60 protein-coding genes and 1 tRNA gene (2 of these 61 only partly in view) are annotated in these 55,838 nt (G+C 54.7%); 35 read left to right on the forward strand and 26 right to left on the reverse strand.

What is annotated here, in order from left to right; translation table 11 throughout:
- On the reverse strand, window positions 1-171 hold the 5' portion of the coding sequence (locus PKC29_06170; protein HML94997.1) for a hypothetical protein. It extends 147 nt beyond the left edge of the window; the window shows 171 of its 318 coding nt (coding positions 1-171); its start codon is at window positions 169-171; its stop codon lies off the left edge, out of view.
- Window positions 172-412: 241 nt separating this feature from the next.
- Between PKC29_06170 and PKC29_06175 the strand changes: the two genes are divergently transcribed.
- The gene (locus PKC29_06175) at window positions 413-1,390 is read left to right on the forward strand and encodes a linear amide C-N hydrolase (protein HML94998.1); all 978 of its coding nucleotides are present in this window, start codon (window positions 413-415) and stop codon (window positions 1,388-1,390) included.
- Between the two features lie 79 nt (window positions 1,391-1,469).
- Here PKC29_06175 and PKC29_06180 read toward each other — a convergent pair whose 3' ends face one another.
- Together PKC29_06180 and PKC29_06185 are read right to left on the reverse strand one after the other, a co-directional pair.
- On the reverse strand, window positions 1,470-2,576 hold the full coding sequence (locus tag PKC29_06180) for a hypothetical protein (GenBank protein ID HML94999.1): 1,107 nt from the start codon (window positions 2,574-2,576) through the stop codon (window positions 1,470-1,472).
- 291 nt (window positions 2,577-2,867) lie between these two features.
- Window positions 2,868-3,038, reverse strand: coding sequence for a hypothetical protein (locus PKC29_06185; protein HML95000.1), 171 nt, complete (start codon window positions 3,036-3,038; stop codon window positions 2,868-2,870).
- 353 nt (window positions 3,039-3,391) lie between these two features.
- Here PKC29_06185 and PKC29_06190 point away from each other — a divergent pair, with 353 nt between their 5' ends.
- The 11 genes from PKC29_06190 (at window position 3,392) to PKC29_06240 (ending at window position 12,012) form a co-directional block, all read left to right on the forward strand.
- Window positions 3,392-4,642 carry a hypothetical protein gene (locus tag PKC29_06190; protein HML95001.1) on the forward strand — a complete coding sequence of 417 codons (1,251 nt, stop codon included), beginning with the start codon at window positions 3,392-3,394 and terminating at the stop codon, window positions 4,640-4,642.
- Window positions 4,642-5,679 carry a hypothetical protein gene (locus PKC29_06195; GenBank protein ID HML95002.1) on the forward strand — a complete coding sequence of 346 codons (1,038 nt, stop codon included), beginning with the start codon at window positions 4,642-4,644 and terminating at the stop codon, window positions 5,677-5,679. The genes PKC29_06190 and PKC29_06195 overlap by 1 nt, the downstream gene beginning before the upstream one ends.
- 688 nt (window positions 5,680-6,367) lie before the next feature.
- Window positions 6,368-6,568 carry a hypothetical protein gene (locus PKC29_06200; protein HML95003.1) on the forward strand — a complete coding sequence of 67 codons (201 nt, stop codon included), beginning with the start codon at window positions 6,368-6,370 and terminating at the stop codon, window positions 6,566-6,568.
- Window positions 6,568-8,163 carry an AAA family ATPase gene (locus tag PKC29_06205; GenBank protein HML95004.1) on the forward strand — a complete coding sequence of 532 codons (1,596 nt, stop codon included), beginning with the start codon at window positions 6,568-6,570 and terminating at the stop codon, window positions 8,161-8,163. Before PKC29_06200 ends, PKC29_06205 begins: the two co-directional genes overlap by 1 nt.
- Window positions 8,156-8,476, forward strand: coding sequence for a hypothetical protein (locus tag PKC29_06210; protein ID HML95005.1), 321 nt, complete (start codon window positions 8,156-8,158; stop codon window positions 8,474-8,476). The genes PKC29_06205 and PKC29_06210 overlap by 8 nt, the downstream gene beginning before the upstream one ends.
- Window positions 8,473-8,805 carry a hypothetical protein gene (locus PKC29_06215; protein ID HML95006.1) on the forward strand — a complete coding sequence of 111 codons (333 nt, stop codon included), beginning with the start codon at window positions 8,473-8,475 and terminating at the stop codon, window positions 8,803-8,805. Before PKC29_06210 ends, PKC29_06215 begins: the two co-directional genes overlap by 4 nt.
- Before the next feature lie 112 nt (window positions 8,806-8,917).
- The gene (locus tag PKC29_06220; protein HML95007.1) at window positions 8,918-9,145 is read left to right on the forward strand and encodes a hypothetical protein; all 228 of its coding nucleotides are present in this window, start codon (window positions 8,918-8,920) and stop codon (window positions 9,143-9,145) included.
- Window positions 9,129-9,314 carry a hypothetical protein gene (locus PKC29_06225; protein ID HML95008.1) on the forward strand — a complete coding sequence of 62 codons (186 nt, stop codon included), beginning with the start codon at window positions 9,129-9,131 and terminating at the stop codon, window positions 9,312-9,314. The genes PKC29_06220 and PKC29_06225 overlap by 17 nt, the downstream gene beginning before the upstream one ends.
- Window positions 9,315-9,452: 138 nt before the next feature.
- Window positions 9,453-10,124: an SOS response-associated peptidase gene (locus PKC29_06230; protein ID HML95009.1), complete on the forward strand. Its 672-nt coding sequence runs from the start codon at window positions 9,453-9,455 to the stop codon at window positions 10,122-10,124.
- A 116-nt stretch (window positions 10,125-10,240) separates the two neighbouring features.
- Entirely contained in the window at window positions 10,241-10,732 is a 492-nt protein-coding gene (gene umuD, locus PKC29_06235; protein ID HML95010.1) for a translesion error-prone DNA polymerase V autoproteolytic subunit, read from the forward strand.
- A 2-nt stretch (window positions 10,733-10,734) separates the two neighbouring features.
- A complete protein-coding gene (locus tag PKC29_06240; GenBank protein ID HML95011.1) occupies window positions 10,735-12,012 on the forward strand; it encodes a Y-family DNA polymerase in 1,278 nt (425 codons plus the stop codon).
- On the opposite strand, the gene PKC29_06245 is transcribed toward PKC29_06240, so the two are convergent.
- Window positions 12,009-12,266, reverse strand: coding sequence for a hypothetical protein (locus PKC29_06245; GenBank protein ID HML95012.1), 258 nt, complete (start codon window positions 12,264-12,266; stop codon window positions 12,009-12,011). The genes PKC29_06240 and PKC29_06245 overlap by 4 nt on opposite strands.
- Window positions 12,267-12,404: 138 nt before the next feature.
- The gene (locus PKC29_06250; protein ID HML95013.1) at window positions 12,405-12,686 is read right to left on the reverse strand and encodes a hypothetical protein; all 282 of its coding nucleotides are present in this window, start codon (window positions 12,684-12,686) and stop codon (window positions 12,405-12,407) included.
- A 78-nt stretch (window positions 12,687-12,764) separates the two neighbouring features.
- On the opposite strand from PKC29_06250, the gene PKC29_06255 reads away from it, so the two are divergent.
- Window positions 12,765-13,010, forward strand: coding sequence for a hypothetical protein (locus PKC29_06255; GenBank protein HML95014.1), 246 nt, complete (start codon window positions 12,765-12,767; stop codon window positions 13,008-13,010).
- A 36-nt stretch (window positions 13,011-13,046) separates the two neighbouring features.
- Entirely contained in the window at window positions 13,047-14,180 is a 1,134-nt protein-coding gene (locus PKC29_06260; protein ID HML95015.1) for a tyrosine-type recombinase/integrase, read from the forward strand.
- Window positions 14,181-14,189: 9 nt separating this feature from the next.
- Here PKC29_06260 and PKC29_06265 read toward each other — a convergent pair.
- Window positions 14,190-14,265, reverse strand: a tRNA-Arg gene (locus PKC29_06265).
- On the reverse strand, window positions 14,256-15,098 hold the full coding sequence (locus PKC29_06270; protein HML95016.1) for a uracil-DNA glycosylase: 843 nt from the start codon (window positions 15,096-15,098) through the stop codon (window positions 14,256-14,258). Before PKC29_06270 ends, PKC29_06265 begins: the two co-directional genes overlap by 10 nt.
- A gap of 111 nt (window positions 15,099-15,209) precedes the next feature.
- Here PKC29_06270 and leuS point away from each other — a divergent pair, with 111 nt between their 5' ends.
- From leuS to PKC29_06285, 3 genes are all read left to right on the forward strand, one after another.
- Complete coding sequence (gene leuS / locus PKC29_06275) at window positions 15,210-17,693, forward strand: leucine--tRNA ligase (protein ID HML95017.1); 2,484 nt, start codon at window positions 15,210-15,212, stop codon at window positions 17,691-17,693.
- A gap of 130 nt (window positions 17,694-17,823) precedes the next feature.
- A complete protein-coding gene (locus tag PKC29_06280) occupies window positions 17,824-18,201 on the forward strand; it encodes a hypothetical protein (GenBank protein HML95018.1) in 378 nt (125 codons plus the stop codon).
- Between the two features lie 85 nt (window positions 18,202-18,286).
- Entirely contained in the window at window positions 18,287-18,595 is a 309-nt protein-coding gene (locus PKC29_06285) for a glutaredoxin family protein (GenBank protein ID HML95019.1), read from the forward strand.
- 34 nt (window positions 18,596-18,629) lie between these two features.
- Here PKC29_06285 and thiE read toward each other — a convergent pair whose 3' ends face one another.
- Window positions 18,630-19,283: a thiamine phosphate synthase gene (gene thiE, locus PKC29_06290; protein ID HML95020.1), complete on the reverse strand. Its 654-nt coding sequence runs from the start codon at window positions 19,281-19,283 to the stop codon at window positions 18,630-18,632.
- A 202-nt stretch (window positions 19,284-19,485) separates the two neighbouring features.
- Between thiE and PKC29_06295 the strand changes: the two genes are divergently transcribed.
- Window positions 19,486-20,373, forward strand: a complete 888-nt coding sequence (locus PKC29_06295; GenBank protein HML95021.1) for a hypothetical protein — start codon at window positions 19,486-19,488, stop codon at window positions 20,371-20,373.
- 25 nt (window positions 20,374-20,398) lie between these two features.
- On the opposite strand, the gene thrC is transcribed toward PKC29_06295, so the two are convergent.
- A complete protein-coding gene (gene thrC, locus PKC29_06300; protein HML95022.1) occupies window positions 20,399-21,733 on the reverse strand; it encodes a threonine synthase in 1,335 nt (444 codons plus the stop codon).
- A gap of 248 nt (window positions 21,734-21,981) precedes the next feature.
- Between thrC and PKC29_06305 the strand changes: the two genes are divergently transcribed.
- The 6 genes from PKC29_06305 to PKC29_06330 all read left to right on the forward strand — a co-directional run bounded on the left by PKC29_06305 (window position 21,982) and on the right by PKC29_06330 (window position 26,884).
- Window positions 21,982-22,257 (forward strand): acylphosphatase, encoded by a 276-nt coding sequence (locus PKC29_06305; protein ID HML95023.1) that lies wholly within the window; start codon window positions 21,982-21,984, stop codon window positions 22,255-22,257.
- Window positions 22,258-22,278: 21 nt separating this feature from the next.
- A complete protein-coding gene (locus tag PKC29_06310) occupies window positions 22,279-22,923 on the forward strand; it encodes an MBL fold metallo-hydrolase (protein HML95024.1) in 645 nt (214 codons plus the stop codon).
- 3 nt (window positions 22,924-22,926) lie between these two features.
- Window positions 22,927-23,196, forward strand: a complete 270-nt coding sequence (locus PKC29_06315) for a septum formation initiator family protein (GenBank protein ID HML95025.1) — start codon at window positions 22,927-22,929, stop codon at window positions 23,194-23,196.
- Window positions 23,168-25,303, forward strand: a complete 2,136-nt coding sequence (locus PKC29_06320; protein HML95026.1) for a GGDEF domain-containing protein — start codon at window positions 23,168-23,170, stop codon at window positions 25,301-25,303. Before PKC29_06315 ends, PKC29_06320 begins: the two co-directional genes overlap by 29 nt.
- A gap of 83 nt (window positions 25,304-25,386) precedes the next feature.
- Window positions 25,387-26,241 (forward strand): 16S rRNA (adenine(1518)-N(6)/adenine(1519)-N(6))-dimethyltransferase RsmA, encoded by an 855-nt coding sequence (gene rsmA, locus PKC29_06325; GenBank protein HML95027.1) that lies wholly within the window; start codon window positions 25,387-25,389, stop codon window positions 26,239-26,241.
- A gap of 82 nt (window positions 26,242-26,323) precedes the next feature.
- A complete protein-coding gene (locus tag PKC29_06330; GenBank protein HML95028.1) occupies window positions 26,324-26,884 on the forward strand; it encodes a hypothetical protein in 561 nt (186 codons plus the stop codon).
- Between the two features lie 36 nt (window positions 26,885-26,920).
- On the opposite strand, the gene PKC29_06335 is transcribed toward PKC29_06330, so the two are convergent.
- The 4 genes from PKC29_06335 to coaE form a co-directional block, all read right to left on the reverse strand.
- The gene (locus PKC29_06335) at window positions 26,921-27,430 is read right to left on the reverse strand and encodes an acetyl-CoA carboxylase biotin carboxyl carrier protein subunit (GenBank protein HML95029.1); all 510 of its coding nucleotides are present in this window, start codon (window positions 27,428-27,430) and stop codon (window positions 26,921-26,923) included.
- The gene (gene accC, locus PKC29_06340; GenBank protein HML95030.1) at window positions 27,427-28,923 is read right to left on the reverse strand and encodes an acetyl-CoA carboxylase biotin carboxylase subunit; all 1,497 of its coding nucleotides are present in this window, start codon (window positions 28,921-28,923) and stop codon (window positions 27,427-27,429) included. The genes PKC29_06335 and accC overlap by 4 nt, the downstream gene beginning before the upstream one ends.
- A gap of 16 nt (window positions 28,924-28,939) precedes the next feature.
- Window positions 28,940-30,484 (reverse strand): acyl-CoA carboxylase subunit beta, encoded by a 1,545-nt coding sequence (locus tag PKC29_06345; protein HML95031.1) that lies wholly within the window; start codon window positions 30,482-30,484, stop codon window positions 28,940-28,942.
- Between the two features lie 215 nt (window positions 30,485-30,699).
- Window positions 30,700-31,302, reverse strand: coding sequence for a dephospho-CoA kinase (coaE, locus tag PKC29_06350; protein HML95032.1), 603 nt, complete (start codon window positions 31,300-31,302; stop codon window positions 30,700-30,702).
- Window positions 31,303-31,468: 166 nt separating this feature from the next.
- On the opposite strand from coaE, the gene PKC29_06355 reads away from it, so the two are divergent.
- Window positions 31,469-32,311 carry a 3-hydroxybutyryl-CoA dehydrogenase gene (locus tag PKC29_06355; GenBank protein HML95033.1) on the forward strand — a complete coding sequence of 281 codons (843 nt, stop codon included), beginning with the start codon at window positions 31,469-31,471 and terminating at the stop codon, window positions 32,309-32,311.
- A gap of 417 nt (window positions 32,312-32,728) precedes the next feature.
- On the opposite strand, the gene gltX is transcribed toward PKC29_06355, so the two are convergent.
- The gene (gene gltX / locus PKC29_06360) at window positions 32,729-34,126 is read right to left on the reverse strand and encodes a glutamate--tRNA ligase (protein HML95034.1); all 1,398 of its coding nucleotides are present in this window, start codon (window positions 34,124-34,126) and stop codon (window positions 32,729-32,731) included.
- A gap of 64 nt (window positions 34,127-34,190) precedes the next feature.
- Entirely contained in the window at window positions 34,191-34,460 is a 270-nt protein-coding gene (locus PKC29_06365; protein HML95035.1) for a glutaredoxin domain-containing protein, read from the reverse strand.
- Window positions 34,461-34,616: 156 nt separating this feature from the next.
- Between PKC29_06365 and PKC29_06370 the strand changes: the two genes are divergently transcribed.
- Window positions 34,617-35,159 (forward strand): hypothetical protein, encoded by a 543-nt coding sequence (locus PKC29_06370; GenBank protein HML95036.1) that lies wholly within the window; start codon window positions 34,617-34,619, stop codon window positions 35,157-35,159.
- A gap of 2 nt (window positions 35,160-35,161) precedes the next feature.
- Complete coding sequence (locus PKC29_06375; GenBank protein HML95037.1) at window positions 35,162-35,944, forward strand: ABC transporter permease; 783 nt, start codon at window positions 35,162-35,164, stop codon at window positions 35,942-35,944.
- A 39-nt stretch (window positions 35,945-35,983) separates the two neighbouring features.
- Here the strand turns inward: PKC29_06375 and PKC29_06380 are convergent, their stop codons facing one another.
- The gene (locus PKC29_06380) at window positions 35,984-36,478 is read right to left on the reverse strand and encodes a hypothetical protein (protein ID HML95038.1); all 495 of its coding nucleotides are present in this window, start codon (window positions 36,476-36,478) and stop codon (window positions 35,984-35,986) included.
- A gap of 331 nt (window positions 36,479-36,809) precedes the next feature.
- Here PKC29_06380 and PKC29_06385 point away from each other — a divergent pair, with 331 nt between their 5' ends.
- A complete protein-coding gene (locus PKC29_06385) occupies window positions 36,810-38,366 on the forward strand; it encodes a nicotinate phosphoribosyltransferase (GenBank protein HML95039.1) in 1,557 nt (518 codons plus the stop codon).
- A gap of 95 nt (window positions 38,367-38,461) precedes the next feature.
- Here PKC29_06385 and PKC29_06390 read toward each other — a convergent pair whose 3' ends face one another.
- From PKC29_06390 to PKC29_06400, 3 genes are all read right to left on the reverse strand, one after another.
- A complete protein-coding gene (locus PKC29_06390; GenBank protein ID HML95040.1) occupies window positions 38,462-39,472 on the reverse strand; it encodes a carbon-nitrogen hydrolase family protein in 1,011 nt (336 codons plus the stop codon).
- A 607-nt stretch (window positions 39,473-40,079) separates the two neighbouring features.
- Window positions 40,080-40,946 (reverse strand): LLM class F420-dependent oxidoreductase, encoded by an 867-nt coding sequence (locus tag PKC29_06395; protein HML95041.1) that lies wholly within the window; start codon window positions 40,944-40,946, stop codon window positions 40,080-40,082.
- A gap of 55 nt (window positions 40,947-41,001) precedes the next feature.
- Window positions 41,002-41,739 (reverse strand): lytic transglycosylase domain-containing protein, encoded by a 738-nt coding sequence (locus tag PKC29_06400; protein HML95042.1) that lies wholly within the window; start codon window positions 41,737-41,739, stop codon window positions 41,002-41,004.
- A 601-nt stretch (window positions 41,740-42,340) separates the two neighbouring features.
- On the opposite strand from PKC29_06400, the gene rpmH reads away from it, so the two are divergent.
- From rpmH to PKC29_06430, 6 genes are all read left to right on the forward strand, one after another.
- Window positions 42,341-42,490, forward strand: a complete 150-nt coding sequence (gene rpmH / locus PKC29_06405) for a 50S ribosomal protein L34 (protein HML95043.1) — start codon at window positions 42,341-42,343, stop codon at window positions 42,488-42,490.
- Window positions 42,487-42,840: a ribonuclease P protein component gene (rnpA, locus tag PKC29_06410; GenBank protein HML95044.1), complete on the forward strand. Its 354-nt coding sequence runs from the start codon at window positions 42,487-42,489 to the stop codon at window positions 42,838-42,840. The genes rpmH and rnpA overlap by 4 nt, the downstream gene beginning before the upstream one ends.
- The gene (gene yidD / locus PKC29_06415; GenBank protein ID HML95045.1) at window positions 42,837-43,061 is read left to right on the forward strand and encodes a membrane protein insertion efficiency factor YidD; all 225 of its coding nucleotides are present in this window, start codon (window positions 42,837-42,839) and stop codon (window positions 43,059-43,061) included. The genes rnpA and yidD overlap by 4 nt, the downstream gene beginning before the upstream one ends.
- A gap of 11 nt (window positions 43,062-43,072) precedes the next feature.
- Window positions 43,073-44,752 (forward strand): membrane protein insertase YidC, encoded by a 1,680-nt coding sequence (gene yidC, locus PKC29_06420; GenBank protein ID HML95046.1) that lies wholly within the window; start codon window positions 43,073-43,075, stop codon window positions 44,750-44,752.
- Complete coding sequence (locus tag PKC29_06425; GenBank protein HML95047.1) at window positions 44,753-45,400, forward strand: Jag N-terminal domain-containing protein; 648 nt, start codon at window positions 44,753-44,755, stop codon at window positions 45,398-45,400.
- 65 nt (window positions 45,401-45,465) lie between these two features.
- Window positions 45,466-45,780, forward strand: a complete 315-nt coding sequence (locus PKC29_06430) for a zf-TFIIB domain-containing protein (GenBank protein HML95048.1) — start codon at window positions 45,466-45,468, stop codon at window positions 45,778-45,780.
- Between the two features lies 1 nt (window position 45,781).
- Here the strand turns inward: PKC29_06430 and tadA are convergent, their stop codons facing one another.
- From tadA to trpE, 5 genes are all read right to left on the reverse strand, one after another.
- On the reverse strand, window positions 45,782-46,252 hold the full coding sequence (tadA, locus tag PKC29_06435; GenBank protein HML95049.1) for a tRNA adenosine(34) deaminase TadA: 471 nt from the start codon (window positions 46,250-46,252) through the stop codon (window positions 45,782-45,784).
- 41 nt (window positions 46,253-46,293) lie between these two features.
- Window positions 46,294-48,021 (reverse strand): AMP-binding protein, encoded by a 1,728-nt coding sequence (locus PKC29_06440; GenBank protein HML95050.1) that lies wholly within the window; start codon window positions 48,019-48,021, stop codon window positions 46,294-46,296.
- 226 nt (window positions 48,022-48,247) lie between these two features.
- The gene (locus PKC29_06445) at window positions 48,248-49,972 is read right to left on the reverse strand and encodes an AMP-binding protein (GenBank protein ID HML95051.1); all 1,725 of its coding nucleotides are present in this window, start codon (window positions 49,970-49,972) and stop codon (window positions 48,248-48,250) included.
- A gap of 117 nt (window positions 49,973-50,089) precedes the next feature.
- Window positions 50,090-50,674: an aminodeoxychorismate/anthranilate synthase component II gene (locus PKC29_06450; protein ID HML95052.1), complete on the reverse strand. Its 585-nt coding sequence runs from the start codon at window positions 50,672-50,674 to the stop codon at window positions 50,090-50,092.
- A gap of 18 nt (window positions 50,675-50,692) precedes the next feature.
- Window positions 50,693-52,174, reverse strand: a complete 1,482-nt coding sequence (gene trpE / locus PKC29_06455) for an anthranilate synthase component I (protein HML95053.1) — start codon at window positions 52,172-52,174, stop codon at window positions 50,693-50,695.
- Window positions 52,175-52,357: 183 nt separating this feature from the next.
- On the opposite strand from trpE, the gene PKC29_06460 reads away from it, so the two are divergent.
- Window positions 52,358-53,743 carry a phosphomannomutase/phosphoglucomutase gene (locus PKC29_06460; GenBank protein ID HML95054.1) on the forward strand — a complete coding sequence of 462 codons (1,386 nt, stop codon included), beginning with the start codon at window positions 52,358-52,360 and terminating at the stop codon, window positions 53,741-53,743.
- A gap of 739 nt (window positions 53,744-54,482) precedes the next feature.
- On the opposite strand, the gene PKC29_06465 is transcribed toward PKC29_06460, so the two are convergent.
- Entirely contained in the window at window positions 54,483-54,710 is a 228-nt protein-coding gene (locus tag PKC29_06465) for a hypothetical protein (GenBank protein HML95055.1), read from the reverse strand.
- Window positions 54,711-54,893: 183 nt separating this feature from the next.
- Window positions 54,894-55,838 carry the 3' portion of a carbon-nitrogen hydrolase family protein gene (locus tag PKC29_06470; GenBank protein HML95056.1) on the reverse strand. Its footprint extends 216 nt past the window's final position, so the window shows 945 of its 1,161 coding nt (coding positions 217-1,161); its start codon lies beyond the right edge, outside the window; it ends in the stop codon at window positions 54,894-54,896.

The following is a 55,838-nucleotide window of genomic DNA, read 5'->3' on the forward strand; positions in this document are numbered from 1 at the left end:
GTTCTTGAAAGCATCGCCCGGCCCTTTTTTCTTCGTGATAATATTCCGGACCGTCCGGGTTTCCGTATCGGCCCTTGCCAAAAGCATGGAGTCCGGCCCCTCACTGCTTTGAGCGAACGAGAACGACGCTGCGGCGAGCATTATCACTACTAACGCGATCAATGTTTTCACTCTTATCTCCTGCTGAATTAGACACACGAACAGCCCGTTTGGATGCACGCATTTGTATTAATCGTTCAATTAATAAAAAAGTGAAGGAGGCGGAGGGAGTTGCGCGCTGCGAACCTTAAACCCTCGGCCCCGAATCTCGGAAGTCTTTCCGCCGTCCGAAGCCTTGATTGCGGGACAAGACTGCAGGCCGTCGGTATTGATTAGTGCCCGTCGGCTTATAGATGTATAATTGTGGGCGTCCATGTGCACGCGCATCCTTTGGAACAACAATAAACTCGCGGTCGTCGTAGGCCGTACGATGGATTGGCCGGAATCGACGGAGCCCGTGCTGACGGTTTTCCCCCGGGGGATGGAGCGCGACGGCGGCCTGGTCGGGCCGGAAAGCGTCGTCTCCCAGAACCCCGCACGCTGGACGTCCGGATACGGGAGCCTCGTCACGACGGTTTACGGAATCGGCACGGCGGACGGCGTCAACGAGAAAGGGCTCGCGATCCACATGCTCTACCTGACAGCGACGGATTACGGTCCCCGCGATATCACCAAACCGGGCGTGCATGCGGGTCTCTGGGGCCAGTACTTCCTCGATAACGCCGCGACTGTGGCCGAGGCGGTCGAGCTGATGAAGGATATCCAGCCCATCATGGTTACGGCGCGCGGCGTGAAATCGACGGTCCACCTCGCCATCGAGGACGCGACCGGCGATTCGGCCATCGTCGAATACATCGGGGGGAAGCCGGTGGTGCATCACGGCCGTGAATATCGGCTGTTGACGAACGATCCCGCTTACGACGAGCAGCTCGAGAACCTCGCCCGCTACGACTTTGCCAACTCGACGCGGCAGACGCCGCTTCCCGGCAACGTCGATCCTGTGCAGCGCTTCATCCGCGCGTCTTATTTCCTCCAGAAGCTCCCCGAGCCCAAAACCGAGCGCGAGGCCATAGCGAGCATACTCTCCATCGCCCGCAACGCCTCTGTTCCCTTCGGAGCTCCGAACAACGCGCCGGGCACGCTTTACAACACCGAGTACCGGACGGCCGTCGACCTCACGAACCTCCGCTACTTCTTCGAGCTTACGACCGCGCCCAACTTGATATGGGTGGAGCTCTCGGGGCTGGATTTTAACCCCGGCGCGCCGGTAATGCTCCTCGATCCCGACAACATCTACCTCACCGGCGACGTCACGGACAAATTCCACAAAGCCGACAAGGCCCCGTTCTGAGCTCATATCTGCCAAGGTTTACCGGAAGCCGTTACGAGCTATAAGTGTGGCGAGCAATGCAGCACCCGGGTGCCGTACGCTAGTAGAAGATCATCGCTACGCCGAATATGATGAAAAGCAGCGCGAAATATCCCAGCGGAAATATCCATCGGCAAGCGCGGTCGATGCGGTCTCCGAGCTCGTACTTTCCCTGCTTGTCGAACCCGCCCACCACGAGGTTGACCACGACGGTCGCGCACATGGTCATGAAGCTCACGTTCAGAAACCCGTGCATCAGCGTGACGTACGAGATGTGAGGTAGCTGGTCGCTCGTCACGAGAATATAGGCGACGCCGGTCAGAATACCTATGAACGAAACGTTAATCCTGTCGCCCAGCGACGAGCGGTCCATCCAGAACACGGTAAAAGACAGAAAGACGATGACTACGAGCGGGAAGACGACCAGTCTCATTACGAAGAAGGGCACGCGCTGGACGTCCACGCTCACGACGAACGTCGACGAAACCCCCAGGCTGCCCGCGTAGGCTGCGGGGCGCTCCTGGACGGATTCGCTGAGCCCGGTGACGGTCCATTGGGGCACCCGGGTTTCTCCGGCCGAGGGCCCGGTCCCGCCCGCCGGCACCTGCATCTGTACCTCGTCCCTGTCGTAACCGAGCACCGTAAAGACAGCCCTCAGCCGATGCTTGTCGAATGGATACCGGCTCATATTGAATTCCATCTCCGCGACGGCGTCCAGGGTCTGGACGAGTATCGACGTTCCGTCGGGCTCCACGCGCAGAATTACGCTGTCCATATCGAACATCCCCGCTTCGTTTACGAGGACCACCTGCGGATACCATCCGGTCGCAAGCTCGTTGAACTGGTAAGCGCCCTGGAAGATTTTCTCGTCCACTCCCTCGACGGCCGGATCGAAAGCCATGCGCGGATCCTTCCACTTTAGCGTCAGCACGCCCGTGAACTCGAACGTTTCCGCCCCGTCGTTTATCTCGTTGATGTCGTAAAAATCGAAGTGGGCTTCCACCACGAGGGGGCCTTCCTGCTCCGGCAGCCCGAGCAGGAATGGCTCGGCCGTTCCCTCCTGGGAAGATTGATTCTGAGAGCCGGCCGGGGGGGCCGCGGCTGCCATCCGCGTGCAGCAAAGCAGCGCTGCCGCCAGCGCCAGGACTATAATAGCGAGCTTGCTCATTCCCTCCCGTCTCCCTGCCGGCCGGTGCGGCCGGCTATTAATTATGCGGCTAAAAGTGAGCTTTGGTACCACATGCCGATAAATTACGGAATGCTCCGTGGCTTATTAGGGCAACGGGCCCGGCATGTAGCGTGCCCCCGAGAAGCCCGATAGGTCTAACCGACTTTAAAAAATGAATAAACGTGGAGGACGGTGAGGGATTCGAACCTGCACCTCTCCCCCATTGTCAAGCGAGGTTTAAGCTGGAATCATGGAAGCAGCGCTTCCCGGCTATCCCGGCGAAAGGCCGTTTTAAAAATCCGGTTTCACCCCCGGCTTACCGTCATGGACGGAGCTGACTCTTTTCCATGTCCTGTTCCCGGTATACCTCAGATAATCTCTTCCCTCGGGAGTTTTTGAGCTTCTAACCTTTCTCCACTTTCTATTGCCTACGTACGTGAGAAAAGCTTTTTTTCTCCTCATTGTTCTCACCCTGATAAAAAGTATAAAACATTCTCCCCGCATCCACATCCCTTTTTAGCAGGCCTGGTGTGTAATACTTACTCTGTTCCCGGGTCCGAACAGGCATACATAAAAACTTCATAGAGTAATTGGATGAAAAGGAGGGGGTACTGCGGACCATAGAAATCGGCCTCTGGAATATGACGGATTTGGCGATTCTTAACGAGAATGTATGGCGGGCGATGGGGGATTCGAACCCTCCGACTTTATTGTCCCCTCGCAGCCCCCTCAAATCATGATTTAAATGACAATTGTGAGATAAGCATATAAAATATATATATTTTATAATCTAGCTTATAATTTTTCTTTGTGCTATGGATAAAAAAACAATTGGTGCATGGATAATACACCATAACCAAAAACTAAAAGGCGTTGCTTTGTCTACAGAGGATTATGATCAAATAACATTTGCTGGGAAATGCGGCACTTTGTTAAATGTTTTGGCTCAATCTGAAGAGATTGATATCGATAATCCTAGATTATCAACTCTTGCAAGTGCAAATGGTATATCGCCCAAATTAGAACTTCGAGCTATACTCAGCGAATTAGAGAATCAAAGACTTATAGACCAATCTGAATCAGGAATATCGATCTTAGGTTTAACAACTGCACAGACCTTAGAACACATAGCAAATATTTTTGAACAATCCTCTCCTTCAAAATTAGAAGAAGCATCTATAGTTTTAGCTGAAAAAGTTTCAGAAATACCAATTGAGACCGGAGACGCTATAGAATATTTGTCCGATGAATTTGGTGTTGGAATAAAACGAACCAAAGAAATCGTAGCTAATTATGAGCAAATAGGATTTATAGATTCCGAGGAAATCAGTGACAAGAAAATCCTATTTAATGGTAACCTCTTCCGGGGTGAAGATATAAGAAAAGTTCAAGCTGTGTTAAGTTCTTTGAGTTCAGGAGATGTTTCTAAGTTCGAGGAATACTCTGAGGAAATTGCTAGACATGGATGTATTGCTGAATCTCGTGCACAAAGCATTTTAGGTAAAGAGCTTTACTCAAAACTTTGTTCAATTGGGCTGATTGATAAAAATACAATTGGTAACGAAAGAGGAACTTTTTCTTTTGTGACAAGGCCAGGCGCCTTTTGCAAATTCACTAATACTGCAGCTGATGATGCTTTTGATTTAGCAAAAGCTTTTGTAACGTCCTTAACCTTCGGAATCCATAATAGTCCGGGTAACCGTGGACGAATTAGAATGATTGAAGAGTTAATTAGAGCATTAATTGATGGACGTTGGATAGGCCCTGCAACCGCTATAGGACATGATTATAAGGTTCTTGAGATTAGGGGTGTGGTGGAAGTGAAAAAGGTAGAGAAAAATTTGTTTAAAATGAGACTTCTAAAAAAAGATGTTGGTCAACTTGCTTTAAAAGTCATTACAGAAGGTGAAGCAAGTACAGAGTCATTATTGCTACCTTCTATTTCTGCTATGCATTACACTGGTCCTGAAAGCAATAGATCAGTATTACGTAGAAGTCAGCCGAAGCCAATGAAAGAAGCGATAGCAGAACTTGTTGATAGTTTGAGAATGGGTGGAATAAAATAGTGGAAATTCAACGAACAACACAAAAGGGTCAAGCAGCTGAAGAAGCTGTAAGGAATTATTTTATTTCGCAAGGATACTTTGTCGTTCGTGGCATCCCATTTATTTATAAAGGTTTTGACGTTACCGATATAGATCTTTGGTTGTATAAAAAATCCTCCTCAATAACACGAGAAAGGTCGTGTGTAGATATTAAAAGAAGAGCGACCCCAAAAGCCATGGAACGTATGTTGTGGACAATAGGTTTAAAAGAAGTTTTAGACTTAAATTATGCTATTGTAGTAACTTCTGATAATAGGGACGAGACTAGAGAATTTGGCATTGCTAATGGCGTTACAGTGTTACAAGGCAATTTCCTTAAAAGAGCTATTGATGATTTTTTGAAATCAAATATTAGAATTACGGAGGATGAACTATTTTCTGGCCTTAATGTACCTCCTGTCATAAATAGTCGTATCACTTGGGCAAGATTCTTTAAATCTCGCAAGTCAATACTAGTCAGTCAGCTTTCTTTTAATTCTTGCAATCGGCTTTTAAAGGATATTTCCATATTACTTGAGGAGTATTTGGTCTCAAACAAAAAACCTGAGGCATCTATCCGCCTTCTTTATATACATATTGCTTATTTTCTGATAAATACGGATTATCGTTTAAGTTTTATTGCCCATTATGATACGACTACTTTAAAGAAAATTCTAAACGAGGGTTTTAGGTATGGTGAGTCAGGACTACAAAGGACACAGGAAATTGTAGATATAGCTACAAAGTTGTTAGTTAATTCTGGCCATGGAGATCTTTTTTCTAAAGAGATGTTTAAAGAGGAAGTCAATAAACAGTTTTCTAACCATAGCGTTGAAATACTTGCAGAGTATTTTGCAAAGCCTGAAATAGTTAATAAGCTCTTTGATCAAGCTATACACTTTGAACATTATGCATATAGAAGGGATATTATTTTACCTTCTAATTTGCCAACAGAATTGAAAGCAACTTTAGGTCTATTCTGTGATTATTTGAAAATTGACAGGCGAGAAATAATATGAAACTAAGGATTCGAATTCAGCATGTCCTCTTCCTGTATGATTTGAGACTATTTGTATATACTTAAAGGCCGAAATTGACCCCTCTGCTCCAAATAGTGTAATCGATTTAACTACTTGTAATCAATGATAAAAACAATGGCGGGCGATGGGGGATTCGAACCCCCGACCTCAGGCTTCGGAGGGCGTTAAGTGGGGGCTTTAGGTTCCAATCGAGTCAACCAGAATCCAACTATAAGGCCTAGGGATTCTTGTGTATTTTTTGAAAAATGATACTAGAGTCTTATAATGGCAAACAGGGTAATATAGGCACAGAGTAGTCACAGAACCAGTCACAGGCTCCTTGCGAGATTGTGAAAGCGTCTTACAGGTTCCCCCCGTTCTTTATCCGGAACAGTGGGATAGACTTCTACGGGGATTTTATAAAGGACAATCTTCCCCTTCCAGCTACACTCACAATAATTGTTTAAAAAGAACATCTAATTCACTGCGAATATACCGTGTTGCAGTCTTTCTCGTAACTCCCTTAAATTACTCAACCATGACCATTCCGCGCGCTACAATGTGAACATTGTATGATACAGTTAGTCAAGTGTAGCAGGGGGTTGCGTGCGATATGATAGTTGACATCTTCCAATAGCCTTTTATCTTTTCACATATGAACAAATTAAATCTAAGGGAGGAAACCAAAGTGGAACAAAAGACGGTCAAGCTGGAGACGTTGGCCAAGATGTACGACATCACTTTGCCGATGATTCGGAAGTGGGCGGCGAATAGAGAATTCCCCGGAATCATTCGGAGGAAGGGCGGGAAGCGCCTATATGTTGACGTGGCTAAATTTGATGCATGGTTCAGGTCAGGCGAAGTCGAGGGAGCCAGGGAGGTGAAGTAGTGGAGACACAAATAAAAAGCCCCTTCGTGCAGGAAGGGGCGGGGAAAGCATTAAAAAAAGAGTGTAGAAATAATCATACCTCGAATATTACTCCCCGCATAGACTCCGAGACAGTAAAGCAGGCCGAGCTCTCGTTGTTGAACATGATACTCGAAGGCGAAGCGAGCTTTGAAAATGTTGGCTTGTCTGTCGAGGATTTCTCCATAAACGACCACGGGCGCATTTATGGAGCTATGGCGGCCCTTCATGGCCGAGGCGAAGAGGTAAGCGTATTGAGCGTATGTAACGAGCTTGCGCACGTAGAACGGGCGGACGGCGGTGCATGGAGCTTGTATCTGACAAGCGTCGTAAATATAGCCCTACCAGCCGGGGGGATTGATTATCCTGTCAGGGTGATTAGAGAGGCCTCTCGCAATCGAAGACTCGAAGAGGCCGGGTACAGACTCTATGAAGCGGCACGGGATAACGACACCGAGGGCGTTAAGAGGTGGAGCGAAAGAGTTATCGAGCTTCAAGCTCAGAGGGAAGCAGGGGCCGAGGCTGAAGGAGGCGGCGGGTTGCGATGCGTCCCTCTCGCTCTATGTAGCTCGGAGCCGGTTAAATGGTTAATCGATGGTCTTGTGCCCGAGGGATTCCCAAGCTACTTATACGCACGGGAAGGTCTCGGAAAATCGTTTCTAGCGGCCCTACTGGCCATCGAGGTATGCAGAGGCGGTGGCTCATTCATGGGCCACAGTTACCCTGAGGAACCCGTAAACGTCCTCTACGTCGATTACGAGCTTTCGTCAGGGGTTCACGCCGAGCGAGGGGAGAAAATCTCTCATGGGTTAAACCTTCCCGGCATCCCGGAGAATCTTTTTTACAGTAATCCGAAAGTGCCTATAATGGCGGCCCTGCCGGACATTAAAAAACTGATAGCCCGTAATAATATTGGGTTCATCATAGTCGATGCATGGCAATCAGCCGGTCTGGATTCTTTCGACCCGGCAGTTGCGGCGGCTTACTTCGCGGCCATGAGGGGATTAGGCGTTTCCAGCCTGACGATTGACCATGAAAAGAAGACGCAAAACGGTATAGATTCTGGCGGTGATTCTTTTTACGGAGGCGTTCACAAGTTGACTCAGAGCCGGAGCGGGTTCCGACTCACAAGAACCGGAGACGGGAAGAACCCTGTAACTCTGCTACTTCGACAGACTAAAAACTCATTCGGGCCGCTAGCCGAAGATATGACCTTCGACGTGAATTTCGAGGGCGACAGAATTTCATTTACGCAGTCGAACGCGCCGAATCCCGAGGACAGGGACTGCGAGCTCATCGCCAAGGCTATCGCGGATATGGAGGCCGAGGGGACCAGGGTTAATCGAACAGCCCTCACTGAATATTTCGCGGGCGTGATAGGCCAAAAGCGTTTACGCCTCCTATTAGACAAAGGGGACGGCGAACTATGGGAATCATCTCCCGGAGACCGGACGGAAAGGCTCTATAAATCGAGACCGGCAGAATGGCACCCCTATAAGAGGGGCCAGTCTGCCAGTGTGATGAACACGGTTGAAGGAGGCGAGGATTGCGGCTACCCGGAGGTGTTGAATGGATAAGCTATGGCTCGAAAAGGAGCGCATATTAAACGAGGTCATGAACAGCTTAGAGGAAAAGTACCCGAGCGGTCTGTACGACTGGCTCTACATCCATGACCGCGCTCTATACGCCCGGATTAACGAGATAGAAAATGCCCTAAACGAGTGCTTCGCAGAGGGCGGTTCCGTCGAAGGGTTTAAGGCTACGCTTCGGGGGTACTGGGATGCTCACATGAAGGGCATCCGGCAATTCAGGGCGCGGAAAGAGAATGCGCTCACGTTTCCCGAGGTGAGGGCGGAGAGAATAGCGGAGCTGGAGGGTGCCTCAGTATGACAGATGTAAAGACGAGTTTAATTAAAAATACATTTTTCGGAGGTGGACGTAGTATGCGTTCAGATATGAAGTTGGCGTTACATAACACAGAGGTCTCGGACAAAGAGCAGGTCAGAATTAAAAACCTGACGATAGGGACCGGGTGCCCTCATGTGGGTAATCAGGGCTGGTTCAGGTTTTTCAGGAAACTGAATCACGCCAAACAGGTTGCCCTTTTAGCGCAGTGGCTCACTGACGGGACAATCAAAGAGATTAGAGACCTCGACTCTAATGCGGAGCGATTAACTGTTGTCATGAGAGGCGGGCACGTCGAGACTTTTGACATCTAGCCCCTTGTCTCCGAGGGGTGCTCTCAGACAGGGGTGCCCCTCTTTTTATGACCATTTTTTTAAGGGATGAGTGCTGTAATTATTATCAGATTCTTGACGGAGGTTTTTTGAATTGGCAGGAAAAAAACATATCAGGCTGAGGACGGCGGGGGACGTTCGAGAGCTCTTAGCGAAGCTCATTAACGAGCGCCGGAGGGGGGAGGCGAATTCCAGCGAGTGCCGTGACATCGGGTTTCTGTGCAAGATACTCTTGGATTCGATAGAGGCGGGGGAAGTAGAGGAAAGACTAGCGGAGATAGAGAAGAGACTAGAGGAGAAGGAACATGAGTTCGAAGGCTAAAGTGAAGGCTCTGGAGAAGAGGCTTAGGAGAGTAGAGTGGGCGGGTGAAGAGATAGAGGTAAGCATCGAGCCCGTTGTTTGCAATTGCCGCTATGAAGACGACGAGGCGCGGGAAAGAGAGTGCCCAGCCTTTCATGGGGGGACATGCAAGAGTATTTCAACCAGTTGAAAAGGAGGGTGAAGTTCAGAAAAGGACGTAGAGGCGTTTAGTGCGTGCGGGAGCTTTCAAGGTAATTCGACTCGCCTCGGAGTAACAGGCGCATATCAATCATTGCCCCCCAACTGAACTTCCCTTATGCTATCAATCATGTGCGGGCGGTTCGTGAAAACTACAGATAAAGACGATTTGCAGAGCCGCTTCGGATTCGAGGACCCTGTCGGTGTTTTACTGGAGCCGCGATACAATATCGCCCCTACTCAGCTTCACCCCGTCGTAATAATAGAGGATGACAAGCGCGTACTCAGGATGATGAAATGGGGACTGGTCCCTCATTGGGCGAAGGACCCCGCCATAGGGTACAAAATGATTAACGCGAGGGCTGAGGGCATAGAGGACAAGCCGAGCTTTAGAACCCCATTCAGAAAGAGAAGATGTCTTGTTATTGCGAACGGGTTTTACGAGTGGAAGAAGGTAGAGCCTAAGACGAAGGTCCCCTATCTCATTAGGCTTAAGTCAGGGAAACCCTTCGCCTTCGCCGGACTGTGGGAGAAATGGGATAAGGGACCCGAGCCCCTTGAGACGTTCACCATCATCACGACTGAGAATAATGAGCTTATCGAACCTATACACAACCGTATGCCCGTCATACTACATGAGAAGGATGAGAGCCTCTGGCTCGACCCTGAGCTAAATGACCCTGAGAAGTTAATCCCCCTCCTGAAACCGTACCCCTCGGAAGAAATGGAACTTTACGAGGTCTCGACTATCGTCAATTCACCCCGTAACGATGTGCCGGAGTGCATTCTGAAAAAAGAGTGAGCCCGGCATAAATCAATAATCGCATATTGAGGCCGGGGCTCGTTTCTTTTACCCTTCTAAATACCTCCTAGGGGTTGGGAGAAAAAAGAATCACATATTGTACGGGAGGGGTGTGTATGCGAGTAACCGAAATTGGAATCCTGAAGTCAGCATCCGAGTTTGAAATACCTCTTGTCTCGGTCCGCGCCCCTTGCGGAACGGGGTTCCCTTCGCCTGCCGACGATTACGCAGAGGAAGGGCTCGACCTGAACCGATACGTAACAGAGCACCCCGAGGCTACCCTATACGCGAGAGCCGAGGGAGACTCCATGATTGGGGCCGGGATTTTCGACGGGGATATTTTGGTAGTGGATAAGGCTCTCGTTAACAACGCTAACGGCAGGGTCATCACGGCATGGTATAACGGGCATTTCACGGTGAAGAGGCTCTACACTGACCCGAGATTAAAGCGGAGCTTCCTCATATCCGAGAACCCCAAATATCCCCCTATCGAAATACACCCTGAGACAGATTTTGCGATATGGGCTGTCGTGACGTGGAACGTTCACAGGCTGTCGCGAGAGCTCCCCGATGATGTAAAAAGCATCCTGTACGGAATGAAGAAATAACCATGCCTAAGACCTCCAAAATATTCGCGCTCGTTGACTGCAACAACTTCTACGTCTCATGTGAGCGCGTATTCAACCCGAGCCTGAACGGGAAGCCTGTAGTAGTCCTCTCGAATAATGACGGCTGTGCTGTAGCACTCTCAGATGAAGCGAAACTGCTTATACCTATGGGGACCCCAATACATGAGTGCGCGGACGTAGTACGAATAAACAAGGTTCATATTTTTTCGAGTAACTATACTCTTTACGCCGATATGTCCCGGAGGGTTAAGGGGGTCCTCACGCAGTTTAGTCCCGAGATTGAGAACTACTCCATAGATGAATCCTTCCTATCCCTCTCAGGCTTCACGAACGTTGATTTAACCGATTACGGAAGAAGGATAAGAGAGACGGTTTTAAGGTGGACCGGGATACCCACATGCGTCGGCATAGGAACAACCAAGACTCTGGCCAAAATAGCGAACAAGCTCGCGAAGAAAAACAAAATGTGTCAGGGGGTTCTTAACTTAACGAATCATTCTCGTATCGAGGACTTCCTCGCGAGTGTCGATATAGGCGACGTTTGGGGCATCGGCTGGCAGTATACGAAGCTCCTAAAGAGGTACGGTATCAACACTGCCCTTGACCTCAGAAACGCCCCTGACGGCTTCATACGAAAGCATATGACGGTCCAGAGGTTAAGGACGGCGTGGGAACTACGGGGAGTGTCGTGTCTCGACATTGAGGAGGTAGTTTCGGATAAGAAGGAAATAGTGAGCTCTCGCTCCTTCGGGAAGGACGTATATACCTATAAAGAGGTTTCCGAGGCAATCGCAACCTACACGACGCGAGCGGCGGAAAAGCTCAGGGCTCAGGGATCCATATGCGGCTACATCTCCGTGTGGGTTGAGACGAACCGATTTAAAGACATACCCCAATATAGCAACACGATTACCTGTAGCCTCCCTGAACCCACGGCATACACTCCGATGTTAATCAGATATGCCCTTCACCTCCTCAAGAGGATATACAGAGATGGATACGGCTATAAGAAGGCGGGAGTAGCCCTCATGGACGTTGTACCGGCAACCACGGTCCAGCTTAACCTGTTTATGAAATTCGACCATACGAAGAACGAGAAGTTGATGTCGGTGATGGATGATATAAACGCCAAGTGGGGAGGCGAGACGTTGAAGACGGCGGCTTCGGGTTGTGAGAGGGCGTGGGAGATGAAGCGAGCCTCCTTATCGCCACGATATACAACGAACTGGGACGAAATAATAAAGGTGCGAGCGGGTTAATCCCGGAGAGAGTTGGTAAGCGTCTTGACCTTCTCAGACAATTCTTGAATTAATTCGAGTGTTAAATCCATCTTCTCGTTTTGGGAAAGATGGGAGGCTATAACATCATCTCTAAGAGAACGTATATCGCCTACGACAGAACACCTAGTAGCGTCTATCTCAGTGCGAATCTCGCGAACCTGTGACTTGAGCGTCCTTACTTCCGGGAGTATCAACTCTTCTATCAAGGCTTTAAAACCTTCTCTGAAGCTCATGCTTGAATTTTATAATCGAGAGCCTACTATTTCAACCGGTTGAAATGTCTGAGGCGTTAATCTGTTGATGAACTACTTAACGAGGGAGAGAGGTACGGAATAAGGTTTTGACGGGTTTTGACGCATCGGCCTATCCGTTTACTGACAGAACTCGAACAGGGGCACGCCCAACCTCACCTCCGAGATTCGGAGTCTGTCTTCCGTCGCCTCCCGTAACAAGCTCAGAGTATGCGGGTTCCCTCCCTGCTTCCCGCAAGCGAAGTACCACTGTGCCGGTATCACGTCCTCTACTCTCCGGCAGGACAGCGCGACAGCCATAAGCTCTTCATCAGTAAGCTGGCTCTCAATGAACATATGCTCTTCCCTCTCCCGGTCTGAGAGTCCCGAGACACCGTTCGGGATGTCGTAATCGTCATACATGAATACACCTCACTATTTTGAAGTCGTGTTGCATTTTATCTTGACACCTAGAGGGAAGCAATGCTAACATGTAAAACTATGTTGCAGAAAATTAAGAAAGACATAGAGAAGCTCAATCCCGGCGAGCTTCAGGAGCTACGCCGCTACATAAACGAGATTGCGGGGCCTAGTGTCTCCTATTATAGGCGCGGCCTTTATTGGTATGCGGGGTTCAGGCTCGGTGAGAAGATTTACACTACCTACATCGGGAAGACTTTTCGGGAGATAGACCCGTTAGAGGTGATTCGAAAAAGGCAGGCACGGGCAAAGGCGGGGCAGAAATAAACATCAACTAAAGGGCATCGAAAGGAGGCAATCGACATGGGAGTTTATAAGAGGGGGAGTCATTGGTACATCGATTTTTATTACCAGAATAAAAGGATTCGAGAGGTTGTAACCGTCGAGGGAAAAGACCCTGCTTCTATAACGTTCAGGGATGCCGAAAGGGCGCTCGCGATAAGAAAGGCGGAGATTGCCACGGGGAAATTTAAGCTCGCAACAACTGAGAAGCCCGTGAAGTTTGAGAAGCTTGTAGAGGCATATCTTAAGTGGGTAGACGAAAATCATAAATCACCCGAAAGGGATTACACGTGTTGCAAGAATCTGCTCGCGTATTTCGGCGGAGGGAAGAACATCTACAGCTTTACCCTATGGGGTGTAGAGAAGTTTAAATCAGAAAGAAAGAAACAGGGCCGGAAGCCGGAGACGATTAACAAAGAACTCGGGGCGCTTCGTAGAATGTTTAATCTTGCTCTTGCCGGGACATTGAGCGTTAAAATAGGGAGAAACCCGATACAGGGGGTAAAGCTTTTAAAGGTACCTCCAACCAAAGTGAGGGCATTAAAAGAGGGAGAGTTTCAGAAGCTTTACAGCGCTGCCTCCGAGGGCTTCAGGCCTATTCTACTCTGTGCCTACATGACAGGGATGCGGCGTTCGGAGATAGCGCGGCTAAAGTGGGAAGATGTCGATCTTGAGGACGGCTCCCTGTATGTAGCAGAAACCAAGAATGGGGAGCCGAGGTCTATTCCTATAGGGGAGCCTTTGCTGTCGATATTAAGGGAGTTAAAAAACAAAGCCACATGCGAGTACGTTTTTACTACACCAGACGGCAAGCCCTACACTTCCCTTACCTCCTGGAAGAGGACGTGGACTACAGCCCTGAGAAACTCCGGAATTGAGAAGTGTCGCTTTCACGACCTGAGGCACACTTTTATCTCCAATCTTATAGTGGGTGAAAAAGAGGACTTCGCCACGGTTATGGCCTTATCAGGACATAAAGATATTTCGATGCTTAAGAGATATAGCCACACTCAGGAAGAGGCTAAGAGGGCGGCTGTAAAGAAGCTCGAAAAACGTGCTAAATCAGCAATACCGGTCACAAAACCGGTCACAGGGGTTGAAGACAGTCCCTCCGCCGAAGATAGTGTAATCGGCTTAACTACTTTTAATCAATAATATAAATTATGGCGGGCGATGGGGGATTCGAACCCCCGACCTCAGGCTTCGGAGGCCTGCGCTCTATCCGCTGAGCTAATCGCCCGGTCTGGAAATTCCAAGCTCCTTCATGACCTGCTGCATGTCTTCCCAAAGGGGCTTCTTGAAGTTCGGGTTTCTGAGAAGCGCCGCCGGATGATAAGTTACCATGACTTTGAACTTTCCGTAACGGTGAAATTTTCCGCGCAGGCTCCCGAGGCTCGCCTTCGTTTTGAGAATCGACTGCGCCGCCGTGCTTCCGAGGCATACCACCACCTCTGGGTTTATCGACCTCAGCTCCTGGAACAGGAACGGCTCCCACTCCGCCATCTCCTCCGGGGTAGGGGTCCTGTTGTCGGGCGGCCTCGACTTCACGATATTCGAAATATAAACATCCTCCCTCTTAAGCCCCATAGCCTCTATAATCTTGTTCAGTAGCTGCCCGGCCCTCCCGACGAACGGCCTCCCCTGTATGTCCTCGTCCCTCCCCGGGGCCTCGCCGACGAATACGAGCCGCGCCTTCGGATTCCCCTCGCCGAAAACGATCTGCCGGCTCCCCTCGAAAAGCCTCGACGACATCCGCTCCATAAGCTCCTTCTTTATCTCCCCGAGCGGCATTATCTTCGTGGACGAATCGAACATCCCCATCTGCTCCGGCACGCTTATTATCTCTTCGTTAGGTGCTGCTCCCCTGTCTTCTCTGGCAACGGTTCTTTTTTTCGTCACGGCTTCCTCCGGTCCGGGGTACTGCCTTTCCGTTCTGTCTCCGGCGGTCTCCTCCCTCATTTCCCTGAATACCCTCTTCACCCCCATCTCTTTCTGGAATTCGTAGTACCGCCTCAAGTCCCCGGCTATCTCTTTTATTTCGCGCTCCCTGCTCATCTGTATTATATAAAACACGGTTTAACAGGAAAAATCCATACGCGACGCGTGAAGGCGAACTTTGTCCTCGGCTTGTGATTATGGTAAATAATTCTATCCTAATAGGAACTTCCGGACAGCGAGCGGGTGATGAGAGAAAGCTACAAACCACACGAAATAGAGAAAAAACGCCAGGACGCCTGGGACGAAAAACGGCTCTACGAAGTCCGCGCCGAAAGGGGGAAGGACAAGTACTACGTCCTCGAAATGTTCCCCTATCCCTCTGGCCGCATCCACATGGGCCACGTCCGCAACTACACCATCGGCGACGTCATCGCCCGCTTCAAGAGGACGATGGGCTACAATGTCCTCCATCCCATAGGCTGGGATGCGTTTGGTCTCCCGGCGGAGAACGCCGCCATCGAAAGGGGCGTCCATCCCGCCAGGTGGACGTACGAGAACATCGCCCAGATGAAGGCCCAGCTCAAGAAGCTCGGCTACAGCTACGACTGGACGCGCGAAATCGCCACGTGCGATCCCACTTACTATAAATGGGAGCAGATGGTCTTCACACGCATGTACGAGAAGGGGCTCGCCTACCAGAAATCGACGACCGTCAACTGGTGCCCCTCGTGCGAAACGGTCCTCGCCAACGAGCAGGTCCAGGACGGCTACTGCTGGCGCTGCGGCTCCGAGGTCGTCCAGAAGGAGATGGAAGGCTGGTTCTTCAAAACCACGGCATATACGGACGAGCTCCTCGAATTTACCGAAAAGCTCAAAGACGGCTGGCCCGAGCGTGTCCTCGCCATGCAGAAGAACTGGATAGGCAAGAGCACCGGGGCCGAAATCGAATTCCCCCTCGAAGAGCCCGCCGGCGGCGAAAAGAGCCTCGGCATATTCACGACGCGCCCCGACACGGTCTTCGGCGTCACGTACATGGCCATTGCCCCGGAACATCCCCTCGCGGCCGCGCTGATCAAGGGCAAGCCTGAAGAAGAAAAGGCCGCGGAATTTATCAAGAGGGTCATACGGCAGACGAGCCTCGAAAGGATAGCCGAAGGCGCGAAGAAAGAGGGCGTCTTCACAGGCTCCTACGCGATAAACCCGTTCAACGGCGCGCGCGTTCCGATATACATCGCCAACTTCGTCCTCTACGCCTACGGCACCGGCATCATCATGTCCGTCCCGGCGCACGATCAGAGGGACTTCGAATTCGCGGCCGAGTACGGCATCCCCGTCGTCCCGGTCATAGCGCCCGAGGGGGCGAGCCTCGTGGCCGAGGACATGACCGAGGCCTTTGAGGAGCCGGGCGTAATGATAAATTCCGGGCAGTTCACCGGCCTCCCTTCGGAGGACGGCAAGCAAAAGATAATCGAGTACGCCGAGGAAAAGGGCTTCGGCAAGCGTCAGATAAATTACAGGCTGAGAGACTGGGGCATTTCCCGCCAGAGATACTGGGGCACGCCGATACCCATAGTCTACTGCGAGGCGTGCGGCGTCGTCCCCGTCCCGGACAAAGACCTTCCCGTCGAGCTCCCTCTCGACATCGAATTCTCGGGGAAGGGGGGCTCCCCCCTCGCAAAAGCCGAGAGCTTCGTCAACACCACGTGCCCGAAGTGCGGCGGCCCGGCGCGGCGCGAGACGGACACGATGGATACATTCGTCGAATCGTCGTGGTACTTCCTGAGGTACGCCTCCCCCCATTTCTCAGAAGGCATCTTCGACCGCGCCGAGGTCGATTACTGGCTCCCCGTCGATCAATACATAGGCGGCATCGAGCACGCGATACTGCACCTCCTTTACGCGAGGTTCTTCACGAAGGCCCTCCGCGACCTCGGCTTCTGCAGGCTCGACGAGCCCTTCTCGAATCTTCTCACGCAGGGCATGGTCATAAAGGACGGGGCCAAGATGTCGAAGTCCCTCGGCAACATCGTCGACCCCGACGACATGATAGCCAGGTTCGGCGCCGATACCGTAAGGGTCTTCATGCTCTTCGCCGCCCCCGTACAGAAGGACCTCGACTGGAGCGACGAGGGCATCGAGGGCGCGTTCAGGTTCCTCGGCAGGCTCTGGCGTCTCATCTACGAAAGGTTCGACAAGATCGAAAGCGTCAAAGTCCCGCCCGACCCGGCCGCCGTTTCCGAGGCGGGCAGGGCCCTCCGCGTAAAGGTCCACAAGACTATAAAGAAGGTCACAGGCGACCTCGAAAAGTTTCAGTTCAACACCGCCATCGCCGCCGTGATGGAGCTCCTTAACGACGCGTCGCGTTTCGACCCCGAAGGCGAGGGCGACCTCTCCGCGCTCAGGGAATCCATCGAAGCGATGGTAAGGCTCCTCTATCCGATCGCACCCCACGTAACGGAAGAGCTCTGGGCCGGGCTCGGGTACGACGAGACCCTCGTCGACAAGCCGTGGCCGGCGTGGGACAAGGGGCTTGTCGCCGGCGCCGCCATAACCGTCGTCGTCCAGATAAACGGGAAGGTGAGGGCGCAGCTTTCGCTCGAGCCCGACGCAACAGAAGAAGACATGAAAGAGGCCGCCTTCGCGGACGAGAAAATCCAGGGACATATGGATGGTAAAGAGCCCCGCAAGGTCATAGTCGTGCCTAAAAAGCTGGTGAATATAGTCATGTAAGACGGCTCCACCGTCTTTTAGCGTTATACGCAGCGCGCCCGTCAGCGCGTGGGCCACCTTGTAAGAAAGCGCGCACGCCGATTAAACCGGTTTCCGGCCGGCTCAAAAGTGTGGTAAAGTGAAAATGGATATGTCCTTCAAAAAGACTACACCGTTCCTTTTCATTCTGGCGTCGCTTACGCTTGCCACGCTCTTTGGCCACGAAAGCGGCGGTCCGAAACACAACATCTACCTCGAAGCCCCCTGCCTTACCGGGGTTCTCCATGCCGATACGAGGGATTTGTCCGGGAATATGCGTAATGAAAACGCTCCCGGAAGAAGCACTATTTACAGCCTGGACCAGGACGCAGTTTCCGGCGCATATTTCCAGTCGGCGGGAATCTCCGGATTCGGCACAATCGTATTTCCGGAATCTCCAGGAAAACGCTATGAGGGCACAAAAGAAGCAAAACGCGATTTAATCACCTTCAACATCACCAATAAGTCCCCTCCCGATTACCTTCTTTAAGTCCGGCAGCCGGGGTTATACATGCCATAACCGTGAGAAGACTCGTCTTTTGCACGGGATATTTTCGGATTTAGAGGAGAAAACTATGTCCGCTATAAATAATATAAAAGCTATAGAGGGTTACGATCCATCCGGAGTAACCGTATTCACCAGGGAAAACTGCATTTACTGCAATGCCGCCAAGGCCGTACTCGAAAGGGCCGGCGTCGTATACAGGGAAATTCCGATCGGCTCCTATGCCGAGCTGTGGAAGGCGATATGCCTTAAATACAAATGGAAGGGAGCGCCGCTCATACTTATGGGCGATAAACCCGTCGGCGGCTTTCCGGAGATTTGCATCCATTTCGGAAGGAAGAGCATCTTCGACACGGCCGGGCGTTCCATGGGAATGTAAACAGGTTCGCATTGCGTCGTCGTCCCGGCTGCGGCTATCGATTGCCGTCGCCGGCTTTTGCATATCTCGCCGCTATCAGGGATAGCTCCCGCGCGGCCTTCTCGGGGTCGGCGGCCCCGAAAACGCTCGTGATGACGGCTATGCCCGAGACGCCGGTGTCGAGAACGTCCGCCGCGTTCTCCGCCGTTATGCCGCCTATGGCGAACACCGGGATGCCCTTTATCCGCGCCGCCGCTTCCCTCAGCACCTCGAACGGCGTAGGCGTCCTTCCTGGCTTGGTGGGAGTATTGTAAGGCGTCCCGAAGGCGACGTAATCCGCGCCCCCGGCGAGGGCGTCGAGCCCCCGTTCCATTTTCCCATAGCACGATACGCCTATGATGGCATCGCCGCCCAGCACACCCCTCGCATGTGATATCCCGGCGTCTTCCTCGCCCAGGTGCACCCCGTCCGCCCCTATCTCCGCGGCAAGCTCCGGCGAATCGTTTATAATCAGCGGGATTCCGTAGCGCCTTGTAATGCCGAGGAGGTTCTTCCCAAGCCCGATAATCTCATGGCGCGGCGTGTCCTTCTCCCTTAGCTGGAGTATGCTCGCCCCGCCCCTTACTGCCGCCTCGACCGTCTCCGCGAAACGCTCCCTTGGTATGAGCTTCCGGTCCGTAATCAGGTAAAGTCCGCCGCCAGCTTTCATGCCCGGATAATCTATACAATCGCGCCGGGATGAGCAAATGCTTTAACCGCGGGTTAAATTTTATGTCGAAATTCTTTGCAAACATAAATTGTTTGCAATATGTTATGTAATTAAAGCTCGTTGCGGGATAATCTTAGAAATTACTTGAAATATTTAGGTCCCTATTATAAAATGAATCCTAAACGGCCGGAGGTACGACTGAATGAGACAGAAAAGCCGCCCGAACGGGGTGCTCGTTACACTCTCCTTAATATTCGCGATATCGCTTTCGGCGGTTGCCATTTCGCTCGAAGAGGCCCGAGCCGCGGACAGGAACATTCCGTATTCCTTCTTCCTGGAGCATCCCTACAGCTCGACGGGCCTTAAGGGTAATCTCGAGATCACATCCGTAGACGGCGGGGGTGCGCTGGTAATGAACCAGCTCAGGCTCGACATCGACCTCGGGAATAATTACTTCGGCCTCTACGGCAAATTCCCGTTCGCGGGCGTAACCGACGGCGTCTTCGGCGACGGGGATTACGACTTCGGCAACATAGGCGTCGGAACCAAATACGCACTTCACTCCTCCGGCACGAGCGTCTTCACGGTCGGATTCGAAGCGATACTTCCCACGACGGGCGACGACCTCGGGGCGCTCGGGGCCCGCTCCTACTTCCGCGACTTCGCCTACTTCACCGACGACGCCTACACCTTCGTCCCCTACGCCGTCTTCGCCGTAAGCGGGAGCATGTTCGCGCTCCAGGCGAACCTCGATTTCGACATAATGACCAACGCGAAAAAGGCCGACGGCAGCCCGTTCGATACCGGCGGCGACAGCACCGAGCTCATACTCAAATACGGCGCCACGGCCAGCCTCACGCCCGACTTCGGCGTTCCCTTCACGACCTCCTTTCTCCTCGAAATGCTCCTCGCGTCCTCGACGACGTTCGAAAATAACGTAACCGGGGCGTACGTAACCCCGGGCGTCAGGGTAGGCGGCCGGATGTTCAGCTTCGGGGCGGGCGTCCAGATACCCTTCGGCAGCAGCGAGATTACCAGCTTCGCCGGCGTCGACTTCCTGGTGGATGTGCTCGTAAAGTTCGGCGGCTGAAACGGTCCCGCCGGAGAGGGCAGTACTACTTCTCTATGGATTTGAAGATCGTCTCGGTGATCGCGTCGTAATCGGGCGGGAGCTCTACCGGCCTGTTCGCATACTTCGAGAAAACCCCTTCGAGCTGGCCCATGTGGTAGCCGATCTTGAACTCGACGAACTTGAGCCCGTGCGCGGTGGATACTATGACGACGCGGTCCGACTTCTTGAATGCGTTCCTTTCCTTTAACTTAAGGAACGCCGCCAGCGCGACCCCCGTGTGGGGGCAGTTGAAGGTCCCAGTCTTGTCGACGAGCGCGGACGCGTCCGCAAGCTCCTGCTCGCTCGCCTGCTCGACTATGCCGTCGAACTCCTTGAGAGTCCTTATCGCCTTGTTTATGCTCACCGGGTTTCCGATCTGTATGGCGTTTGCGAGCGTCTTCTTTGCCTTTACGGGATGAAACTCCTCGAAGTTCTTCAAATAGCTCAGATAAAGCGGGTTTGCATGCTCGGCCTGGGCGCACACGAGGCGCGGGAGCTTGTTTATGAGCCCGAGCTCGCGCATCATCAGAAAGCCCTTTCCGAGGGCCGATATATTCCCCAGGTTCCCGCCCGGGATCACTATCCAGTCCGGCACCTCCCAGTCGAACTGCTGGCAGAGCTCGATACTTATCGTCTTCTGCCCCTCGATCCTGAGGGAATTTATGGAATTGGCGAGATATATATTGTTCTGCGTGCAGACCTTCTGCACCATCTCCATGCACCCGTCGAAATCCGTATCGAGCGACAGGACCAGCGCCCCGTTCGATATGGGCTGGACGAGCTGGGCGATGGACACCTTATCCTTCGGCAGGAACACTATCGCCGGTATCCCCGCCGAGGCGCAGTAGGCTGCGAGCGCCGCCGACGTGTCGCCGGTCGAGGCGCAGGCCACGGCCGGTATGCTCTTCCCGTCGGCTGTCATCTGCTTGACGACGGACACGAGAACGGTCATGCCGAGGTCCTTGAACGAACCCGTGTGGCTGTTTCCGCACATCTTCAGCCATATATCTTCCATGCCGATCTGCGAGCCGAACCTCTCGGCCCAGAACAAATTGGTCGCCCCTTCGTACATCGAAACGACGTTTTCGTCCTCGACGTAGGGGCACACCCATTCCTTCTTCCCCCAGACCGAGCTCCCGTGCGGCCACGACTGCTTCCTGTAGCGGTTGTCGAAAAGCGCCCGCCACTCGTCTGCCGACTTTTCCTTCAGCTTTTCCATGTCGTGCCGGACTTCGAGCAGATTCCCGCACTTCCTGCAGCGGTAAATTATCTCGTCAAGAGAGTAGGTTTCGCCGCATTCGTCGTCTATACAGGCAAACCACGCCCTATACTCACTCATGGCTAACAAAATACCCCTTCGGTTTTTGACTGTCAATTAACGGTCTCCCGGGGTCGGAATTCCCCGTCGGTCCACTCTTTTCCACTCTTATTAATAAAGGTACTGGAAATTTATTTAAAAGTGTTGTACTGTGTTTTTATTAAAGAAATGCTTTAAGGCTTGTATTCTAAGTCTCTGGTTTGTCGAAATTTATCGGTTTAGGGTGCATTGTTGACAGCCAGAGGATGTTTTGGTAACCTGAGCCTTATATGTTGCTTACGAGGGCGCACCTCATCGTCAAAGGCAGGGTTCAGGGGGTTTTCTACAGGGCCTCTGCCCGGCGTAAGGCCGAGGAGCTCAGGCTGACCGGGTGGGTGAGGAACAACCCGGACGGCACGGTAGAGGCAGTGGCGGAGGGCAATATAGACATGGTTGAGGAATTCGTAAGCTGGTGCCGCGAAGGGCCCCCGAACGCAAGGGTGGCCGCCGTCGATGTAACGAGGTCGGCGGCTACGGGCGAGTTCACGCATTTCATAATAGACTGACTTTCGGAGAAGATTAAGCGAATGATTCTTAGGTGTATACCCGGCGGTATTTTTCTTACGAACTGCTACATACTCGGCGACGAAAAGACGAACGAGGGGATACTCATAGACCCGGGCGAGCAGATCGACGACATACTCCGCGAGGTCGAAAAATCTGGCCTCGAAATAACCAGGATAGTAAATACTCACACCCACATAGACCACGTAGCCGGGGCCGAAATAGCCAAGAAAGCGCTCGGGGTCGGCTTTTATATACATCCCGACGAAGTGCCGGTTCTCGAGGCGCTCCCCGAGGCCGCCATGAGGTTCCCCCAGTTCGGCGACGTCGAGGTCCCCGATGTAGAGGGCTTCGTAAAGGAAGGCGACGAGGTCGATATAGGGAGCCTCAGTGCGAAAGTCCTCCACACGCCGGGGCACACGTGGGGCAGCATATGCCTCGTCATAGACGACGTCGTAATCTCGGGCGACACTCTCTTTGCCGGCAGCGTCGGCAGGGTCGACCTCACCGGCGGGACGTCCATGGCCGAGCTCGTGGGGTCGATAAAATCCAGGCTCATGCCGCTCCCGGATTCCTACAAGGTCTACCCCGGGCACGGACCGTCTACTACCATAGGCATAGAAAGAAAGTCCAACCCCTTCATAGCTGGAGGATTCAGTCTCTTTTAAACAATGGAAAAGCTGGCATTCAGGATAATTATCGTTTTAGCGGCGGTCTCCTTCGTGGTCTACCTCTTCGCGAGGGAGGTCTCTCACGTCTACGCGCTCCATCAGGAAAACGAAAGGGTAAAGATGCAGGGCGAGGAGCTGGAACGCGCCAACGCCGAGCTCAGGAAAAAAATCGAGCTCATAAAAACCGACAAGGCTTACATGGAAAAAATAATACGGGACGAGCTGGGGATGATAAAGACCGGTGAAAAAATCTATCGATTTAAAGAATAAGATAACGTATTCGAACTACCTTCTCGGCAAGGTGTTCACGGTGCTCCTCTCGGTGCTGATCGCAGTGCTCCTGCTAAAGGACAGCCTTCGGTCCCTAAACGCCTTCTCCGTGCTCGCATTCCTTCTTCTGATCCCCGCCGTGGCCTATAAAACCGTAAACCTCGTAAGCTCCGGGCGCAGCGACATGCCTGTCCAGGACAGACTCGAATTCGCGCTCCTCTATGCCCTCGTCTTCGAAGTGCTTCTCGAAGTATTCGGCAACGCCTTTTTCCCGCTTTCCTACATCATGGTGCCCCTTGTAATTCTGTATTTCGGATGGGAGGCGGGCCTCCTGTCCTTTTTCGCCGTGGCCATGCTCCAGGCGGTACAGCGCCCGGGCCCGTCCCTCCCCGCCGAGCTTCTTTTGCTTCTCGTTTCGGCGGCGGTATTCGGGTTTCTTCTCAAGGGAGGCGGCGAGCGCTTCACGGCGGGATTTCTCAGGAAAAACAAAAACGACAACCTCGTCCTTCCGGGCGCCATCTCGGGCTCTGCGTCCAGGGACTCGGCCGGCGATTCCCTCGGCATGGTCGAGCTCAAGAACGAAATAGCGAATTCGCTCAGGATTCTCGGCGAGCTCGTGCCCGGGCACAGCATAATCCTCTATCTCAAAATGGACGACGGGCTCTTCGGCATCGCCGACTTCGTCTCCAAAAGCGGGGATTACGTCGACAGCGGGCAGAAGCTCAACTTCCGGGGCGGCTACCTCGGCTGGGTGTTCAAGACGAAAACCCAGGTTCATATAACGAGCATAAAGAACGTCAGGAGGAACCTCCTCTACTATAACCAGAACGTTCCCATAAAGTCCCTCCTCGCGACGCCGCTCCTCCTCAAGTCCGGGAAAGGTGCGGACGAATCCGGCAAGGAAGTCTTCGGCCTTCTCATAATCGACAGCCTCCACCAGGACGCCTTCGGTGACAAGGAGAAGATGATCGTCTCCCTCGTTTCCGACAGAATCGTCGAAATGATAGACAGGTTCCAGCTCTCCGAAAAGGTTTACCTTAGCTCCCAGGAGCTTAATTCCTTCTACGATTTCGCCCAGAGGCTTAGCTCCACGAGCGACATCGAAGTCATACTCGACCACGTGGTCGACACGTTCGGAAGGATATACGAATCCGATTTCATAGGAATATCGCTCGTCGAAAAAGATAGCGGCGTGAGCCGCCTCAAAAGAACGAGCGACGGCATGAAGGGGCACCTGGAAGACCTCGACATAACGCACGGCGACACGCTCGTCGGCCTCGTCACCGGTACGGGCGGCGCGTTTCACTTCGAAGACCTTTCGTCCAGGTCCCGCTACAGGAGCGTCTTCGGGAAGGAGATCGACTTCGGCCTCGGCATAAAAAATCTAAAGTCCGTTCTGATATGCCCCTTCCACGAGATAGCGCAGGGTGTGGACGGCGATGAGCGGACAGTCCTCGGGTGCGTCGTCATCGGGCGTAAGTCCAAGAGCCCGTTCAACGAGGGCGAGATAAGCCTCGCGAAAATCATATGCAACGAATCGGCGAAATCCATGATGGCGTCCCTCAACTTCCAGAAGGTAAAGGAGCTCGCCATAAGGGACGGCCTCACGGGGCTCTACAACCACAGGCACTTCCAGGAGATGCTCTCCTACACGATATCCCACTCCGACAGGTACTCCGCCCGCGCCTCGCTCCTCCTGATAGACCTCGACAACCTGAAGACCATAAACGACTCCTTTGGCCACCAGACGGGCGACAGGGTGCTTACGGCCGTCGGCGACGTTCTGTCGAGCTCGCTCCGCAAGGTCGATATACCGGCGAGATACGGCGGGGACGAATTCGCCGTCATACTTCCCAACACCGACAAGGACGGGGCGCTCGCGGTGGCGGAGAAAATTCGTTCCAACCTTTTCAGGATCCCGTTTAAATCGGACGACAGGGACATCGGAATTTCCCTCAGCATAGGCATCTCCACCTACCCGGTCTCCGCCTCCGACAAGGATTCCCTCATCTCCAGGGCCGACCGCGCCCTTTACGAATCGAAGAACCACGGTAAGAATAAGGTCACTCATTTCGAGGACGTTCCCCTGAAAGAGCTCGGGAGCTGAGCGGCGGTCGGGATGCGCGTGCTTTCATCACACGTTCAGGCTCGCTGCCCCCGGCGGCGTCCTAACGTTACCCTTAATGAAAAATGGCTGAAGAAAACGGAAGCGAATTTAAACCCAGGGACTACTTTTCGGCCGAAAACGCCCGGCCCAGCAAAAGCCTCGGGCAGAACTTCATCACCGACAAAAGGGTTATCGAGCGCATAGTGTCCGCGGCCGGCATAACGCCCGACGACGAGGTGCTCGAAATAGGCCCCGGTCTCGGCGCGCTTACGTTCGCCCTCGCCTGTAAGGCCGCCCGCGTCGTCGCGGTCGAAAAGGACGCGCGGCTCGCCGAAAGGTTAAGAGCGCTTCTACCGGAATGGCCAAACGTCGAGCTCGTTTGCGCCGACGCGCTCGACGTGGACTTCGGGGCCCTCTACAAAGGCCGGCGGCTCAAGGTCGCCGCGAACCTTCCCTACAGCGTCTCCTCGCCGATCCTCATAAGGCTTCTCCGGGACAGGGCTCTCTTCTCTACGCTCGTCCTCATGCTCCAGCTCGAGGTCGGCGAAAGGATATCCTCCCCGCCCGGCGGGAAGGAATACGGCTCGCTCTCTGTCCTCGTTCAAACGTACTTCGACGTGAAGCTGCTCTTCCGCGTGTCTCCCTCGTCTTTCTGGCCCGCGCCCAGGGTCGATTCCGTGGTCCTGAAGCTCACTCCCCTGCCGGAGCCCCGCGTTCCCGTCGCCGACGAAGCCGCGTACGAAAGGATACTCCGCGCCGCGTTCTCTTCCCGGCGGAAGATGCTCGGGAACTCCCTCGGCTCCGCGCTCAGGAAGGGCGCGGCCGACAGAATCCTCGCCGCCGCCGGCATCGACAGAACCCGCCGCGCCGAAACCCTCTCGGTAGAGGAGTTCGGCGCTATCTGCCGCGAAGCCGTAAAGTCGGGCGAGCTCGCCTGACATCACTATCCTCCCTCTCGTTGCCCGGACAAACTTGCGGTTATATAATTCACCTGATAATCACCGTTACACGGAGACCGCGATGAAAAAATCAGCATTCATTTTATTCTTGTTCCTGTCCCTGTCCACCGCCGCGTCCCGCTCCCAGGATGCGAGCCTCGGCGGCGTCTGGTACCACGACGGCAGGGAAACCCGCATAAGCGTCAAAGATAAGGACCACGTCGTCTTCGTGAACGAAAACGGGGACAAGGCCGTCGGCCGCTTCACCGACCCCTGGCACGTCAAGGTCCCCAAGTGGAGCGTTACCGGCACGATAAAAGAAGGCGGGGATTCCATCTCGTGGTCGAACAACACCGTATGGACGAGGCAGCCCTCAGGCAAGACACACATTAGCGGCAGGTGGTATCACGATAACAAGCCCACGTGGATAGATGTCCACGGCGACGGATGGAAGTTCACGATCACGAACGAGCAGGGCCGGAAAAGCAGCGGCGAGGCCAAAAGCAGCCGCGAGCTCTACATTCCCTCCCTCGGGATCACGGGGCACGTGAGCAGCGACGGCAACAAGATAAAGTGGAGTAACGGCACCGTCTGGACGCGCTCGCCCTCGGGGTCGGGTCCGCTGTCGGCGCCGCTCGAATAAACGGCGGCGGGCGTTTCTTAAGTCCGGCGGGACATTTTATTCGGCGGGCGGGGTGTCCGACGCGACGACCATGAGCACGGTCCCGGTTTCTATGGCGTCCCCTTCCCTGGCCGTCACGTTCCTGACCTTTCCGGCTATGGGCGACTTGAGCTCGCTCTCCATCTTCATGGCCTCGATGACCACGACGCCCTCGTCCCTCGTTACCTCGTCCCCCTCGCTCTTCAGCACCTTCACCACCCTGCTCGGCATAGGGGCCTTTATCTCCTGCACGCCCGAGGCCGCGAGCGAAGACTTCCGCTGCTCCCTTTCGGAAATGGACTCGATGTCGTAAAGGTCGCCGTCGAGGAACACCTGTATCTTCTTTCCCTTTTTGAATACCCCGAGCGTAAGGGACTGCCCGCCTGAAATGATGGAATAAAGGTTTTCCTCGATCTTCCGGTAATCGACGGGCAGCTTCTCGCCCTCTATTTCGAGCTCTATCTGGCCGTCGTTCTCTTCGAATGTAACTTTGAATATCTGATCGTTCAGCTTAAAGGTGTATGTCATGCGAGCGGGCTCCTCGTAACACCGGCTCTCCTCGCGAAGAGCTTCCAGTTCGACGCGGCCGCCGTCTGCGACTGCGGGCCGCTCACGGTGGAATTTTCCATGGCGATGGCCGCGGCTATAAGCGCGGGCCTGAGGTCGCGCTCCCCGGGGCTTATAAGCTCCGGGTGCCTTTCGATATAGCCGGTGTCTATCTTGCACTGCCTGAATTCCTCGTCGGCCATGACGCGCCTCAGGAACCCTATATTCGTCTTCACGCCGAGCACGATGTAATCCCTGAGCGCCGAAGCCATCCTGTCTATCGCCGCTTCCCTCGTATCCGCCCACACTATCAGCTTCGACAGCATCGGGTCGTAAAACGAAGTGATCTCGCACCCGTTGTATATAGCCGAATCGTCCCTTATGCCGGGGCCGGACGGCGTGCTCAGGTACTCGATGGTCCCCGGGGACGGCATGAAGTTCGTCGCCGGGTCCTCGGCGTACACCCTGCATTCCACTGCATGCCCCTTCATCTCTATGTCGCCCTGCTTGAAGGGTAGCTTCTCGCCGGCGGCGATCCTTATCATCCACTTCACTATGTCGAAGCCGGTGATCATCTCCGTCACGGGGTGCTCGACCTGGACCCTCGTATTCATTTCGAGGAAGTAAAAATTCTGCTTCTGGTCCATTATGAATTCTATAGTGCCCGCGCCGCTGTACTTTACCGCCTTGGCGATCCTTACGGCGACATCGCCCATTTTCTTTCTGGTCTTCGCGCTGATAAAGCCCGACGGGGCTTCCTCGATAACCTTCTGATGCCGCCTCTGTATCGAGCACTCGCGCTCGAAGAGATGCAGCACGTTACCGTGAGAATCCGCAATGAGCTGTATCTCTATGTGCCTCGGCTGCTCGACGAACCTCTCTACGTACACCGAATCGTCGCCGAACGCCGACCTCGCCTCGCTCCGGGCCATGCGGAGCGCGCTCTCGAAGTCCTCCTTCGACCTCACGAGCCTCATTCCCTTTCCGCCGCCGCCCGCGGACGCCTTTATCATGAGCGGGTATCCGATTTCGTCCGCCACGACCGAAGCCTCGACGTCGCTCACCGCTCCTTCCGAGCCCGGCACGAGCGGCACCTTGGCGTCGTATGCGATCTTCCTCGCGGTGATCTTGTCCCCCATGAGCCTTATGGCCTCGGGCGAGGGCCCGATAAAGACTATCCCCGCCTTCTCGCACATCTCGGCGAACTCGTCGTTCTCGGACAAAAACCCGAACCCCGGATGAATGGCCTCGGCCCCGGACTTCCGCGCGGCGTCTATGATGTTTTCCTTCTTGAGATAGCTCTCGCCCGGCGCGGAGCCGCCGATGTGATAGGCCTCGTCGGCCAGTGCAACGTGAAGAGAGCGCCTGTCGGCGTCGGAATAAACGGCCACGGTGCTCACGCCGAGCTCCCTGCAGGCCCTTATGATCCTTACCGCTATCTCTCCCCTGTTCGCAATCAGAATCTTCTTGAACATGAAGCGTCCTTTAACTTTATAGTGGTATGTTCCCGTGCTTTTTCGGGGGATTCGTCTGCCTCTTGCCGTCGAGCATCTCGAAGGCGGATATAACGCGCGGCCTCGTGTCCTCGGGCCTAATCACCTCGTCGACGAATCCGAGGTCCGCGGCCCTGTACGGGTTTGCGAACCTCTTCTTGTAATCCTCGATGAGCCTGGCCCTTTCGGCCTCCTGGTCCTCGGCCTGGAGTATCTGGGCGCGGGATATGATGTTCACCGCCCCGTCCGAGCCCATGACCGCGATCTCCGCCGTCGGGTACGCCATCACTATGTCGCCCCTCACGTGCTTGGACGACATGACGTCGTACGCGCCGCCGTAGGCCTTTCTCGTTATTACGGTCACCCTCGGGACGGTGGCCTCGCTGTACGCGTACAGCAGCTTCGCCCCGTGCTTTATAATTCCGCCCCACTCCTGCGAGGTACCGGGGAGGAATCCGGGCACGTCCTCGAACGTCAATATCGGTATATTAAAACAGTCGCAGAACCTGACGAACCGCCCGGCCTTCAGGGATGCGTCTATGTCGAGGCATCCCGCCAGGACGTTCGGCTGGTTGCCGACTATCCCGATGACGCGCCCCGCGAGCCTGGCGAACCCGACTACTATATTCTGCGCGTAAAGCTCCTGTACCTCGAAGAAATACCCGTTGTCCACGACGGCGGCTATAACGTCCTTCACGTCATAGGGCTTATTCGGGTTTTCGGGGACTATCGCGCGGAGGGCCGTCGCCTTTCTGTCCGCCGGGTCGTCCGTGGCGCCCCTCGGCGCGTCTTCCATGTTGTTCGAGGGGAGGAAGCTCAAAAGCTCCTTTATCAGTGCGATGCATTCCTTGTCGTCTTCCGTCGCGAAGTGTGCGACGCCGCTTTTCGAGTTGTGAAGGTCTGCTCCGCCGAGCTCCTCGGCGTTGACCTCCTCGTGCGTTACGGCCTTTATGACGTCCGGCCCCGTGATGAACATGTAGCTCGTGTTTCTCACCATTATCGTAAAGTCGGTTATGGCGGGCGAGTAAACCGCGCCTCCCGCGCACGGGCCCATGATAGCCGATATCTGCGGCACGACTCCCGATGCGAGGACGTTCCTGCAGAATATCTCCCCGTAGCCGCCGAGGCTCTCGACGCCCTCCTGGATCCTCGCGCCGCCCGAGTCGTTAAGCCCGATTATCGGCGCGCCTACCTGCATCGCGAGGTCCATGACCTTGCATATCTTTTTCCCGTGCACCATTCCTAGAGAGCCGCCGAAAACGGTAAAATCCTGCGCGTAGACGAACACCTGCCTCCCTTCGACCTTGCCGTATCCCGTGACTACGCCGTCGCCGAGGAACTTCTTACTGTCCATGCCGAAGTCGGTGCACCTGTGCACGACGAACTTGTCGAGCTCGACGAAAGTGTTCTTGTCGAGCAGGAGGTCGATCCTCTCCCTCGCCGTGAGCTTGCCGCTCTCGTGCTGTTTTTTTATTCTGGCTTCGCCTCCTCCTGCCTCGGCTTCTTTCTCTCTCTCTTCCAGAATTGCAATCTTTTCCTTCATTATCGGCTCCTTCGAAGGTTCTTGGGAATCCAAAAAAATACTATGTAAATACCTATTATGCAAGTTGGATGCGGGGGGGGCGAAGCGGCTCTGGAGGCGATATTTACGGCGCGCTCGTATGCACCCGCATGCGGGCCGGTAAGGCGCGGGAAAGTGTCACGATATGCATGTAATGTCTGTAGCGTTTTGGTGTACGACCTCGGAAATGTCCTCTGTTATTTCTGCCGGATTATACCCTCCCAGAGCTTTTTCACCTCTGCCTCCGTCTCCTCTTCCGTGCCGGAATTATCTATAATGTAATCCGCGTGAAGGGCCTTCTCCCCGGCCGGCATCTGCGAGCCTATCCTCGCGAGCGCTTCCTCCCGCGTATGCCCGCTCCTCTTCACGAGCCTCTCTATCTGCGACTCCTCGTCCGCCGTCACGACTATGAGCCCGTCGAGGAATTCCCTCAGCCCCCCTCTTTCCACGATAAGCGCCGCCTCTATTACGACGACGGGAACATTCTCCTTCCTGTATTCCGAAAGCCTCTCTCTCACGGCCTCCTTTATCCTCGGGTGCGTTATGTCCATGAGAAGCTTTCTCTTGCCCTCGTCCCCGAAAACGATCTCCCCGAGCCGCCGCCTGTCTATCGCGCCGTCCGGGCCCAGTATCCCCGGCCCGAACTTCTTTACTATTTCCACCCACGCCGGCTTTTCCGGCTCGACGACCTCCCGCGCTATAAGGTCGGCGTCTATTACCCGCGCCCCCATCCTCTCCAGCATGCGCGCCACGGTGCTTTTTCCGGACGCTATGTTTCCCGTAAGCCCCAGAACCTTCATCGCCGGTATTTTAATTCCCCCGGGCGCTTCTTTCAAACGCGCTCCCGGCCTTTTCCGGGAGCCTCCCGCCGGGGCCTTGATAAAATCACCCATAAGGTATAATTAACCCAGACTTCGCAGTTGCGAATAAAAAAGGAGGGGTGACATGTCCAGGAAAGTCGAAGACATTAAAAAGGTGGGCGTAGTCGGGGCGGGCACCATGGGTTCCGGTATAGCCCAGGTGATTGCGTCCAGCGGAAGGGAAGTCGTGCTAATCGACGTATCCGACGCCGCGCTCGAAAGGGGGCTCAAAGGCATAGGGAGCAGCCTCGGAAGGCTAGTAAAGAAAGAGACCATAAGCGAGGAAGAGAGTAACGCCATCCTTTCCCGCATATCCAAAACCACCGAATTTACGGATTTAAAGGACGTCGACCTCGTGGTAGAGGCCGTTTTCGAGGACATGGGCGTAAAAAAGGATATATACAAGAAGCTCGACGAGGCCGTCGCGCCCGACGTCGTCCTCGCGACCAATACCTCGTCCCTCCCCATAGTCGAGATTGCGGTCGGCACCAGGAGAGCCGACAAGGTCGTCGGGATGCACTTCTTCAATCCCGCGCCCGTCATGAAGCTCGTCGAAATCATAAAGGCGCTCACGACGTCCGAAGAAACGCTCCAGTTCGCCTACGACTTCGCAGTTGCTCTCGGGAAGGACCCGGTAAAGACGATCGACTATCCCGGATTCATAGTCAACAGGATACTCGTCCCCATGCTTAACGAGGCCGTATTCGCCTATTCCGACGGCGTCGGCACCCCGGACGACATCGACAAGGCCATGAAGCTCGGCACGAACCAGCCGATAGGGCCGCTCGCCCTCATAGACCTCATAGGCCTCGACGTCACCATAAACATAATGGACGTATTCTACGAAGAGTTTCAGGACCCGAAATACCGCGCCGCACCGCTCCTCCGCCAGATGGTGAGGGCAGGCTGGCTCGGCAGGAAAACCGGAAAGGGATTCTATCAATATTAACAGCATGGTTTGCGGGACAGGCTTAACGGCCTGTCCTTAACTCCATGGAGACTCGGAATCCGTCATTTCGAGCGCAGGAGAAATCTCTCTTTAACCCCTCATTGCGAGCGAAGCGTAGCAATCTCTCTCTTATCTGTCATTCCTTATAACTTATCATCCCGAACTTGTTTTCGAGCGAGCGAGGAATCACCATATGTCTGTCATTCCTGCAACGAATGCGAGCAAGTGAGTATTCGGACGCCCCCGGCCGACTGCAATTAAGTACCTCCGGTACAGCTCGAAAGCAGCTCAAATCAAAATAGCAGGAATCCATTCAGTTTATCCCTCTATAGTCCGGACCTATTAGAATGATGGGAACAATTGCGAGCGAAGCAATCTCGCTTTAGGGTTTTATACCACGGATTGGACTGTTTCGGATTACTTCTTTCCGGAAATATAATCGGCGGCCCTTCCGAGCCTCTTTAAAACCTCTTCCTTCCCGAGAATCTCCATAACCTCGAAGATACCCGGGCTCACGGTCCCGCCTGTAAGGGCCACCCTCACGGGCTGCGCTATGGCCCCCATCTTCATTCCCCTCTCCTCCATTATGTTCTCGAAGACGGCGTGAATCCCGTCACTCGTGAATTCGCCGGAAGCGAGCCTCTCCGAAAGGTCCTTAAGCACCTCGCCGGTTTCCGGGGTAAGGAACTTCGCCGCGGCCTTCTCTTCGAAGGCTATTTCCTCCGCGTAGAAGTAACCGATCGAATTCACTATGTCTAAAAGCGTCTTCGCCCTCTGCCCGAGCTCCTTCACGATCATCTCCAGCTTCCGGTCGGGCTCTGCCCTTATTCCCCTCTCCCTCAGCATCGGCAGTACGAGCGCCGCTATCTCTCCCGCCGGCCTGTTCCTTATATACCACCCGTTAAGCCAGTCGAGCTTCTCCATGTTAAAGACGGCGGCCGACTTCCCGACGTTGTCGAGCGTGAACTTTTCGACGAGCTCCTCCCTCGTGAAGATCTCCTGGTCCCCGAACGACCACCCGAGCCTTGTCAGGTAATTGACTAGCGCGTCCGGAAGGTAACCCTCGTCCTTGTACGCTATGACGGACGTATCCCCGTGCCTCTTGCTGAGCCTCTTCCCGTCGGGGCCGAGTATCATCGAGACGTGCGCCATCTTCGGCATGTCCAGCGAGAGCGCTTTATATATCAGCGCCTGCCTCGGCGTGTTGGTCAGGTGGTCGTCGCCCCTTATCACGTGCGTGATGTTCATTTCCGAGTCGTCGGCGACGACGGCGAAGTTATAGGTCGGAAACCTGTCCGTCTTCAATATGACGAAGTCGTCTATGTCGGCTGCGTCGAAGCGGACGACTCCCCTCAATAAATCCGTGACCTCTATCGTTCCCTCGTCCGGCGTCCTGAGCCTGACGGCGTACGGCTTTCCGGGCGCGGCGTCCACGCTCGCCCACTCGCGCCTGTACCTGAACACCTCGCCCCTTTCCTGCGCTTCCTTCCTCTTCGCTTCGAGCTCCCCGGCGCTGACGTAACACCTGTACGCGTCGCCGGAATCTATCAGCCTCTCGGCGAGCGACTTGTAGACGCCCAGCCTGTCCGACTGCCTGAACGGCCCCTCGTCCCAGTCGAGCCCGAGCCACGTCATTCCTTCTATTATCTCGCCTATCGATTCCTCGGTCGATCGCTCGCGGTCCGTGTCCTCTATCCTGAGGACGAACTCGCCCCCGTAGTGCCTCGCGAAGAGCCAGTTGAATATGGCGGTCCTCGCGCCGCCTATGTGTAGCGAGCCCGTCGGGCTCGGTGCGAAACGGGTTCTGACTGTCATGGGGGTTTAATGTTAATTTAGAGTCCGGGGTCCGTCAAATGAGCGCCCTTCGGCCGCGGGGGCCTCATTCCGGCCGCTCCTCTCCCTTTAAAAGCTCGTCGAGTCCGCCGCTCTTTTCGAGCTTCGAAAGCTCGGCGAACCCGCCTATGAACCTCTCACCTACGAGTATCATCGGAACCGTTCTCCAGTTGTGCTTCTCTTTGAGCCGGGCTTTCCGCTCAGGGTCTGAGGTGAGATTTATTTCGGTGAATTCGATGCCCATTTTCCCGAACAGCGCTTTTGCGGCGCGGCAATACGGGCACGTGTCGATTGTATAAACGGTTATACTGACCACTTCTACTCTGCGCCCCTTGCACGACGGGCGCCCCATAAGGTTTAATATGCTTGGTTTCCCGGGAGATTCAAGTAAGATTGAAATCCCTGACGGCCTCAAATCTGTATAATGTACGGATTTGGCTGTATCTTTAAGGTTCGTATGTCATTTTGTCCTATGAAAAAGAACATTGCCGCGCTCACGCTCGCGCTCCTGTTTCTGACGTCATGCTCGCTCACCAGGTTCGTGGGCTACTACAGGTCGGCCGGCCGTGAAGACAGCGGAAACCTCAACGGTCTCGTCTACACCACGGACGACACCTCGTACAAAATCGGCGAGCTCCCGCCCGGCTGGTCCCGTATCGAAATAAAAGGCGGCGACCTCGCGTTCGGCGACCCGTCCGGCGACTCGACCATCACTGTCAACTCCACATGCGACGAAAGGAAAATGCGCTACAGCTTAAAGGCCCTTTCCGAATCCCTCATAATAGGCATCTCGGGGAAGGAAGCCGAGTCCCGCGAGCCGATAACCATAGACGGGCAGGAGGCGCTTCGGACGATCTACACGGGCTCGCTCGAAAACGTCCCGGTGAAAATAGACGCACGGGTTTTTAAGAAGGGCGTTTGCATATATGATTTCACTTACGCGTCGTCGCCCGAAAGCTTCGGCGCGGGAGAGGCCGCGTACGACAGCTTCGTCTCCCAGTTCAGGGTCCTTTGACTATGGTTACGAGCTACATAACCAGGTTCGGCGATTACTTCATATCCCTCATCGAGCAGATGGGCGAGATCGGTCTTTTCCTTTACAGCGCCGTGGTCGCGTCCGTGACGCGCCCCTTTAACTTCCGGCTCGTCATGGAGCAGATAGACGAAATCGGCTTCAAATCGATCCCCATAGTAATAGCCTCGGCGATGGCCATAGGCATGGTCATGGTGGTCCAGCTCGCCTGGGGCTTCGCGTGGTTCGGTGCGAAGGGCATAGTCGGCCCGGTGGTTTCCCTTTCGTTCGTAAGGGAGCTCGGCCCAGTGGTCGCGTCCCTTCTCGTCGGCGGCAGGGTGGGCTCCGGTATAACGGCGGAGATAGGCTCGATGAAGGTGACCGAGCAGATAGACGCCATAAGAACCCTCGGCGCCGACCCGGTCCGGAAGCTCGTCGTCCCGCGTCTCATAGCCTCCGTCATAGCCTTCCCGTTCCTCACGGTCATAGCCGACTTCACGGGCATCTTCGGGGCGCTCCTTATGTCAATGATCGACCTCGACGTTCAGCCAAGGCTCTTCATTTCGAGCATACTCGAATGGGTTACGATAAACGACTTCATAAGCGGGATCTCGAAGACTTTCTTCTTCGGGATTATCGTCGCGATAACGGGCTGCTACATCGGCATGCGGGCCGACGGCGGCACACAGGGCGTCGGCCGGGCGACGACCCAGACCGTGGTCGTATCGCTCCTCCTCATCATCATAGGGGACTTCCTTCTTACGAAGCTCTTCCTTCTTTTACCCTAAGATAAACGGGGTCAATCGGGTGGGGCGGACTTTACTGCTCTAGCTTCCCGAATCGAGCTTTATTCTTAGAGCCTCTTCGTATTCGAGATACTTCTTGTAAGCCTTTTTCGCGTCGCTCGTCCTTCCCTCGTTTTTCGCCGTTACGTACTCGTTTTTCCAGTACTCGCTGTTCCGCCTGAGCGAGTCCGCCGTGCTTCCGCCGGCCAGCCTGTAAGCGCCGTCGTTCCCCGCTCCGCTATCCACCGTTCCGTACGTCTGGCCCCATATAGCGCCCTTGTGCGTGCCTTCGGCAACGGTCTCCTGCGGCCGTGTGTGCCTTAAGCTCGCGTATTCCCGCCTTTCGCTCCCGGGCTCGGAAGGGGCCTGATAAAAGGTTTCGTCCGGCATGTCGGTTTTCGAATCCGACGTGTAGGCCGCGGGCGCGGTTTCGAAGATGGAGGAGAGTACGCCGTTATCGACGAGGTAAATCGCCCCGGCCGCCGATCCGAATATTGTAAGCAGGGTTATGCTCAGTATCTTGCCTATAGTCTCCATTGCCACCTCTCAAGTGTTTCGAAACCCCATGAAAGGCCTAACCGCCCCCCCTCGCCATCCCTTCCTTATCCGGTCTAACGAGCCGCCTAAAATATTCTACCCTATTTTAGATATTCGGAGACATAAATTGACCCGTCTTCGCATCTACAGGACAATTAATTTAATAAATAAAGCAATCTGTGACAAATACTAGCCAATATTGCACAAATTGTCAATAAGGGCAAATAATTGCCCATGCGCGCATAAAATTGCCCCGCTTGTTATAAATAAAGGATTTCTTCACGTCCGGCCCCTGTGAAGTTATACTACCATCAGGGGTAAACGACCGTCCATGAACAATAACCTTGCCGAAGGAATACTCTTTACCGACCAGTACCAGCTCACGATGGCCCAGCTTTACTACAGGTTTGGCCTTCAGGACATGCACGCACAGTTCGACCACTTCTTCAGAAGCTACCCGGACTACGGCACGCATAAATCCGGCTACTGCGTGAACGCCGGGCTCGAATGGCTCCTCGACTGGATGAAGGAATCCCGTTTCGGCGAAAACGAGATCGCATATCTCAGGTCGCGAAAGGGAAGCTCGGGCTCCCCTGTATTCGGCGGTGACTTCCTCGAATGGCTCCAAAAGAACGGCAGCTTCGAGGGCATAACGCTCCAGTCTGTCCCGGAGGGCAGGGTAGTCCATCCGAACGTCCCGATAACGGTAATACGGGGCCCCCTTCCTATGGCGCAGATACTCGAATCGCCGCTTCTCAACAAGCTCAACTACCAGATACTCATCGCGACGAAAGCGGCGAGGATAAAAGAGGCGGCGCGCGGCCGCCCCATACTCGAGTTCGGCATGCGCCGCGGGCACGACAAGGGCGTAAACGCGGGCGTCAGGGCCGCACTCATAGGCGGTGCGGATTTCTCCTCCGGCGTCGGCATATCCGCCCTCCTCGGCTTTCCCCCGAAGGGCACCCACGCGCACAGCATGGTGCAGGTCTTCATGGCCTTGGGCGAGGGCGAGCTCGGGGCGTTCAGGGCCTACGCCGAGGTCTACCCCGACGACTGCCTCCTACTCGTCGATACGATAAACACCCTCGAAAGCGGCGTCCCTAACGCAATAAAGGTCTTCGAGGAATTGAGGCGGAAGGGCCACAAGCCCGTTGGCATAAGGCTCGATTCGGGCGACCTCGCCTTCCTCTCGATCCAGGCCGCGCGGATGCTCAACGAGGCCGGCTTTCCGGATACGAGCATCGTACTCTCGAACGAGCTCGACGAGCTCGTCATATGGCAGATAATCACGCAGATCGAAGAGGAGGCCCCCCGGTACGGCGTCGAGCCTGACAGTCTAATAAAAAGGCTCGTCTACGGCGTCGGCACGCGGCTCATCACGTCCAGGGGCGACTCCGCCCTCGACGGCGTATACAAGCTCGTCTCGGTGAAGGAAGACGGCAAATGGGTGCCGGCGATAAAGATTTCCGAAACCCCCAAGAAAACCCTCAATCCCGGGAACAAGCTGGCCTGGCGCATCTACGACAAGAGAGGCAAGGCCACGGCCGACCTCCTGACGGTGGACGGGGAAGAAGTCCGCGGCAAGGACGTCCTCAGGCTCCGCCATCCGTTCGACATCTCCAAGTCCAGGATCCTCGGTGGCGGCGACATAAGCGCCATTGAGCCGCTCCTCGTCACGGTGCTCGACGAGGGGAAGCTCGTCTGCGACCTCCCTTCGATAGAAGAGATGAGGGCGCGCAGGATATCCGACATCGAGCGGCTCGACCCCGGCGTGAGGCGTATAATGAATCCCCACTTCTACCACGTCTCCCTTTCGGAAAAACTCTGGAGCTTAAAGCACGACCTCATCCACTCGGTCGAAAGCGGCGAGGGCAAAACCCTTCCCTAGGCCCGTCGTGCTTTGCACCCGCACCGGGCCGGCCGTCACGTGATTTTTTTATCGGGGCATGCTATGTAAGTGAAACGTATAAACGCGTCCGTGCTCTATTTCGCCGCGTTTCTCTCGGCCGCCCTGGCGGCCGCCCCGTTCTTCCTGGCCGGCGCCGCCTCGGGCTCCTTTTCCGGCTTCGCGTCCCGGGCCGGGTCGTAACCCTTGATTTCGAGCCTGAGAATATCGGGCCTCGAGAAATGCCCGACACCGTCTATAACGGCCTTGGCCCTTATAATCAGGTCAGGATCTATCTCTGCGTAAACGATGTCTTCCTTATCGTATATCGGTCCGGCGAGGTAATCCCCCCTCGGGCTTATGATCCCCGTCCCGCCCGGGAAGTCCCAGGGCGTATGTTTCTTTAAGGGGAAGCTGTCCGGGACCATGTCTTCCGTTATGTAGGCGGCCGAGGCGATGACGAAGACCTGGCCTTCGAATGCGTACTCACGGCTCGCGAAGTCCATCGTCGGCTTCACGAACCCGTGCCCGGCCCAGAGCCCCGCGTGTATCTGCTCTCCCTTTAAGAACATGGCGGCCTTGGCCAGCGTCATGTGGTGCTCGTAACAGAAAAACCCGCCGACCTTGCCCAGCTCCGTGTCGAACACGCCCAGGTCCTCGGCCGCGCCCATGCCCCATATGCACTTCTCGCTGTCGATGGACATCAGCTTCCTGTGCCTGCCGAGTATCGTCCCGTCCTTGTCTATATATAATATGGTGTTGTAAAGGGTGCCGCCCTCTTTCTCGTTCACCCCGATGACGACGTACGCTCCGGCTTTCTTCGCCGCCTTGCAAAGCTTCTCCGTGTCCGGACCCGGTATCTCGACCGAGTTCCTGTGGAGTTCCACGTATGCGTCCAGGATGAGCTTCCTCCCTTCGGCCGATCCCAGGTCCTTGGGCCAGTAGGGATAGGTTGGGATAATGGCCTCCGGGAACACTATGATGCTCGCCCCCTTCCCACCCGCCTCTTCTATGAGGCTTACGACTTTCCCTATCGTTTCGGCCTTGTTGAGGAACACGGGTGACATCTGAACCGCGGCCGCCGTGAATTTTCCCGTTTCATTATTCATAGTAGCGCCTCCCGACTCTCCCGGTGCGTGGGAGCTCTTTTTATCGTCTGCAAAGTCCATTATCGCACGATCGCAAACGAAGTGTCAATCAAATAACTATTATACACACTCGTCACGGCATCCAGCCGCGACCCCACGCTTCCGTCATCCTTATACATTCTTATAGCCTGTCATTCTGAACTTGATTCAGGATCTCGTTTTTCGTCTTTCTTGTTTTAAAGACTGGATTCCCGATTAAGGCGCTCGGGAATGACGCACTTAGGAGCACTGACAAATCATAATATTGCAAGCCGCGCGAGCGGCGAAGCAATACCCCTCCGGGCCGTCAAAATTGGCGTTAAGAAAATCGAGAGGATGAGCGTTAAAAATCTGACCAGGGGATGGGGGAGGTGGAAGATTTAGCGAAGGAACGATGATTTTTAGCGCAATTTTTCCCGGCCCGGGATTTTTGCTACTTTTCATCTAGGAAAAGTAGAAGCAGTTCGCCTTTTTGCTTTTATTTTGTTGGTTAATGAGGACGAGATACTGAATGGTTAACAGTTAGGGGTGTAGCCTTCGGGTCTGGCCTGAGAATACGGTTATAAGTAGGGAAGCAGCAAGGCGAAGGTTATAGAACTTCCTCCCTCAAAACCCTCATCGTCCTCAGCACCCCCTCGAACTCCCCCGAGAGAACATAAAGTATAAGATGCTGAACCCCCGCCTCCCTGTACGACTCTATCCCGTCCCTTATCTTTCCGAGCGTACCGCGCAGCGTCTCCTCCGGGCCGAATTCCCTTCCCTCGTTTATCTCGACGTTTCTTCTGAGAGATATTACGAAGCTCTCCCTCTTTTCGTCCGGAAGGAGGCTCCTTATCTCCCGCGCTTTTACCTCCACTTCTTCTGGTCCTAGCCCTACGGGGTGCCACCCGTCCCCGTACTTAACTGCTCTCTCGACTGCTCTCCGGCTCTCTCCCCCCACCCATACCGGCGGGTGGGGCTTACGCCCGGGCTTGGGCTCGAACCTTATCCCCGAGAACGAAAAATACTCCCCCTCGTACGCCGGGCTGCCCTTCGTCCAGAGCTCCTTCATTATTTCTATGTACTCGTCGGTCATCCGTCCCCGCTGCCCGTAATCGACGCCCAGCGCCTCGAACTCTCCCCTTAGCCACCCCGAGCCGACGCCGAGCACGACCCTCCCGCCCGAAAGGGCGTCGAGGCTCGATACTGACTTTGCGAGAACGAGGGGGTTTCTATATGGAAGGACCATGACGCTCGTCCCGAGCTCTATCCGGCTCGTGGCGGACACTATGAACCCGAGTGCGATAAGAGGATCGTAGAAAACGTCCCCGAAGACGTTGTGGGAATCCGGCACGACCACGTGGTCGCTGACCCAGATGGAATCGTACCCGAGCGCCTCGGCGGCGAGGGCGGTTTCCAGAATCTCGTCCCTGCCCGCGTATTTCCCGAATACGGGGAGGGCTATTCCGATCTTCATGTCCGGACGGCGGGCCCGTTCGCTTGAATACGCGCGAACGGGCGCAAAGCAATTTTCAACCCTTTTTGGCCAATATGATGCTTTCTTCCTCCAGGTAGCTCTTGAAGCTGAGCACCTTGTTTACATATACGGTCGGAATGTCGTTCGCGTTGAGTCTCTTTTCGAAATTCGTCGGGCCGTGGTTGTACGCGTTGAGCGCGCTCTCCACGTTTTCATACCTGTCTTCCAGAGACGACAGGTAGCTGATCCCGAGCTTTACATTAATAAGCGGATCGTAAAGAGACTTCCTTCCCCCGTACGATATGCCCATCTCCTTTGCGATATACTCCCCGGTTCCGGGCATAACCTGCATGAGCCCTATCGCACCCCTTTTCGATACGGCGACCGGCGAAAACTCGCTTTCTACCTTTATCACGGCCAGTATGAGATAAGGGTCGAGGTCGTGGCTCTTGCACTCCCCGACGATTATCTTCGCCAGCTTCCTGGCGTTCATCGTCGACATTCCTTCGGAAAACCTGAGCACGAAAAGAAACACCTCGGCCTCTTCGGGCGTCATGTCCTCTATGTCCGCCGCCGGGACATCGGCGTCCGGTCCCTGGTTCAGCGCGTTTTTAATATTCTCTGTATTTCCGGGATTGGTCAGAAGACCGGCATACGCCGGCTTGTCGGATATTGTGAAATCCTTCGATTTCATGAAGAACAACATTCCAAAGCAGAACAGGAAAACGAAAAGCGAAACCTTTACGGCACCCACAACGAAAAGCATCGTGAAGTCGTAAACAGTCTTTAACATGATTGTCACCCCATTGTTAACAAGGAAGCGAAAGGAAGCAGAACTGCGGCAGGCGGACTACACTATCTGGATTTGACCGGCTTAACCATTTTTTCTGACTTCTCTCTAACACAGCCTTCCGGTTCACCCGACCCGCTAAAATCGTATTCGGAGATCGTGCACTTGTGCACCGGACTTCCTGTTATTATCTGATAGTCATAAAAATCTTTAACCTTAAGCACACGTACTTCGGATTTGTGTTTCACTAATTATTCCCGCTAACTCCAGGATTGTCTATACAAATTTAATCCGGGCTAATACTAACAGGCCGAAGCCGCTTGTCAAGGATTCCCTTCGCATTCGCGATATCACAATCGGTTGAAATCTTTGGCGTTTTTAAATTTTCATCCCATAGCAATAACGCATTTGCTAATGCTTCTCCTCTTCCCGCGCCCTGAAAACACTGGCGTTTCCGCGGTCATGAAGTATTGCTCGAAACGGCTTTGGACATGCATTCCCTCATAAGTAGGGTATATTTCCGGATTGCAGTCAGGTGCGGAAATCATTCGTTTTTCCCGTTCTTGACCGTCAAATCTTTTCGTGTTAGCTTTTAGGGCGCATTATGAAAAGGACTTATCAACCACACGTTAAAAAGAGACTAAGGACGCACGGCTTCCGCGAAAGGATAAGCACCAAGGCGGGCAGGCGTACTCTCAAGAGGCGGATAGCTAAGGGCAGGCACAGTCTGACTGTGCAGCGCTGGAAGAAATGAGCTTTGACTTGAGTTTTTCTTTCCCAAAAGACTTAAAAATCCGAAGGACGTCTCAGTACGAAGAGATTTTTGGGAAGAGCAGAAAGCTCAACGGAGAACATTTCCGAATACTATACGTCCGGAATTCCCTTGGACACCCGAGGCTCGGCATGGTTGTTGCTAAAAGAAGCATTCCGGGCTCCGTCGAGAGGAACCGCGTCAAGAGGGTGCTCCGCGAGGTCTTCAGGCGGAACAAATCCCTCTTCGGCTCGATGGACTTGGTCATCATAGCCAAAAAGGGGAGCGAGGAGCTCGATTATGCTCAGGCCAAGGGAGAAATCGAGACGATAATCGGGTCCAGATTCTCATGACATCCAAACTTTTCGTATACCCCGCGTTTCTTCTGATAAGAGCTTACAAGTATTTCATATCACCGCTTCTGCCCCCTTCGTGCAGGTTCTATCCCAGCTGCTCCTGCTATGCGGAGGACGCGCTCCGGAAGTATGGATTCATCAAAGGATCGTGGCTTGCGATAAAGAGGGTGTCTAAATGCCATCCGTTTTCGGCGGGCGGCTACGATCCGGTCAGGTAAAGGACTATTGAATGGGCGACAACAAGCTTAATTACGTAATATTCCTTATATTATCCATAGCGATTATCTTCGGTTATTCGTACTTTTTCACGAAGCCCCAGCCTCCGAATCCCGAAGTGCAGTCCCGGAGCGGCGTGACGTCTCCGGCCCCGGGCGGGAGCCCCACGCCCCGGGCGGAGGTATTCGATGGGAGCGTCCCCCCGCAGTCCGTCCAGCTCGAGCCGGTCGGCAGGGTTATAACTATAGACACGCCCCTTTACACCGGAACTATAGACACGTCCGGCGCCCGCATATTCAAATGGGATCTCAAGAAATACAAAGACAGCACTAGCGCCGACTCCGGCCCCGTCGATCTCTTCAAGGGCGCGCCGCTCGGTTTCAGCACCCTCCTCAGGCTCGACGGCTACAACATTCCGCAGTACATTCCCTTCGAGTTCGGCGGCCCCGACAAGGTCATCGTTAACGACGGCACGAAGGAGATTACGTTTTCCTGGACTTCTCCCGAGGGCATCGTCGTAAGGAAGATTTACGAAATAGACGCCGCCTCATACACCCTGAAGCAGAGGTTCGAAGTAACGAACCCCACTCCGGCTTCCCTCCGCGAGAAACTCGACATCGTATGGGACGGGCACATAGAGCACCACGACAGGGGAGGGAACACGATGAGCTTCGTCGCTCTCGTGTCGAGCGACCTCGAAAGGGTGGACAAGAAGCCCAAGTCCGAAAACCGGTACTCAGGTGTCGTGGAGTGGTTCGGCTATTCCCAGAAATATTTTATAACGACGTTCCTGCCCGAAACCGGGGCCGACACCACGCTGTCCGTCGACGGGCTCCCCGAGGAAGGCCTCGTAAGGGCCGTTTACAGCTACCCCGAAGACACGATACCGGCCGCCAAAACGTCGGCCAGGAGCTGGGAGGTCTATCTCGGCCCGCTCGAGTACGACATAGTAAAGGCCGTCGGCTACAACCTTCAGGAATCGGTAAATTACGGATGGGTCGAGTTTCTTGCAAAGCCCCTCCTCGACTTCCTCAAATGGCTTAACGGCTACTTTCATAATTACGGCGTCTCCATCATCGTCATCACGATTATCATAAGGCTCGTCTTTCTCCCGCTCACGATAAAGAGCATGATATCGATGAAGAAGACGCAGTTCCAGATGGAAAAGCTCAAGCCCAGGATGGACGCCATCAAGGAAAAATTCAAGGACGACAAGGCGAAGCAGAATGCGGAAATAATGAAGCTCTACACGAGCAGCGGCGTAAACCCCCTAGCCAGTCTCGGCGGATGTTTCCCGCTCCTTATCCAGCTTCCGGTCTTCATAGCGCTCTACGACGTTCTCCTTCACTCGATAGACCTCAGGCACAGCTCGTTCCTCTGGATTCAGGACCTTTCCGAGCCTGAAACACTGTTCGACATACCGGGCATAGGGATTCCGTTCAGGATACTCCCGCTGCTCATGGGGGTATCGTGGTTCATATCCCAGAAAATGACGCCCATGACGCCGGCTGCGGGCGGCGAAAACATGCAGCTCCAGATGAAAATGATGCAATTTATGCCTATAATTTTCACTGTGATGTTCTGGGGCCTGCCGTCGGGCCTGATACTCTACTGGACTGTGAGCAATATACTCTCCATATTCCAGCAGATGTACGTGAACCACAAGGTCAGCAATTTGCAAGGAGTATCCTAAATGGCAATTAGTATAGAGAAAGAAGGCAAGACAGTATCCGACGCCACCATAAGCGCCTGCGAGGCCCTCGGCGTCGCCAGGAGCGAAATAGAAGTCGAAGTCCTCGACGAAGGCTCCAAGGGCGTCTTCGGCATAGGCAGCCGGAACGCCAGGGTCAGGGTCACATTAAAAAATCAGAACCTGAGCGACAAGGGCCTTAAATCCAAAAAAGCCCTCGAAGATATTCTCGGTTATCTCATCCCGACGTTCCAGGTGGGCCTCCGCGAGAATCAGGACAGGATAAGGCTCGAAATCCGCGACACGAACGACAAGGGCCTTCTCATCGGCAGAAGGGGCGAGATGATAAAATCCCTCGAATATCTCGTGGGCAAAATAGCCGCCAGGGACTGCGAAACCGGCAAGGAAAAGAGGGTCTCCATAGACATCGACGGTTACAAGAGCAAGAAGGACAACAAGATAACGGATCTCGTCAGGGAAACGATACACAAGGTAAGAAAGACCAAAAAGCCCGTATCCCTGGGTCCGCTGTCGGCGGCCGATAGAAGGACGGCCTATCTTACGCTCAAAAGAGAAAGAGGCGTCAGCTACGAGACAAAAGTCGAGAACGATGAAAAAACCATCATAATCACGCCGTCATCCAAGGGCTGAGCATCGGGACGCGGCGCCGCCGCTGCCAGAATTCATTTTGTAGAGACGTAAACCAGGAGATCGAGATGAGCGACAAGCATAGCAAACCCGAAGAAGAATATTTCGCCAAGGAAGAAGCGGAAAAAGCCAAAAGGCTAAAGGAAAAGCTCAGGGAAGAGACCGAAGCCGAAGAGAGGGAGCGCATAAAGGCGGCGTGCTACATGAAATGCCCGAAGTGCGGGGGGCAGCTCCACGAGGTCACTTTCCGCGGCGTCAGCATAGACCGCTGCAGCTCCTGCGGGGGCGTATGGCTCGACGCGGGCGAGCTCGAAAAACTGGCGGGCGAAGAGGACAAGAGCGTTATAACCGACATCCTCGGATTCTTCAGCGGAAAGAAATAATTCACGTATCCCTGGCTCTAAGCATCTTGAAAAACCCGCGGAGGAGGGAAGAGCACTCCTCCTCCAGGACGCCCTCGCGCCATTCCACCCTGTGGTTTAAGCTCTCGTAATCAGCCGGGTTCATCACCGACGCGACCGCCCCTGCCTTGGGGTCCCTTGCCCCGAAAACCAGCCGTTCTATCCTCGCGTTTATAATCGCCCCCATGCACATCATGCACGGCTCCAGCGTAACGTAGATGGCCGTTCCCTCGAGCCTCCAGCTTCCGAGGGCGCGCGAGGCTTCCCGTATTGCAATTATCTCTGCGTGATCCGTGGGGTTCTGGGAGGATTCCCTCATGTTTCGCCCGGTGGAGAGGATTCTCCCCGAGCCGTCGACGACTACAGCGCCTACCGGAACTTCGCCCATGCGCCCGGCTTCCTCTGCTTCCGCGAGGGCCAGACGCATGAGCTGTTCGTCTTTTTTCGATATCATCGGTCGTGAGCGGCGGCCCGATGAAAGCGCCTTGCCGCCCGTTACTTCCTGGCGCTGAATTTAAGTCCCGCTTTCTGCCTGTCCCAGGTCTTGTCGGTGATTTCCTTTATCTCGGCGACCTTTATCTTCTGGGTCGCCGTCACCGGGAACCCGTCCTCGTAGACCTCTATAAACCTCGGGACCATCGCGACCATGACCTTCTCGGCCATCCACTTCGAAAACTCCACGGGATCGAAGGCCGCGCCCTGCTTAAGGGTCACGTTCAGCTTGATCTCGTCGTCCGATACGTTCGGGAGCCTTATGCCGACGGCAACCGCCTCCTGAATCGCCTCGTACTGCATCGCCACGTCCTGAACGGCGATCGGGTCAACGTTTTCGCCCGAAACCCTTATCCTGCTGAACCTTCCGACGAAGTAATACCTTCCGTCGATGCCCCTCGCGAAGAGGTCGTCCGAATTAAAGAAGCCGTCGTCGTCGAAGGCCTCCCTCGTTCTTCTCTCGTCCTTGAAGTACTCGTTAAGCGTGGTGTGCGGTATGAGCGGCTTTATGTAAAGGAGTCCCTTGGCCTCGTCCGGCGGAACCGGATTCTCGTACGGGTCCCAGAACGGCCTCATCACCTGCGACGGATCGGCCGGGTCCCTGAGCTCTACGTAATACCCCTCCATCGGGAACCCCGAGGAGCCCGGGCGGTGGTCCTCAGGGTCCTTCCAGAGCACCATTCCCATCTCGGTCGAGCCGTATCCGTCTATAACCCTGACGCCGAACCTCTCCTGAAACTCCGGGAGGTTCCTCGGCGCGGGAGAGCCCAGCATTATTCTTACCTTGTGCTTCTTGTCCCACTCCGAAGGCTCCGCCGCCCACAGGTATTCCGCGACGGCGCCGAGCATGTTGATCGACGTCGCTCCGCAGCCCGCCGCCCATTTCCAGAAGCTCGACGCCGAGAACCTCGGGAAGAACACGGCCGTCGCCCCCGCGCCCATTGCGCTGAAGAGGCACATGACCTGGGCGTTCGCGTGCCCGAGCGACAGTATGCTCATGAGAACGTCTCCGCTCCTTATGCCCTGCTGCTGGAGATACGAGCGCACCGTCAGCACGACGCCGCCGTGGTTTCTCGCGACGCCCTTGGGCATGCCGGTCGTTCCCGACGTGAACATGCATCTTTCCATGTCCTGCGTCGTCACCTCTACCCCGGTGTTGTCGCTCGGGAACTTGTCGAACGTCGAGAAGGGGAGCGTCTTTATGCCGCCGATCTCCGCCGGCACGGCCGCCGCGTCGCCGGTCATGAATATTACCTCGAGGCCCTTTAAATCCTTCCCTATCTCCTCGATGTACGGTACGCTGCCCGGGTCTATTACCAGCGCTTTCATCTCGGAATAATTAATAACGTATGCGAGCCTTTCGCCCTTTTCGTCCTTGTTTATCGGAACCTGTACGGCGCCGGTTTTGTGTATTGCGATGATGGATACCACGTATTCGGAGCAGTTCAGCATGTACATGCCGACCTTGTCGCCCTTCTTCACGCCGAACTCGTCCTTGAGACCGTTAGCCACCCTGTTGGCCCATTCGTTCGTCTCTTTATAGGTATAACTTTCCGTTATCTCTCCCTCGGGGCTGCCGACCCTGAACATGGTCTTTTCCGGGAAACGTTCGGCCCCTGCTTCGAGGCATTTGGTTATAGGCTGCCATTCGGACGTATCCTCGAATTTTCCGAAGGGCAGGGTACCCTCGCCGAGGTACATCGCATCTCGGGGTTTAAACAATAAAAGCATAGTACTCCTCCTATGGTGGCTTCTTTTTTTAGTCCTTTCCTGTCTTTGACTTATTACAATAAGAAAGTCGACAAAATTTGTCAACCTGAAAATAACCAAAAAGTGTAATGTTTAGTGGAGATTGGTGAATTATCTAAGCATCTATATGCTTGCCCCTCTCCCGCTGGCTAACCACCCCCCGGTGTATATCCGCCGCGTCTCCGCGGCGCCGGTTTTAAGGAAAAGTCTACCTCGCCCTGAACTTTAACCCCGCCTTGTTTCTGTCCCACGTCTTTTCCGTTATCTCTTTAATCTCGGCGACCTTTATCTTCTGTGACGCCGTCATGGGGAACCCGTTTTCGTAGATTTCTATAAACCTCGGCACCATGAACACGGGGTTTCGCTCCGCCATCCACTTCGAAAATTCTACAGGGTCGAACTCTGCCCCCTTTTCGAGGGTTATGTTCAGCTTTATCTCGTCATCCGATACGTCGGGCAGCCTTATGCCGACGGCTATCGCCTCGTGTATACCCTCATAGAGCGAGGCCGCGTCCTGAACGGCTATGGGATCGACGTTCTCCCCCGAAACCCTTATCCTGCTGAACCTCCCCTGGAAGTAATACCTTCCGTCGATACCCCTCGCGAAGAGGTCGTCCGAGTTAAAGAAACCGTCGTCGTCGAAGGCCTCCCTCGTTCTCCTCTCGTCCTTGAAGTACTCGTTAAGGGTAGTGTGCGGAATAAGCGGTTTAATAAAAAGGAGCCCCTTCGCTTCGTCGGGCGGTCTCGGCGATTCGGTCGGGTCCCAGAACGGTCTCATGACCCTGCTCGTGTTCTCGGGGTCCCTGAGCTCGAGGTAATAACCCTCCATCGGGTATCCGGAGCCTCCGGGGCGCGTGTCCTCGGGGTCGTTCCAGAGCGCCATACCCATCTCCGTCGAGCCGTATCCGTCTATGACGCGCGTGTTGAAGCGCTCCTGGAACTCCTTAATCTGCTTCGGCGCCGGTCCCGAGAGAACCATCCTTACCCTGTGCTTCTTGTCCCACTCGCTCGGCTCGGCCGCCCAGAGATACTCCGAAACAGCGCCCAGCATGTTAACGCAGGTGGCCCCGCATTCGGCCGCCCACTTCCAGAAGTTCGACGCCGAGAAGCGTGGGTAGAATACGGCCGACGCGCCCGCGCCGATGGCGGTGAACAGGCACATAACCTGGGCGTTCGCGTGCCCGAGCGTAAGAACGCTCATCAGCACGTCCCCGCTCCTTACGCCGTGCTGCTGTATGTATCCCCTGACGGTCAATATAACCCCGCCGTGGTTTCTCGATACGCCCTTCGGCATGCCCGTCGTTCCCGACGTGAACATGCACCTCTCAACGTCCGACACCTTCACGTCGAGCCCCGGGTTTTCGCCCGTATATTTATCGAAAACGGAATAGGGCAGGGTCTTTATCCCGCCCACGGACTCCGGAACCGCGTTCGGGTCTCCCGTGACGAATATATGCTCTAACTTGCCCAGATTCTTTGCTATTTCTTCCAGCATCGGTATGCTCTCGGGGTCTACGACGAGAGCCTTCATCTCCGAGTAATTTATAATGTACGCGAGCCTGTCGCCCTTCTCGTCCTTGTTTATGGGCACCTGCACCGCGCCCGCCTTGTGTATCGCTATTATGGAAATCACGTACTCGGACGAGTTAAGCATGTATATCCCGACCCTGTCGCCCTGCCTCACGTCATAATCCTTTATGAGGCCGTTGGCAACGCGGTTGGCCCATTCGTTCGTCTCCCTGTAAGTATGGGTATTTATGAGATTCCCGTCCCTGTCCGCCACGCGGAACATGGTCTTGCCGGGGAATTCGGACGCGCCCCGTTCCAGGTACCTCGTAATGGGAAGCCATTCCGAGGTATCGTCGTAACTTCCGAACGGGAGGTCTCCCTCTCCTATGTATTTCTGGTCACGCGGTTTAAATAAAAGCAGCATCGGAATTCACCTCGGTTGATTGAACGGCTTTAGGAATATATAAATTACGGCCTGAAATGTCAAACCGAGGCGCCCCGAGGGGGCATTGTCAGGTGCGGTTCCAGAGGGGGATACGGGTCAGCCCCCGGCTCTTTCCCGTGCAAGGTCTATGAAATTCCGGAGTATGTCCTTGCCGTGCCTGGTGAGTATGGATTCAGGATGATACTGCACCCCTTCCATCAGGTGCTCTTTATGCCTTATCCCCATTATCTCCCCTTCGTCTGTCCACGCCGAAACCTCGAAGCCGTCCGGGAGCGTTCCCTCCTCTATAAGGAGCGAATGGTATCTCGTCGCCTCGAACGGGTTCGGTATATCCTTATATATGCCCTTCTCGTCGTGCCTTATGGGCGACGTCTTCCCGTGTAGGAGCCTTCCGGCGCGCACTATCTCCGCCCCGTAGGCGTACGCCATCGACTGGTGCCCGAGGCAAACGCCCAGTATCGGCGTCCTCCCGGCGAACTCCCTTATCACATCCACCGAAATCCCGGCCTCCCTTGGCGTGCACGGCCCGGGCGAAACGACTATTATCTCGGGGCTCATCCTTCCCACGTCCTCGAGGCTTATCTTGTCGTTTCTGGCTACGGTAACCTCCTCTCCGAGCTCTGAAAGATAATGGACCAGGTTATAGGTGAAGGAATCGTAGTTGTCTATCATCAGTATCATGACATTTCTCCGCCCGGGTCAGAGTCCCGACTTGGCGACCTCTATCGCCCTCACGAGCGCCTTCACCTTGTTCACCGTCTCCTGGTATTCCTTCTCCGGGTCCGAATCCGCCACAATGCCGGCCCCGGCCTGAACGTAGATCTCGCCGTCCTTTATGACGAAGGTCCTTATGGTTATGCATGTGTCCATGTTCCCCGAAAAGCTGAAATACCCCACCGCGCCGCCGTACGCCCCCCTCCGCGAAGGCTCCATCTCCTCTATTATCTCCATCGCGCGCACCTTCGGCGCCCCCGAGAGCGTCCCCGCCGGGAACGTCGCCTTTATGACGTCGAGCGCGTCCCTGTCCGGGCGGAGTTTCGCGATAACGTTCGACACTATATGCATAACGTGCGAATATTTTTCGACGATCATGAGCTCGTCTACCTTCACGGTGCCCGTCTCGGCGATTCTCCCGAGGTCGTTCCTCGCCAGGTCCACGAGCATTATATGCTCGGCCCGCTCCTTGGGGTCGGCCAGGAGCTCGTCTTCGAGCTCCGAGTCCTCGGCCTCGTTCTTTCCCCTGGGCCGCGTCCCGGCTATGGGCCTGCTCTCGACCATCCCGTCCTCTACCCTCACCATCACCTCGGGCGACGATCCTACGAGCGTTTCCGAATCCGTTTTCAGGTAGAACATGTACGGCGAGGGGTTTAAAATCCTGAGGGCGCGGTAGAGGTCGAACTCGTCCACGTCCAGCTTCGTCTTCCATCTTTGTGATATGACGGCCTGTATTATGTCGCCCGCGTTTATGTATTCCTTCGTTTTCTCTACGGCCTTCCTGTAGTCCTCGGGCCTGAAGTTCGACACCAGCTCCGTCGCCGTGCCCCCTTCGGACTTGCCGTTCCTCTCGTAATATTCCCCCGAAGGCTTTCTCAGCCTCCCGATGATCGTATCTATCTTTTCGAGCGCCGCGTCGTATGCATCCCCTGCCTTCCCGGCGTCGGGCACGAACGCGTTGCATATGATTTTTATCTTGTGGTTGACATTGTCGAACACGAGCACCGTATCCGTTATCATGAAAAGCGAATCCCAGAGCCCGAGCTCGTCCTTCCCGGTCTCCGGCAGGTCCTCGAAGAACCTCACCATGTCATAGCAGAAATACCCGACCGCGCCGCCGTGAAACCTCGGAAGTCCTTCCTCGATAACGGGCTTGTAACGGGACAGAAGCTCCCTCAGGGCTTCCGTCGGGTCGCCGCTCTCCTTCGTCGTTACGCCGTCCTCTATGATCTCGATATCCCGTCCGCGTGACCTTATAATCACCGAAGGCTCCGCCCCTAAAAAGCTGTACCTTCCCCACTTCTCGCCGCCCTCGACGCTTTCGAGAAGAAAGGCGAAATCGCCCGTCTCTATTTTTTTGAACGCCGAAACGGGGGTGTCGAAATCGGCGAGCACCTCTCTCCATACGGGGACGAGGTTGCCCTTTTCGAGTTTCTTCCGGAACTCCTCAAATGTCGGGAAAATCATCGAAACTAAGAATATAAGGCGGCCTGTCAATGTCAAGAAACGGGGGAGAAATACGGCGCTTCTCTACGGTCCCCTTCCGGCGTCCGCCTCTTGAAAACCGGCCCTATACTTATACGGTCCTTCTTGCCTTTGGGCGAATTTTGGCAATAGTATTAAATCCCCGAAAGCTACAAGGTGCATTCGATGAAAACTATAAACCCCGGCATATTCCGCGAATACGATATTAGAGGCATAGTAGACGCCGACCTCGACGAAGGGGTATACGAGACGATAGGCAAAGCGTTCGGCACGTACGTAAAGGACCACGGCGGAAAGGTCCTGTCCCTCGGCCGCGACTGCCGGCTGAGCTCGCCCGGCTATGCCCGCGCGATGACGAGGGGCATAACCTCTACGGGCATAGACGTCGTGGATATAGGCATGGTAACGACGCCCATGCTCTACTTCTCCCTCTACAACCTCCCCGTAGACGGCGGCGTCATGATAACCGCGAGCCACAACCCCGGGGAATATAACGGCGTAAAGCTCTGCCTCGGCCGGGACTCCGTCTTCGGAGAAGAGATTCAAAAGATAAGGGAAATCGCCGACGGGGGCGAATTCCACACCGGGGCCGGAACGGCGGCCGAAACATCTATAGAAGAAAAGTACGTCGAGTTCTTAAAATCCAACGTCGAGATAAAGCCCGGCCTCCGCCTGGCCGTCGATTACGGGAACGGCATGGTCGGTGTCATAGGCCCCCGTGTGTTCAGGGAGTTCGGCTGCGACGTGAAAGAGCTCTACGTCACCCCCGACGGCACGTTCCCGAACCACCATCCCGACCCGACGGTCGAGGAGAACGTCGCCGAGCTCGCCGAAACGGTCACACGCGAGGGTTTTCGTCTCGGTATCGGTTTCGACGGCGACGGCGACAGGGTAGGGGTCATCGACGGTGATGGCCGAATAATCTGGGGCGACATGCTCGTCCTCGTATACGCGAGGGACGTCCTCTCCCGCAAGAAAGGGGCGGAGGTGATCGGCGACGTCAAATGCTCGAACCGCCTCTTCGAGGGTATCGAGGCGGCGGGCGGAAAGCCCGTAATGTGGAAGACCGGCCACTCCCTCATCAAGAACAAGATGAAGAAGGACGGCGCGGCGCTCGCGGGCGAGATGAGCGGCCATATATTCTTCGCCGACAAGTTCTTCGGGTACGACGACGCCCTATACGCCGCCCTCCGCCTGCTCGAAATAATCTCCTCCACGGGAAAGACGATCCCCCGGCTCCTCGAAGGCGTGCCGCCCGCTGTATCGACTCCGGAAATAAGGGTCGATTGCCCCGAGGCGATAAAATTCCCCGCCGTCGAGCTCGTAAGGAAAAAGCTCGGTGAGAAATACAGGGTAATCGACATAGACGGGGCGCGTATAGAATTCCCCGACGGGTGGGGGCTCATTAGGGCGTCCAACACACAGCCGGCGCTCGTTCTCAGGTTCGAGGCCCGGAGCGAGGAGAGGGTGGACGAGATTCGCTCGATTATCGAGCAGGCGCTCGCTTCGGCCATGAAAGAATTATCTCAGGCGGGATTGGAACGGATGTGACGTAAAATAATCAGTCCTGAATCTTACGGGAATCCGCTCTTTTTGCTTTGTAGTCATCCTTGTATCTGAACTACGATTCCGAGCGAACGAGGAATCACCACCCATCTGTCATTCCCGAATGCATCATCGGTAATCCAGCCTTTGCCTTTTCAGTTAAAGGGTTCATTGAATCTCTAAACCTGACCCTAATCAATACCCAGCCTACACCCTCGGACCAATCAATATATTGCAAGCTTCACAAGAAGCGCAGCAATACCCCTCCGGGCCGTCAAAATTGGGCGTTAAAAAAATCGAGCTTATGAACGTTAAAAATCCGAACAGGGGATGGGGGAGGTTGAGGATTTAGTGAAAAAGCGATGATTTTTAGCCCAATTGCACGCCACGCGTGCACGAATCCGAAGTAGCGGAGACCTTGCCATTGCCACCAGACGCACTTCAAGTGACTTTAGCAGCTTCGTTGCTATATCGAAAAAACACACTACGTGTGCGGCCCGTGACTTTTGCTACTTTTGGTCAGCCAAAAGTAGAGAACCCTTACTCCCCACCTGCCAGCCAGTTTCCGAACATCCACCCCGCCTCCAAGTCTGCAGCTTAGGGTTTGGTCGTCTCGCTTGTCGGGGCGAAGCCTCAGCGTAGCCTGATAGCCATCGTATCGGTCGAAGCTTCAGCGAAATCCGAGGCGGAGTCCGAAGCATGCGTAGTCGGGGGTGAGTGGGATTAATCTTTTATCCGACGGACCTCAGATGACGTTCTCCAGAACGTCCCTGTCCTGGGCCTGGTTCTTTAAAGAGTAGTAAATCCGCTCGAATTCCTGGCGCGGTATTACGCCTTTCTGGAAGAGTGCTCCGACGAGGGTCCAGGTAAAGCTCCTGTCGTCTATCTCCACCCCGCTCTTTTTCAGGATAACCAGGATCGCGTCCACGGCCTCCTGCGCAGAGAACTCCCCGTACTCGTCCCTGAAATTCATCACCCGACCCTCCTTTGCATAGCCTCAGGCATTCTCCCTTGCAATTGGTTTATATAACGTTTGGATAGTAATGTCAAGGAGATAAATATGCGAAAGCGCCTTGTTCAGGCCGTAAAACGGGTGGATAAAGGGATAATTCTTCCTGATAGCCGCGCGGCCGAAACGCTGTAGAGGAGGCCTCTTCTACGCGCCCGGCCGCCCGGCCGCCCGGAGCGCGTTCAATTCTTCCAAAAGCGCCTCCAGGCTCTCTGTTTCTATTTCGTACTTTTCCGAAATCCTTCTCAGCTCGCCGGGCGAAAGCTCCGCCGCCGGGGCCGCGCCGTCCCTCATCCGGGCTTCGGGCTCCCATCCCTCGCTCCTCAGCTCCAGCCGCGCGATGTCCCACCTCGAATAATGCCCGAGCGAGTCGAATACGGCCTTTACGGCCTTTATCTGGTTCGCGTAACATTCGGCGTATAGTATTGCGTCCTTCTCGAAACTGGGCTCGGCCAGGTATCTGCCGGCGGGGTTCACTATCGAGCTTCCCCCGCAGGCCCATCCGTAATTTATATGATCGCCGTCCCTTATGTAATGCCACTTCTCCGAAAAATCGTCCGAATCCAGGTACCCGCATCCGCTCAAAACGAACGCCCCCGCCTCGAACGCGTGAACCTTGATCAGCGACTGGAGGTTGCACATCGCCCCCCCGGGGCTCGTGTCCGGGTCGAGGAGGCTTTCGGTCCCCCTCTTCCAGTTCCCCGGCCAGACGGCCACGTGAAAGTCCTCGCCCCTGTGTATCATGGCCGCACGGAGCAGCGTCATGTGGTTCTCCCAGCATATGAGCCCGCCGATGCGCCCTATGTCCGTATCGAAAACCCTTATGTCGCTTCCGTCCCCCTTTCCCCAATAGAGCCTCTCGGTATAGGTCGGCATCGTCTTCCTGTGCCTTCCCAGCACCTCTCCGTCCTTTCCGATGAAAAGGAGCGTATTGTAAACGGTCCTGCTCCCCGGCCTGTCGTCGAGCTCGTTACACCCCATGACGACGTAAGCCCCCGCCTCCTTCGCGGCCTCCCCGAGCGCCCTCGTGTCCTCGCCCGGTATGGAAATGGAGTTATCCTGAAGGGCTATCATGTAGTCCGTCCATTCGTG

The sequence above is a fragment of the Thermodesulfobacteriota bacterium genome, from assembly GCA_035325995.1.
Taxonomy (GTDB): Bacteria; Desulfobacterota_D; UBA1144; order Nemesobacterales; family UBA2774; genus JADLGH01.

What these genes read in the sequence shown, in the direction of transcription:
- yidC (HML95046.1), top strand. Translation starts at nt 43,073, where the DNA reads ATGGGCGACAACAAGCTTAATTACGTAATATTCCTTATATTATCCATA.
- thiE (HML95020.1), bottom strand. Translation starts at nt 19,283, where the DNA reads ATGAAAGCTGGCGGCGGACTTTACCTGATTACGGACCGGAAGCTCATA.
- trpE (HML95053.1), bottom strand. Translation starts at nt 52,174, where the DNA reads ATGATTTTCCCGACATTTGAGGAGTTCCGGAAGAAACTCGAAAAGGGC.
- accC (HML95030.1), bottom strand. Translation starts at nt 28,923, where the DNA reads ATGTTCAAGAAGATTCTGATTGCGAACAGGGGAGAGATAGCGGTAAGG.
- PKC29_06175 (HML94998.1), top strand. Translation starts at nt 413, where the DNA reads ATGTGCACGCGCATCCTTTGGAACAACAATAAACTCGCGGTCGTCGTA.
- PKC29_06255 (HML95014.1), top strand. Translation starts at nt 12,765, where the DNA reads ATGTTGCAGAAAATTAAGAAAGACATAGAGAAGCTCAATCCCGGCGAG.
- PKC29_06250 (HML95013.1), bottom strand. Translation starts at nt 12,686, where the DNA reads ATGTATGACGATTACGACATCCCGAACGGTGTCTCGGGACTCTCAGAC.
- PKC29_06280 (HML95018.1), top strand. Translation starts at nt 17,824, where the DNA reads ATGTCCTTCAAAAAGACTACACCGTTCCTTTTCATTCTGGCGTCGCTT.
- PKC29_06465 (HML95055.1), bottom strand. Translation starts at nt 54,710, where the DNA reads ATGAATTTCAGGGACGAGTACGGGGAGTTCTCTGCGCAGGAGGCCGTG.
- PKC29_06460 (HML95054.1), top strand. Translation starts at nt 52,358, where the DNA reads ATGAAAACTATAAACCCCGGCATATTCCGCGAATACGATATTAGAGGC.
- PKC29_06390 (HML95040.1), bottom strand. Translation starts at nt 39,472, where the DNA reads ATGAATAATGAAACGGGAAAATTCACGGCGGCCGCGGTTCAGATGTCA.
- PKC29_06425 (HML95047.1), top strand. Translation starts at nt 44,753, where the DNA reads ATGGCAATTAGTATAGAGAAAGAAGGCAAGACAGTATCCGACGCCACC.
- PKC29_06345 (HML95031.1), bottom strand. Translation starts at nt 30,484, where the DNA reads ATGAAGGAAAAGATTGCAATTCTGGAAGAGAGAGAGAAAGAAGCCGAG.
- leuS (HML95017.1), top strand. Translation starts at nt 15,210, where the DNA reads ATGAGAGAAAGCTACAAACCACACGAAATAGAGAAAAAACGCCAGGAC.
- PKC29_06400 (HML95042.1), bottom strand. Translation starts at nt 41,739, where the DNA reads ATGTTAAAGACTGTTTACGACTTCACGATGCTTTTCGTTGTGGGTGCC.
- PKC29_06335 (HML95029.1), bottom strand. Translation starts at nt 27,430, where the DNA reads ATGACATACACCTTTAAGCTGAACGATCAGATATTCAAAGTTACATTC.
- PKC29_06285 (HML95019.1), top strand. Translation starts at nt 18,287, where the DNA reads ATGTCCGCTATAAATAATATAAAAGCTATAGAGGGTTACGATCCATCC.
- PKC29_06225 (HML95008.1), top strand. Translation starts at nt 9,129, where the DNA reads ATGAGTTCGAAGGCTAAAGTGAAGGCTCTGGAGAAGAGGCTTAGGAGA.
- PKC29_06295 (HML95021.1), top strand. Translation starts at nt 19,486, where the DNA reads ATGAGACAGAAAAGCCGCCCGAACGGGGTGCTCGTTACACTCTCCTTA.
- PKC29_06370 (HML95036.1), top strand. Translation starts at nt 34,617, where the DNA reads ATGAAAAAGAACATTGCCGCGCTCACGCTCGCGCTCCTGTTTCTGACG.
- PKC29_06215 (HML95006.1), top strand. Translation starts at nt 8,473, where the DNA reads ATGACAGATGTAAAGACGAGTTTAATTAAAAATACATTTTTCGGAGGT.
- PKC29_06450 (HML95052.1), bottom strand. Translation starts at nt 50,674, where the DNA reads ATGATACTGATGATAGACAACTACGATTCCTTCACCTATAACCTGGTC.
- rpmH (HML95043.1), top strand. Translation starts at nt 42,341, where the DNA reads ATGAAAAGGACTTATCAACCACACGTTAAAAAGAGACTAAGGACGCAC.
- PKC29_06395 (HML95041.1), bottom strand. Translation starts at nt 40,946, where the DNA reads ATGAAGATCGGAATAGCCCTCCCCGTATTCGGGAAATACGCGGGCAGG.
- PKC29_06375 (HML95037.1), top strand. Translation starts at nt 35,162, where the DNA reads ATGGTTACGAGCTACATAACCAGGTTCGGCGATTACTTCATATCCCTC.
- PKC29_06180 (HML94999.1), bottom strand. Translation starts at nt 2,576, where the DNA reads ATGAGCAAGCTCGCTATTATAGTCCTGGCGCTGGCGGCAGCGCTGCTT.
- PKC29_06260 (HML95015.1), top strand. Translation starts at nt 13,047, where the DNA reads ATGGGAGTTTATAAGAGGGGGAGTCATTGGTACATCGATTTTTATTAC.
- PKC29_06310 (HML95024.1), top strand. Translation starts at nt 22,279, where the DNA reads ATGATTCTTAGGTGTATACCCGGCGGTATTTTTCTTACGAACTGCTAC.
- umuD (HML95010.1), top strand. Translation starts at nt 10,241, where the DNA reads ATGCGAGTAACCGAAATTGGAATCCTGAAGTCAGCATCCGAGTTTGAA.
- PKC29_06245 (HML95012.1), bottom strand. Translation starts at nt 12,266, where the DNA reads ATGAGCTTCAGAGAAGGTTTTAAAGCCTTGATAGAAGAGTTGATACTC.
- PKC29_06445 (HML95051.1), bottom strand. Translation starts at nt 49,972, where the DNA reads ATGCTGCTTTTATTTAAACCGCGTGACCAGAAATACATAGGAGAGGGA.
- PKC29_06380 (HML95038.1), bottom strand. Translation starts at nt 36,478, where the DNA reads ATGGAGACTATAGGCAAGATACTGAGCATAACCCTGCTTACAATATTC.
- PKC29_06330 (HML95028.1), top strand. Translation starts at nt 26,324, where the DNA reads ATGAAAAAATCAGCATTCATTTTATTCTTGTTCCTGTCCCTGTCCACC.
- PKC29_06230 (HML95009.1), top strand. Translation starts at nt 9,453, where the DNA reads ATGTGCGGGCGGTTCGTGAAAACTACAGATAAAGACGATTTGCAGAGC.
- PKC29_06385 (HML95039.1), top strand. Translation starts at nt 36,810, where the DNA reads ATGAACAATAACCTTGCCGAAGGAATACTCTTTACCGACCAGTACCAG.
- tadA (HML95049.1), bottom strand. Translation starts at nt 46,252, where the DNA reads ATGATATCGAAAAAAGACGAACAGCTCATGCGTCTGGCCCTCGCGGAA.
- PKC29_06190 (HML95001.1), top strand. Translation starts at nt 3,392, where the DNA reads ATGGATAAAAAAACAATTGGTGCATGGATAATACACCATAACCAAAAA.
- PKC29_06315 (HML95025.1), top strand. Translation starts at nt 22,927, where the DNA reads ATGGAAAAGCTGGCATTCAGGATAATTATCGTTTTAGCGGCGGTCTCC.
- gltX (HML95034.1), bottom strand. Translation starts at nt 34,126, where the DNA reads ATGACAGTCAGAACCCGTTTCGCACCGAGCCCGACGGGCTCGCTACAC.
- rsmA (HML95027.1), top strand. Translation starts at nt 25,387, where the DNA reads ATGGCTGAAGAAAACGGAAGCGAATTTAAACCCAGGGACTACTTTTCG.
- PKC29_06440 (HML95050.1), bottom strand. Translation starts at nt 48,021, where the DNA reads ATGCTTTTATTGTTTAAACCCCGAGATGCGATGTACCTCGGCGAGGGT.
- coaE (HML95032.1), bottom strand. Translation starts at nt 31,302, where the DNA reads ATGAAGGTTCTGGGGCTTACGGGAAACATAGCGTCCGGAAAAAGCACC.
- PKC29_06305 (HML95023.1), top strand. Translation starts at nt 21,982, where the DNA reads ATGTTGCTTACGAGGGCGCACCTCATCGTCAAAGGCAGGGTTCAGGGG.
- PKC29_06185 (HML95000.1), bottom strand. Translation starts at nt 3,038, where the DNA reads ATGAGGAGAAAAAAAGCTTTTCTCACGTACGTAGGCAATAGAAAGTGG.
- PKC29_06430 (HML95048.1), top strand. Translation starts at nt 45,466, where the DNA reads ATGAGCGACAAGCATAGCAAACCCGAAGAAGAATATTTCGCCAAGGAA.
- yidD (HML95045.1), top strand. Translation starts at nt 42,837, where the DNA reads ATGACATCCAAACTTTTCGTATACCCCGCGTTTCTTCTGATAAGAGCT.
- thrC (HML95022.1), bottom strand. Translation starts at nt 21,733, where the DNA reads ATGAGTGAGTATAGGGCGTGGTTTGCCTGTATAGACGACGAATGCGGC.
- rnpA (HML95044.1), top strand. Translation starts at nt 42,487, where the DNA reads ATGAGCTTTGACTTGAGTTTTTCTTTCCCAAAAGACTTAAAAATCCGA.
- PKC29_06210 (HML95005.1), top strand. Translation starts at nt 8,156, where the DNA reads ATGGATAAGCTATGGCTCGAAAAGGAGCGCATATTAAACGAGGTCATG.
- PKC29_06240 (HML95011.1), top strand. Translation starts at nt 10,735, where the DNA reads ATGCCTAAGACCTCCAAAATATTCGCGCTCGTTGACTGCAACAACTTC.